Origin of the sequence: Methylobacterium tarhaniae (assembly GCF_001043955.1) — a bacterium.
GTDB lineage: Bacteria > Pseudomonadota > Alphaproteobacteria > Rhizobiales > Beijerinckiaceae > Methylobacterium > Methylobacterium tarhaniae.
Genome location: NZ_LABZ01000104.1, coordinates 1 through 54939 on the forward strand (window position 1 = coordinate 1; position 54939 = coordinate 54939).

General features: G+C 70.7%; 45 protein-coding genes. 35 read left to right on the top strand and 10 right to left on the bottom strand.

All coding sequences use genetic code 11. The features are described from left to right. The 4 genes from VQ03_RS15030 to VQ03_RS15045 form a co-directional block, all read left to right on the top strand. A partial coding sequence (locus tag VQ03_RS15030) for a DUF4082 domain-containing protein (protein ID WP_048451699.1) occupies positions 1–256 on the top strand: 256 nt, incomplete at its 5' end. A gap of 92 nt (positions 257–348) precedes the next feature. After that, positions 349–648, top strand: a complete 300-nt coding sequence (locus VQ03_RS15035) for a hypothetical protein (RefSeq protein WP_048451700.1) — start codon at positions 349–351, stop codon at positions 646–648. Positions 649–671: 23 nt separating this feature from the next. Further along, complete coding sequence (locus VQ03_RS15040) at positions 672–2822, top strand: peptidase domain-containing ABC transporter (protein ID WP_048451701.1); 2151 nt, start codon at positions 672–674, stop codon at positions 2820–2822. Beyond that, positions 2819–4348, top strand: coding sequence for an HlyD family type I secretion periplasmic adaptor subunit (locus VQ03_RS15045; RefSeq protein WP_245292092.1), 1530 nt, complete (start codon positions 2819–2821; stop codon positions 4346–4348). The genes VQ03_RS15040 and VQ03_RS15045 overlap by 4 nt, the downstream gene beginning before the upstream one ends. A gap of 162 nt (positions 4349–4510) precedes the next feature. On the opposite strand, the gene VQ03_RS33080 is transcribed toward VQ03_RS15045, so the two are convergent. From VQ03_RS33080 to VQ03_RS15060, 4 genes are all read right to left on the bottom strand, one after another. Then, positions 4511–4825, bottom strand: a complete 315-nt coding sequence (locus VQ03_RS33080) for a hypothetical protein (protein ID WP_157064118.1) — start codon at positions 4823–4825, stop codon at positions 4511–4513. 156 nt (positions 4826–4981) lie between these two features. Then, on the bottom strand, positions 4982–6451 hold the full coding sequence (locus tag VQ03_RS15050) for an oligosaccharide flippase family protein (protein WP_053078597.1): 1470 nt from the start codon (positions 6449–6451) through the stop codon (positions 4982–4984). A gap of 64 nt (positions 6452–6515) precedes the next feature. Continuing rightward, positions 6516–7415: a glycosyltransferase family 2 protein gene (locus VQ03_RS31040; RefSeq protein ID WP_053078598.1), complete on the bottom strand. Its 900-nt coding sequence runs from the start codon at positions 7413–7415 to the stop codon at positions 6516–6518. 5 nt (positions 7416–7420) lie between these two features. Next, positions 7421–8083 carry a NeuD/PglB/VioB family sugar acetyltransferase gene (locus VQ03_RS15060; protein ID WP_048451702.1) on the bottom strand — a complete coding sequence of 221 codons (663 nt, stop codon included), beginning with the start codon at positions 8081–8083 and terminating at the stop codon, positions 7421–7423. 284 nt (positions 8084–8367) lie between these two features. Here VQ03_RS15060 and VQ03_RS15065 point away from each other — a divergent pair, with 284 nt between their 5' ends. Then, positions 8368–9696, top strand: coding sequence for a glycosyltransferase family 4 protein (locus VQ03_RS15065; RefSeq protein WP_208605518.1), 1329 nt, complete (start codon positions 8368–8370; stop codon positions 9694–9696). 223 nt (positions 9697–9919) lie between these two features. Here VQ03_RS15065 and VQ03_RS15070 read toward each other — a convergent pair whose 3' ends face one another. Both VQ03_RS15070 and VQ03_RS15075 read right to left on the bottom strand, forming a co-directional pair. Then, complete coding sequence (locus tag VQ03_RS15070; RefSeq protein WP_048451703.1) at positions 9920–10342, bottom strand: GtrA family protein; 423 nt, start codon at positions 10340–10342, stop codon at positions 9920–9922. Positions 10343–10494: 152 nt separating this feature from the next. Next, on the bottom strand, positions 10495–11280 hold the full coding sequence (locus VQ03_RS15075) for an SDR family NAD(P)-dependent oxidoreductase (protein ID WP_245292093.1): 786 nt from the start codon (positions 11278–11280) through the stop codon (positions 10495–10497). 151 nt (positions 11281–11431) lie between these two features. Between VQ03_RS15075 and carB the strand changes: the two genes are divergently transcribed. The 7 genes from carB (at position 11432) to VQ03_RS15110 (ending at position 22642) form a co-directional block, all read left to right on the top strand. Then, positions 11432–14905 (top strand): carbamoyl-phosphate synthase large subunit, encoded by a 3474-nt coding sequence (gene carB / locus VQ03_RS15080; protein WP_048451704.1) that lies wholly within the window; start codon positions 11432–11434, stop codon positions 14903–14905. Between the two features lie 124 nt (positions 14906–15029). After that, positions 15030–15506: a transcription elongation factor GreA gene (greA, locus tag VQ03_RS15085; RefSeq protein ID WP_048451705.1), complete on the top strand. Its 477-nt coding sequence runs from the start codon at positions 15030–15032 to the stop codon at positions 15504–15506. 134 nt (positions 15507–15640) lie between these two features. Then, positions 15641–16165: a hypothetical protein gene (locus VQ03_RS15090; protein ID WP_048451740.1), complete on the top strand. Its 525-nt coding sequence runs from the start codon at positions 15641–15643 to the stop codon at positions 16163–16165. 530 nt (positions 16166–16695) lie between these two features. After that, complete coding sequence (locus VQ03_RS15095) at positions 16696–18507, top strand: methanol/ethanol family PQQ-dependent dehydrogenase (protein ID WP_048451706.1); 1812 nt, start codon at positions 16696–16698, stop codon at positions 18505–18507. Between the two features lie 198 nt (positions 18508–18705). Then, positions 18706–19605 (top strand): LysR family transcriptional regulator, encoded by a 900-nt coding sequence (locus VQ03_RS15100; RefSeq protein ID WP_048451707.1) that lies wholly within the window; start codon positions 18706–18708, stop codon positions 19603–19605. Between the two features lie 189 nt (positions 19606–19794). Next, on the top strand, positions 19795–21210 hold the full coding sequence (gene aspA / locus VQ03_RS15105) for an aspartate ammonia-lyase (protein ID WP_048451708.1): 1416 nt from the start codon (positions 19795–19797) through the stop codon (positions 21208–21210). Between the two features lie 118 nt (positions 21211–21328). Then, a complete protein-coding gene (locus tag VQ03_RS15110; protein ID WP_048451709.1) occupies positions 21329–22642 on the top strand; it encodes a dicarboxylate/amino acid:cation symporter in 1314 nt (437 codons plus the stop codon). A 23-nt stretch (positions 22643–22665) separates the two neighbouring features. Here VQ03_RS15110 and VQ03_RS15115 read toward each other — a convergent pair whose 3' ends face one another. Next, complete coding sequence (locus VQ03_RS15115) at positions 22666–23469, bottom strand: alpha/beta hydrolase (protein WP_245292094.1); 804 nt, start codon at positions 23467–23469, stop codon at positions 22666–22668. A 202-nt stretch (positions 23470–23671) separates the two neighbouring features. Here VQ03_RS15115 and VQ03_RS15120 point away from each other — a divergent pair, with 202 nt between their 5' ends. The 9 genes from VQ03_RS15120 (at position 23672) to VQ03_RS15160 (ending at position 34423) form a co-directional block, all read left to right on the top strand. Continuing rightward, entirely contained in the window at positions 23672–24880 is a 1209-nt protein-coding gene (locus VQ03_RS15120; protein WP_048451710.1) for a pyridoxal phosphate-dependent aminotransferase, read from the top strand. A 13-nt stretch (positions 24881–24893) separates the two neighbouring features. Next, entirely contained in the window at positions 24894–25841 is a 948-nt protein-coding gene (locus VQ03_RS15125; RefSeq protein WP_048451711.1) for a 2-hydroxyacid dehydrogenase, read from the top strand. A gap of 195 nt (positions 25842–26036) precedes the next feature. Further along, entirely contained in the window at positions 26037–26393 is a 357-nt protein-coding gene (locus VQ03_RS15130; protein ID WP_157064120.1) for a hypothetical protein, read from the top strand. 45 nt (positions 26394–26438) lie between these two features. Next, the gene (locus tag VQ03_RS15135) at positions 26439–27821 is read left to right on the top strand and encodes a PepSY-associated TM helix domain-containing protein (RefSeq protein WP_048451713.1); all 1383 of its coding nucleotides are present in this window, start codon (positions 26439–26441) and stop codon (positions 27819–27821) included. Between the two features lie 57 nt (positions 27822–27878). Continuing rightward, the gene (locus VQ03_RS15140) at positions 27879–30203 is read left to right on the top strand and encodes a TonB-dependent receptor family protein (protein WP_048451714.1); all 2325 of its coding nucleotides are present in this window, start codon (positions 27879–27881) and stop codon (positions 30201–30203) included. 166 nt (positions 30204–30369) lie between these two features. Then, positions 30370–31401 carry a 2-keto-3-deoxygluconate permease gene (locus VQ03_RS15145; protein ID WP_245292095.1) on the top strand — a complete coding sequence of 344 codons (1032 nt, stop codon included), beginning with the start codon at positions 30370–30372 and terminating at the stop codon, positions 31399–31401. Positions 31402–31404: 3 nt separating this feature from the next. Then, a complete protein-coding gene (locus VQ03_RS15150; protein ID WP_048451716.1) occupies positions 31405–32661 on the top strand; it encodes a four-carbon acid sugar kinase family protein in 1257 nt (418 codons plus the stop codon). Next, the gene (pdxA, locus tag VQ03_RS15155) at positions 32658–33656 is read left to right on the top strand and encodes a 4-hydroxythreonine-4-phosphate dehydrogenase PdxA (RefSeq protein WP_048451717.1); all 999 of its coding nucleotides are present in this window, start codon (positions 32658–32660) and stop codon (positions 33654–33656) included. Before VQ03_RS15150 ends, pdxA begins: the two co-directional genes overlap by 4 nt. A 5-nt stretch (positions 33657–33661) precedes the next feature. Beyond that, positions 33662–34423: a DeoR/GlpR family DNA-binding transcription regulator gene (locus VQ03_RS15160; protein ID WP_048451718.1), complete on the top strand. Its 762-nt coding sequence runs from the start codon at positions 33662–33664 to the stop codon at positions 34421–34423. Between the two features lie 83 nt (positions 34424–34506). On the opposite strand, the gene VQ03_RS15165 is transcribed toward VQ03_RS15160, so the two are convergent. Then, on the bottom strand, positions 34507–35751 hold the full coding sequence (locus VQ03_RS15165; protein WP_048451719.1) for a metal-dependent hydrolase family protein: 1245 nt from the start codon (positions 35749–35751) through the stop codon (positions 34507–34509). 128 nt (positions 35752–35879) lie between these two features. Here VQ03_RS15165 and VQ03_RS15170 point away from each other — a divergent pair, with 128 nt between their 5' ends. From VQ03_RS15170 to VQ03_RS15200, 7 genes are all read left to right on the top strand, one after another. Continuing rightward, positions 35880–36533, top strand: a complete 654-nt coding sequence (locus VQ03_RS15170; protein ID WP_048451720.1) for a TetR/AcrR family transcriptional regulator — start codon at positions 35880–35882, stop codon at positions 36531–36533. 166 nt (positions 36534–36699) lie between these two features. Beyond that, complete coding sequence (locus VQ03_RS15175) at positions 36700–37542, top strand: ABC transporter permease (RefSeq protein ID WP_048451721.1); 843 nt, start codon at positions 36700–36702, stop codon at positions 37540–37542. Next, positions 37542–38684 (top strand): ABC transporter ATP-binding protein, encoded by a 1143-nt coding sequence (locus VQ03_RS15180; RefSeq protein ID WP_083468022.1) that lies wholly within the window; start codon positions 37542–37544, stop codon positions 38682–38684. The genes VQ03_RS15175 and VQ03_RS15180 overlap by 1 nt, the downstream gene beginning before the upstream one ends. Continuing rightward, entirely contained in the window at positions 38681–39706 is a 1026-nt protein-coding gene (locus VQ03_RS15185) for an extracellular solute-binding protein (protein WP_048451722.1), read from the top strand. The genes VQ03_RS15180 and VQ03_RS15185 overlap by 4 nt, the downstream gene beginning before the upstream one ends. 269 nt (positions 39707–39975) lie before the next feature. Continuing rightward, complete coding sequence (locus tag VQ03_RS15190; protein WP_048451723.1) at positions 39976–40809, top strand: ABC transporter permease; 834 nt, start codon at positions 39976–39978, stop codon at positions 40807–40809. 20 nt (positions 40810–40829) lie between these two features. Beyond that, positions 40830–42440: an amidohydrolase family protein gene (locus VQ03_RS15195; protein WP_048451724.1), complete on the top strand. Its 1611-nt coding sequence runs from the start codon at positions 40830–40832 to the stop codon at positions 42438–42440. Then, complete coding sequence (locus VQ03_RS15200; protein WP_048451725.1) at positions 42437–43465, top strand: CobW family GTP-binding protein; 1029 nt, start codon at positions 42437–42439, stop codon at positions 43463–43465. Before VQ03_RS15195 ends, VQ03_RS15200 begins: the two co-directional genes overlap by 4 nt. A gap of 99 nt (positions 43466–43564) precedes the next feature. Here the strand turns inward: VQ03_RS15200 and VQ03_RS15205 are convergent, their stop codons facing one another. Together VQ03_RS15205 and VQ03_RS15210 are read right to left on the bottom strand one after the other, a co-directional pair. Continuing rightward, on the bottom strand, positions 43565–45250 hold the full coding sequence (locus VQ03_RS15205; RefSeq protein ID WP_048451726.1) for a methyl-accepting chemotaxis protein: 1686 nt from the start codon (positions 45248–45250) through the stop codon (positions 43565–43567). Between the two features lie 170 nt (positions 45251–45420). Further along, positions 45421–47790, bottom strand: coding sequence for an oxidoreductase (locus VQ03_RS15210; protein ID WP_048451727.1), 2370 nt, complete (start codon positions 47788–47790; stop codon positions 45421–45423). A 387-nt stretch (positions 47791–48177) separates the two neighbouring features. On the opposite strand from VQ03_RS15210, the gene VQ03_RS15215 reads away from it, so the two are divergent. From VQ03_RS15215 to VQ03_RS15245, 7 genes are all read left to right on the top strand, one after another. Continuing rightward, the gene (locus VQ03_RS15215; protein WP_048451728.1) at positions 48178–49374 is read left to right on the top strand and encodes an ABC transporter substrate-binding protein; all 1197 of its coding nucleotides are present in this window, start codon (positions 48178–48180) and stop codon (positions 49372–49374) included. Positions 49375–49594: 220 nt separating this feature from the next. Further along, on the top strand, positions 49595–50518 hold the full coding sequence (locus VQ03_RS15220; protein ID WP_048451729.1) for a branched-chain amino acid ABC transporter permease: 924 nt from the start codon (positions 49595–49597) through the stop codon (positions 50516–50518). Further along, entirely contained in the window at positions 50515–51504 is a 990-nt protein-coding gene (locus VQ03_RS15225; protein WP_048451730.1) for a branched-chain amino acid ABC transporter permease, read from the top strand. The genes VQ03_RS15220 and VQ03_RS15225 overlap by 4 nt, the downstream gene beginning before the upstream one ends. Then, positions 51501–52256, top strand: coding sequence for an ABC transporter ATP-binding protein (locus tag VQ03_RS15230; RefSeq protein WP_048451731.1), 756 nt, complete (start codon positions 51501–51503; stop codon positions 52254–52256). Before VQ03_RS15225 ends, VQ03_RS15230 begins: the two co-directional genes overlap by 4 nt. Beyond that, positions 52256–52951: an ABC transporter ATP-binding protein gene (locus tag VQ03_RS15235; RefSeq protein WP_048451732.1), complete on the top strand. Its 696-nt coding sequence runs from the start codon at positions 52256–52258 to the stop codon at positions 52949–52951. Before VQ03_RS15230 ends, VQ03_RS15235 begins: the two co-directional genes overlap by 1 nt. A 233-nt stretch (positions 52952–53184) precedes the next feature. Beyond that, positions 53185–53643 (top strand): cupin domain-containing protein, encoded by a 459-nt coding sequence (locus tag VQ03_RS15240; RefSeq protein ID WP_048451733.1) that lies wholly within the window; start codon positions 53185–53187, stop codon positions 53641–53643. Positions 53644–53647: 4 nt separating this feature from the next. After that, positions 53648–54904, top strand: coding sequence for a flavin-dependent oxidoreductase (locus tag VQ03_RS15245; RefSeq protein WP_048451734.1), 1257 nt, complete (start codon positions 53648–53650; stop codon positions 54902–54904). The last annotated feature ends 35 nt before the right edge of the window (positions 54905–54939 follow it).

The window sequence follows — 54939 nt, forward strand, 5'->3', positions numbered from 1 at the left end:
GCAGACCGCCACCTTCTCGAATCCGGTGACGCTCACGCCCGGCGCCACCTACACGGCGTCCTACCACACCAATACGGGGCGCTACTCGCAGAGCGCCAACGGCTTCGCCAACGCCGTGACCAGCGGCCCGCTCACCGCGCCGTCCTCCGGCAACGGCGTCTACGCCTATGGCAGCTCCAGCCTGTTCCCGACCAACACCTACAACCAGACCAATTACTGGGTCGACGTCGTCTTCAACCCGTCGGCGGCGGCGTGAGCATCCGATCCGCGGCCTCGTCCCGAGGCTGCGGATGGAACGAAGCAACGAAAACAGCAACGCGATCTGAACATCGCACGGGGAGAACCATCATGGTCACCGAAACCTACACGGACGGCATCAGCGAGATCACCGTGACCGGCTCGATCGTCCGGGTCGACCTGATGAGCCTGTCGCCCTCCGAGCGCGACGCACACGGCAACCCGGTGCCGGTCCTGCGCCAGCGCCTGATCCTGCCGGCCGACGCCTTCGCCAACGCCGCCGACCTGATGCAGCAGGTCAAGAACAGCCTGATCGAATCCGGCGTCATCAGCCCGGGCCAGCAGCCACGCGACGCGGCGCCCTTCGCCGGCGCCCGCCCGGGGCGAAACACCTCGCCGAACTTCTCCTGATCCCCTCGAACCCGGGCGCCGCCGTGGATACCGGACTGCATTGCCTCGTCGCCGTCGCGCGCCACCACGGCGTCGACCTCGATCCGGAGCGCCTCGCCCACGCCTATGCGGTGGGGGACGAGGCGGTCTCCCCGTCGCGCCTGACCCGCATGGCACGGGAGGTCGGCCTCAGGGCCGGCCGCACCCGCCTGTCCTTCTCCGCCCTCACCGATCTCGGCGGCGCCTTCCCGGCGCTCGCGCGCCTGCGAAACGGCAACTGGGTCGTCGTCACCGGCACCGACCGGCAGGCCGAGGCGCCGCGCCTCGTCGTGTTCGACCCCAAAGCCGCCAGGCACGAGCCGTTCATCCTCGACGAACCCGCCTTCTGCGCCGCCTGGGGCGGCGAGGTGCTGCTGATGCGCCCGAAGGCGCGACGGCGCACGGCGGATGGCCGCCGCCCGTTCGGCCTCCTGTGGTTCGTACCCGAGATCCTGCGCCAGCGCCGGCTGTTCTCCGACGTGATCGTGGCGGCGCTCGCGCTCTACGCCGTCGGCCTCGCGGTGCCGCTGTTCTCGCAGCTCGTCATCGACCGGGTGCTGACCCACGAATCCTACGCGACGCTCACGGTGCTCGCCGGCGGAGTGGTGCTGGCCCTGGTCTTCGAGGCCTGCTTCACCTTCCTCCGGCGCTACCTCCTGCTCTACGCCTCGAACCGGATCGACATCCGGGTCGCGGTGAAGACCTTCGCCCATCTCCTCGGATTGCCGCTCGCCCATTTCGAGCAGGTGCCGGCGGGCATCCTGGTCAAGCACATGCAGCAGGCCTCGCGGGTGCGCGAGTTCCTGACCGGGCGGCTCCTCACCACCGCGCTCGATGCCTGCTCGCTCCTCGTCTTCATCCCGGTGCTGCTGCTCTACAGCCCGAAGCTGACCCTGGTGGTGCTGGCCTTCACCGGCCTCGTCGCGCTCACCATCGCGGCCCTGATCGGGCCGTTCCGGCGCCGGCTCCAGGCGCTCTACGACGCGGAGGGCGAACGCCAGGCGCTGCTCGTCGAGTCGGTCCAGGGCATGCGCACCATCAAGTCCCTGGCGATGGAGCCGCTGCAGGGCCGCCAGTGGGAGGACGCCTCGGCCCAGGCCGTGCAGATGCGCTACGGCGTCGAGCGGATCTCGGCCATCGCGCAGGCCGCGACGGGCCTCCTGGAGAAGCTCACGAGCGTCGCGATCATCGGCCTCGGCGCGCTCGACGTGTTCGACCGCTCGATGACGGTCGGGGCGCTCGTCGCCTTCAACATGCTGGCCGGACGCGTCTCCGGGCCGCTGGTCCAGATGCTCACCATGGCGCACGAGTACCAGGAGGTCGCCCTCTCGGTACGGATGCTCGGCGAGGTGATGAACCGGGCGCCCGAGGCGGAGGGGCCGATGGGTGGAAAAACTCGGGGCCTGTGCCCGCCGGTGCGCGGCGAGATCACCTTCGAGGACGTGCGCTTCGCCTACGGACCCGACCGGCCGCCCGCCCTCGATTCGGTGTCGTTCACCCTGGAAGCCGGCAGCATCGTGGGCGTCGTCGGGCGCAGCGGCTCGGGCAAGACCACCATCACCCGGCTGATCCAGCGGCTCTATCCCGTCCAGCAGGGGCTGGTGCGCCTCGACGGGCACGACATCCGCGAGATCGACCTCGCCCATCTGCGCCGCCAGGTCGGCGTGGTGCTCCAGGACAGCTTCCTGTTCCGCGGCACGGTGCGGGAGAACATCGCGGCGGCCAAGCCCTCGGCGAGCTTCGAAGAGATCGCCGAGGCCGCCCGCGCCGCAGGGGCCGACGAGTTCATCGAGCGGCTGCCGCGCGGCTTCGAGACGATGCTGGAGGAGAACGCCTCGAACCTCTCGGGCGGGCAGCGCCAGCGCCTCGCCATCGCCCGGGCCCTCGTCACCGATCCGCGGCTCCTGATCCTCGACGAGGCGACCAGCGCCCTCGATCCCGACAGCGAGGCGATCATCCGCCGCAACCTGCGCCGGATCGCCCGGGGCCGCACGGTGCTGATCGTCTCGCACCGCCTCGCCACCCTGGTCGACGCCAACGCGATCCTGGTGATCGACGGCGGGCGCCTCGTCGCGACCGGGCGGCACGACCAGCTGCTGACCTCCTGCACGACCTACCGCCACCTGTGGAACCAGCAGACGAGGCAGGCCGCATGAGCGCCCCCAAGTCCCAGGGTAGTCCCAAGTCCCAGGATATTACCAAGTCCCGGGATGATCCCGGGCCGCAGGCCGATCCCGACGAGACCGCCCGGCCGCCCCTCGCCGCCGTGCCGGACCGGGACCCCGCCTCCGGTCCGGCCCCCGCCAAGGCGCCGCCCCGCGGCGAGGTGGTGATGCTGCCCTCCCGGCGCCGGCCGGCGGTCGTCTCGGATTTCCAGCCCGACGCCCTGGCGGTCGAGGAGCGGGCGCCGCCGCGGGTCGCCCGGGCGACGCTCTACGCCGTCGCCGCCCTGCTGGCGACCGGCGTCGCCTGGTCGTGCCTGTCGGAGATCGACGAGGTGGCGAGCGCGCGGGGCCGCCTCGTCACCACGGTGCCGAACATCGTCGTCCAGCCGCTGGAGACGGCGGCGATCCGCTCGATCGCCGTCGCGGTCGGCCAGTCGGTCAAGGCCGGCGAGACGCTGGCGGTGCTCGACCCGACCTTCAGCGAGGCCGACGTGCAGCAGCTCACCGCCCGGCTCGCCGCGGCGGAGGCCCTCGTGGCCCGGCTGGAGGCCGAGTTCGACGAGCGCGAGGTCGCCTTCGACATGGCCCGCCCCGAGCAGGCGCTCGAGGCCCGCCTCGCCCGCCAGCGAAAAGCGCTCCGCGAGAGCCGCCTGCGCGGCCTCGACGAGGAGCTGGCCCGGGCCGAATCGAGCCTCAACCGCAACCGACGCGAGGAGGCGGTGCTGCTCGCCCGCCTCGACGGATTGCGGGAGATCGAGGGGATGCGCACCACGCTCCTGGAGCAGCAGATCGGCTCGAAGCTCAACCTGCTCCAGACCCGCGACGCCCGCCTCGACGTCGAGGCCTCGCTGGTGCGCACCCGCGGCGCGCAAGTGGAGGCGCGCCACGACCTCGCCAAGGCGACGGCGCAGCGCCAGGCCTTCCTCGACGAGACCGGCCGCACCGTGCTCGAAGCCCTGGCGGAGGCGCGCGAGAAGCGCACCGTCGCGGCCGAGGAACTGCGCAAGGCGACCCTGCGCCGCCAGCTCGTGACGCTGACGGCCCCCGCCGACGGCATCGTGCTCGATGTCGCCCAGCGCGGCGCCGGCTCGGTGGCGAAGCAGGCCGAACCGCTCTTCACCCTGGTGCCGGCGGGCAGCCCGCTGGAGGCCGAGGTGATGATCCATCCCCGCGACATCGGCCACGTCGCCGCGGGCCAGACGGCCCGGGTGAAGCTCGACGCCTTCCCGTTCCAGAAGCACGGGACGGTCACGGGCCACGTCCGCACGGTGAGCCGCGACGCCTTCCCCTCCGACGCGGAGGGACGCGGCAATCCCGGGCCGGGCCAGCCCCCTGCCCTGTTCTACCGCGCCCGCATCAGCCTCGACGACACGGCTTTGCGCGCCCTGCCCTCGGGCGCCGGCCTGATCCCCGGCATGGCGGTGCAGGGCGAGGTCCAGGTCGGGCAGAAGCGGGTGATCGCGTACTTCCTGTATCCGCTGATGCAGGTGGCGGATGAGGGAATCCGGGAGCCCTGAGGGGGTGACCGTGCCGGGCGCGTCATTGCCGCCAAGCGGTGCGACCGTCGCCACGGCTCACGCCCCGCCTCCGGTCATGCGCCCTCCCCGCCCTGGACGCCTGAAGCGACGCGGAAGAGAGCCGGGGCAAAGCGGAGCTTACGGCAGGTTGACCGCGCGCGATCAGCCGTCCCCGGTCAACCCTCTCCCTGTGCGCAGGGCGAGACGCTGGCGGGCGAGATCGTCGTTGTCGACGATCGCGTCGCTGCACGCCTCGGGGTCGCACAGGCTTTCGGACAGGGCGCGATGCCGACGGTCGAAAGACAACGATCTTCGGTCCCGTTCTCGAATTCTCGCCACGCCCGAGATCCCGGACTTCGGGGCCTGGCGTCGAAAAATTCGAGGTGAATCAAGGGTCTGATGCGTCAGCAGCTTGGGCCATTGGTATTCGTTGCTCACCGGCTTCGCGGTCCCTTGCGGATGGAACGAGGCGGCCATCGCTGTGGCGCGGATCCCCCTCTCCGGGCGATCCCGCGCTTGAAGATCCGGCCGTAAGATCAGGTGTTTGGACGCAGCTTCGACTGGACCGGGCGATCGCGCCCGGCATAGAGGGTCCCTCGCCGCCCAAGGCGGTCCGCGTCGCGGGCGGCAAGCCTACCGCCCGACCCGCACCACCCGCGCCCGCAGCATCACCATCATCGGCCGGATCGTCTCGCGGACATGCCCGGCCACCGGATGGTCGAGGAGCAGCATGGCGACGAGCCAGGCGCCGGCGCCGCCGAACCCGGCGAGCACGCCCTGCGGGATGGTGAGGGCGAAGCCGCGGCCGGACAGGGCGATGACGGCGAGCGGCGGCAGGGCCGTCGCGACCGTGACGAGGGCGCTGATCCGGATCGCGCCGAGGAAGTCGCGGAGGCTGAACGGCACCCGGCGGCGGATGAAGTAGAGGGCGATCCCGACCTGGAGCGGCACGGTGATGAACTGGGTCGCCGCCACCGCGAGCGGCCCTCCGGAAGCCGCCGCGGCGATGATGGCGGCGCTCGGCGGCAGGCCGATCAGGCTCGCCGTCAGGGTGTCGCGCAGGCCGCCGCTCGCCAGGAGCACGGGATAGGTCAGCATCGCCGGGAAGGTCAGCATCGAGGCGAGCGACAGCACCTGGACGATCGGCACGCTGGCGAGCCACTGCGAGCCGAGCAGCACCAGCACCACCGGCTGGGCGATGAGCGCCAGGAGCAGGGCCACCGGCCAGAGCACCGCCGTGATGTTGCCGATCGAGGCGAGATAGGTCGGCGCCAGCGCCCGCCCGTCGCGCCGGTCGGCGGCGAACATCGGCAGGATCACCGAGCCGAGGCTGCCGAGGATCATCCTGTCGGGAAGCTGGCTCACCACCTGCGCCCGGCCGTAGAGGCCGACGAGGTCGGGCCCGCCGACGCGGCCGAGGAGGAAGATCGGCAGGAGGTCGTAGGCGCGGTTCAGGAGCGTCGTCACGCTGGAGAAGCCGCCGATCGCCAGGGCCGTGCGCCAGCCCTGCAGGCTGGGCCGGTAGACCCCCGGCTCCGGCCGGCAGGCGAGGCTCAGGGCCACCGTGGCGGCCGCGCTCGCGACCATGGCCCAGGCGAAGCTCATCGCCCCGAATCCGAGGAGCGCCAGCGCGACCAGCACCACCGCGTAGGTCAGGCAGGTGCCGACATTGACCCACATCAGGGAGGCGAACTGGAAGTCCCGGCGCATCAGGGCCGTCAGGGGTCCGGAGAACGGCACCAGCAGGAAGCTCAGGGCCAGCACCCGCAGGTAGGATTCGAGCAGGGGCTGGCCGTAGAGCCGGGCCCACAGCCCGGCCGAGCCGAACAGCACCACCGCGAAGAAGGCCGACAGGGCGAGGAGCACCGTGAAGGCGGTGCGGGCGCTCTGCTGCGAGGTCGTCGGTTCGTGGATGATGTAGTTGGTGGTGCCGAAATCGCGCATGCCGTCGATGACCTGCACCAGCGCGACCCCGAGCATCGACAGGCCGACCTCCTCCGGGGTGAGCAGGCGCGAGACCAGGGCGGTCTGGCACAGGGTAATCGTGAGGACGAGGTAGCGCTCGCCCGAGACCAGCAGGACAGCGCGCTTGACGAGGCTCATCAAGAATTCCTTGGGGGTTGGACATTCCCTGTGGTCGGAACCGTGTCGTGGAGGCGCGGGCGGATCAGGGCGAGCCGGCGAGCGCCCCCGGCGCCGGCCAGGCCCGGGCCGCCCGCCAGACGCGGACGAGGGCCGCGAGGTAGCGCGCCGGATCGAGGCCGGGGACGCAGTCCCGCGCCAGCACCAGCCGCGCCTCGGCCGGCCGGCCGAGATCGGCGAGCCGCCGGGCATGGTCGAGCAGCAGCCGGTTGCGGCAGCGGCGCGCGGAGGGCACGAGCTCGGCCGGCACCGCGCCCTCGCCGAGGAGCCTCGCCAGGGTGGCGGCCAGGAGCGGCGATGCCGGCACGCGCCGCGACGGCGCCGACGGCGCCAGCACCGCCGTCGGCCGGGCGACGTAGCGAAACAGCCCCTGCAGGGCGAGGCGGCCCCACAGGTCGAGCTCCGGCCCGCCGCCGCACCGGCACGGGAACAGCCCGGCATCGATCGCCGCCGCCCGCTCGATCAGCGCGGCGCTCGCCCGCAGCGGCGCGGCCCCGATCCGAAGCGCGAAGTCGAACGGGTCGGAGATGCGGCCCGACGGGACGCTCATCGGCAGGAGCGGCCGGCCGGCCTCCCCCAGGAGAGGATTGCCGAACACCGCGACGGCGTCGCCGAAGCGGGTCGCGGCGACGAGCTCGGCAAGGTGATCCTCCCGCCACGCATCGCCGGGATCGAGGAAGGCCACCCACTCGGCCCGGGCCGCCGTCACGCCGCGGTTGCGGGCGGCGCTGCGCCCGGCGCTCTCGCCGCGCAAGGCGCGCACCCGCGGGTCGGCGGCGAGGGACGCGGCCTCGGCCGCCCCGTCGCCGACCGCCAGCACCTCGTAATCGCCGAAGGTCTGGTCGCGCAGGGACGCCAAGGCCGGCCCGACGGGCAGGCCCACCCGGAGCGGCAGCACGACCGAGACGCGGGGGGAGCCGCGCATGGCGCTCAAGCCCCCATCCGCAGGAGGCGGGCGGGGTTGCCCACCACCGTCGCCCCCGCCGGCACGTCGCGCAGGACCACGGCCCCGAGGCCGACGAGCGCCCGCTCGCCGATCGCCACGCGCTGGCGCAGGGCGCTGCCCGCCCCGACGTAGCAGGACCGCCCGAGGCGCACGAAGCCGCTGACGACGCAGCCCGGCGCGAGCACCGCCCCGTCCTCGATCACCGTGTCGTGCCCGACGATTGCGCCGGGCCCGACGGCGACGTGCAGGCCCGCGACGACGTTGCCGGCGACGCTGGCGCCGGCGTGGATGCAGGTCCCGGGACCGAGCACCGCCCGCGACGAGACCGCGGCGCCGGCATGGATCAGGGTGGCGAAGCGCCGAGGGTCGAGCCCGGTCCCGGCGACGATCGCCAGCCGCTCGCGGTGGCTGGCCTCGCTGCCGATGGCGTTGACGAAGGCCGCCTCGGGATCCTCGGCGAGGCGCCGTGCCTCGGCGAGGCGCCCGAGCACAGGCAGCCCGGCGACGCGGTCGCCCTCGGGCCTCGCATCGTCGAGGAAGCCTGCCACCCGCCAGGGTGCCGGCCGGGGGCCGGACAGGCTCTCGACGAGGTCCAGGATGTCGAGGGCGTTGCCGCCGGTGCCGAGGATGATCAGGGGGCGTTGCATGGCTGTGCCGAAGCTGGGCCGGGTCGTGCCGCGGCTCCCATCAGGCTAGCCGGCCCTGTCCGCAGGGTAAGCGTCGCAATCGTCGGCGACGGGGCCTCCGAAAGGTGTAAACCCGCCCGCCCTTCTGGGCAGAAGCGCCGCCGAATTCCGCCGCTCCCGCGGGAGGATACAGCCCCTAGGCTGCTCGACGACCATCACGCGGCGCGGGAACGCCACTCGCGCGCGAAACGACATCTCGGGAGCATACCCGCCCAATGACGAGCGCCTCCAGGACGAACGCCTCCATGACGAGCGCCTCCGTGACGAGCGCCTCCAGGACGAACGGCCTCGGGACGACCGACCCGATGACGGTCGCCTATCTGGTCAACACCGCCCCGGTGACCAGCTCGACCTTCATCCGGCGCGAGATGGCGGCTTTGGAGGCGCAGGGCGTCACCGTTCGGCGCTTCGCGCTCCGGCGCTGGCACCAGCCCCTGGTCGATCCCGACGATGTCGCCGACCAGGCGCGCACCCACTACATCCTCAGCGGCAACCTGCGCGGGCTCCTGGTCGCGGCGCTGAGCCAGGCGGTCACCGGCCCGGCGGCGCTCCTGCGAGGGGCCTGGCTCGCCGCCCGGCTCGCCCGTTCCGGAGGCGGCGCGGTGCGGCACGCGGCCTACTTCCTCGAGGCGGTGTACTTCCTGCGCGCCCTGCGCCGGGAGGGCATCGCCCATACCCACGTGCATTTCTCGTCGAACGCCACCACGGTGGCGCTGATCGCCCGGACGATGGGCGGGCCGACCTACAGCTTCACGGCCCACGGCCCGGACGAGTTCCTCACCGCCACCGAGGACGGCCTCGCCCTCAAGCTGTCCGGCGCCGCCTTCGCGGTGGCGATCTCGAATTTCTGCCGCGGGCAGCTCCTGCGCTTCGGCGGAGCGCAGCACCGCGACCGGATCGCGGTGGCGCGCTGCGGCCTCGACCTCGAGGACTTCGTGCCCTCCGAGCGGCCGGCGGGAGCGAGCCGGACGCTGATCTGCGTCGGCCGGCTCTGCCCGCAGAAGGGGCAGGTCTACCTGCCGGGGGCGGTGGCGAGCCTGCGCCACACCGAGGCGCCGTTCCGGCTGGTGCTGATCGGCGACGGCGAGAGCCGCCCGGCGATCGAGGCCGAGATCGCCCGCCACGGCGTCGGCGACCTGATCGAGCTGCGCGGCTGGCGCAGCAGCGCCGAGGTGCGCGACGCCATCGCGGAATCCCGCGCCCTGGTCCTGCCGAGCTTCGCCGAGGGCCTGCCGATCGTGCTGCTCGAAGCCCTGGCGCTGGAGCGCCCGGTGGTGACCACCACGGTAGCGGGCATCCCGGAGCTGGTCGACGACGCCTGCGGCCGCATCGTGCCCCCCGGCGACGGCGCGGCGCTGACGGGCGCCTTGCGCGACATCCTGCGGGCCGACGACGCGACGCTCGCCGCGATGGGCCGGACGGGCCGCGCCCGCGTCGCCCGCCATCACGACCTGAGGACGCTGGCCACCACCCTGCGCGGCCTGTTCGCGGCGGCGATCGCCCGGGAGGGCAAGGCGACGGTGCGGGTGGCGCGGACCGCCCTGCGGCGGGAGGCGGCGGAGGCGGAATCGTGAGGCGCACAAGCCTCGACGATCGGTGGATTCTCTCGACAGGGCTGACACCGACCCCTGTCATTCCGGGGCCGCGATGGCGGAGCCCGGAATCCAGACACTCAGGTGGGAAAGAAAGGAGCGGGACGCCGCCCGCTGTTTTTCTGGAGAACCCCGCATTTCCGGGCTCTGCCTCGCGGCCCCGGAACGACCCGGAGGGTGGCAGGCATGTCGGGGACGAGCCCCCTCACCGCAGCCCCGACGCCTCCTCCGGCAGGGCCGGCACCGGCCGGGCCGCGAAGGTCCACATCCGGTGGCCGAGGAAGTTCCAGAACACCACCACGCCGGTCGCCATCACCTGGGCGGCGAGATAGGGCAGGCCGAGGCCGCGGGTGAGCCCCGCCATGATCAGCCAGGTCAGCCCGAAGCCGATCGCCGCCACGATGCCGAAGCGCCAGGTCGCCTCGGCATGGGGGCGCGCGCTGGCATAGGTCAGGCGGCGGTTGAGCCCGTAGGAGACCACCGCCCCGGCGAGGTAGCCGGCGAGCGCCGCCCGCACCGGGTCGGCGCGGCCGACCTCGACCAGGGTGGCGAGCAGGCCGTAATGGACCCCGAGCGCCGCGAGGCTGACCCCGATATAGGCCGCGAATTGCCGTGCGAGGGCCGCCATGGCGGCGGCGTTCCACGGGTTCGATCTCGGTTCGCTCGCCACGACGCAGCTCGACCACACGATCAGGTTCGACGAGGCGGCCGATGCCACCCCGCTGCCTGTCTAGCGCCCGGCACTGAACCGAAGATGACCCGAAAGCGGCGGAGCCGGGGTCATCCTTGCAGGCGGGCCGCCACCTTTCGGCTGAGCCAGCGCGGCATCAGGCGGGCGCCGAGCACCGCCGCCCGGTTGGCCGCGCCGGGGATCACCACCGCCCGCCCGGCGAGGTGGCCGGCGACCGCGGCGCGCGCCACCGCCTCGGGCTTCATCACGTTGCCGGTGAAGCGCTTGGTGCCGCCGACATCGGCCCGCTCCGTGAATTCCGTCGCGGTGGCGCCGGGACAGACGGCCGTGACGACGACCCCGTACGGCCGCGCCTCCTCGTAGAGGGCTTCCGAGAGCGACAGGAGATAGGCCTTGCTGGCGTAGTAGGCGGCCATGTTGGGGCCCGGCAGGTAGGCGACCGTCGAGGCGACGTTGAGGATGCCGCCGTCCCGCCGCGCGACCAGGCCGGGCAGCACCAGGCAGCTGAGGATCGTCGGGGCGGCGACGTTCACCGCCACCATCTCGGCTTGGTCGCGGGCCGGCAGGGCACCGAACCGGCCGCGCAGGCCGAAGCCGGCATTGTTGACGAGGGTGTGCAGGGTGATGCCCCGGGCCTCGATCGCCGCGACCAGCCCCTCGGCGGCACCCGGCACCGCGAGATCGGCCGGCACCACCGCGACCGGCACCGGCAGCTCCGCGGCCAGGGCCTCCAGGCGCTCGCCGCGCCGGGCGCTCAGCACCAGCGGCCGTCCCAGGCGGGCGAAGGCCTGGGCGATCTCCAGGCCGATCCCGCTCGACGCGCCGGTGACCAGCGTCCAGCGCGCATCTCCCCCAATGTCCACGTGGTCGGTCACGCCCTTCCCCTGATCTGTTCGCCTATGCTAAGGGCGCCCAACGCAATCCCCGCCGCTTCCGTACGTTCCGCTCCCGCCTCGAAGCCCTGCCGGGCCCTAGACGCCGGATCCGAGGAACGAGGCAGCGCGCCGCACGAGTCTGAAGCGTCCGATGCCCAAGCGCACCGATCTCTCCTCCATCCTCATCATCGGCGCGGGCCCGATCGTCATCGGCCAGGCATGCGAGTTCGACTATTCCGGCACGCAGGCCTGCAAGGCCCTGCGCGAGGAAGGCTACCGGATCATCCTGGTCAACTCGAATCCGGCGACGATCATGACCGATCCGGATCTCGCCGACGCCACCTATGTCGAGCCGATCACCCCGGAGATCGTCGCCCGCATCATCGAGAAGGAGCGGCCCGACGCCCTCCTGCCGACCATGGGCGGCCAGACCGCGCTGAACTGCGCCCTCTCGCTCAAGCGGATGGGCGTGCTGGAGAAGTTCGGCGTGCAGATGATCGGCGCCACCGCCGAGGCGATCGACAAGGCGGAGGATCGCAGCCTCTTCCGCGACGCGATGACCAAGATCGGGCTCGAGACCCCGAAATCGGCGCTCGCCAACGCCTCCGCCGCCAAGAAGGCCGACCGCGAGAAGTACCTCGCCGAGATCGCCCGCATCGAGGCCGCCGAGAGCGATCCGGATGCCCGTAAAGCCGCGCTCGCCGCCTTCGAGAAGAAGTGGGCGTCGGCCGAGAACGACCGGCGCAAGCGCTACGGCGAGCACGCGCTCGGCCAGGCGCTCGTCGCGCTCGCCGAGGTCGGCCTGCCGGCGATCATCCGCCCGTCCTTCACCATGGGCGGCACCGGCGGCGGCATCGCCTACAACCGGGAAGAGTTCCTCGACATCGTCGAGCGCGGCATCGACGCCTCGCCGACCAACGAGGTCCTGATCGAGGAATCGGTCCTCGGCTGGAAGGAGTACGAGATGGAGGTCGTCCGCGACAAGGCGGATAACTGCATCATCGTCTGCTCGATCGAGAACGTGGACCCGATGGGGGTGCATACCGGCGACTCGATCACCGTCGCCCCGGCGCTGACGCTGACCGACAAGGAATACCAGCGCATGCGCGACGCCTCGCTCGCGGTGCTCCGCGAGATCGGCGTCGAGACCGGCGGCTCGAACGTGCAGTTCGCCGTCGACCCGGCCACCGGCCGGATGATCGTCATCGAGATGAACCCGCGCGTCTCGCGCTCCTCGGCGCTCGCCTCGAAGGCGACCGGCTTCCCGATCGCCAAGGTCGCGGCGAAGCTCGCCGTCGGCTACACCCTCGACGAGATCGCCAACGACATCACCGGCGGCGCGACCCCGGCCTCGTTCGAGCCGACGATCGACTACGTCGTCACCAAGATCCCGCGCTTCGCCTTCGAGAAGTTCCCCGGCGCCGAGCCGACGCTGACCACCGCCATGAAGTCGGTCGGCGAGGCGATGGCGATCGGCCGCACCTTCGCCGAGTCGCTCCAGAAGGCCCTGCGCTCCCTGGAGACGGGGCTCACCGGCCTCGACGACATCGAGATCGAGGGCCTCGGCAAGGGCGACGACCGCAACGCCATCAAGGCGGCGATCGGCACCCCGACCCCGGACCGGCTGCTCAAGGTGGCGCAGGCCCTGCGCCTCGGCGTCAGCCACGAGGAGGTCCACGCCTCCTGCAAGATCGACCCGTGGTTCCTGGAACAGCTCCAGGGCATCATCGACCTCGAGACCAAGGTTAAGCGCTTCGGCCTGCCGAAGACCGAGGGTGCCTTCCGCCAACTCAAAGCCGCGGGCTTCTCCGACTCGCGCCTCGCCGTGCTCGCCGGCACGGATGAGGGGGCGGTGCGCGCCGCCCGCCGGGCGCTGTCGGTGCGGCCGGTCTTCAAGCGGATCGACACCTGCGCGGCCGAGTTCAAGTCGCCGACCGCCTACATGTACTCGACCTACGTCGCCCCGTTCGCGGGCGCGGTGGTTGACGAGGCCCAGCCCTCGGACAAGAAGAAGGTGATCATCCTCGGCGGCGGCCCGAACCGGATCGGCCAGGGCATCGAGTTCGACTATTGCTGCTGCCACGCCTGCTTCGCGCTGACCGACGCGGGCTACGAGACCATCATGGTCAACTGCAACCCGGAGACGGTCTCGACCGACTACGACACCTCGGACCGGCTCTATTTCGAGCCGCTGACCGCCGAGGACGTGCTGGAGATCATCGAGACCGAGCGGCAGGCCGGCACGCTGCACGGCGTGATCGTGCAGTTCGGCGGCCAGACCCCGCTGAAGCTGGCCCGCGCCCTCGAAGAGGCCGGCGTGCCGATCCTCGGCACCTCGCCGGACGCGATCGACCTCGCCGAGGACCGCGACCGCTTCAAGCGCCTGCTCGACAAGCTGCACCTCAAGCAGCCGAAGAACGGCATCGCCTATTCGGTGGAGCAGAGCCGGCTGATCGCCGCCGATCTCGGCCTGCCCTTCGTGGTGCGGCCGTCCTACGTGCTCGGCGGGCGCGCGATGGCGATCATCCGCGACGAGACCCAGTTCGCCGACTATCTCCTCGACACCCTGCCGAGCCTGATCCCGTCGGACGTCAAGGCGCGCTACCCCAACGACAAGACCGGCCAGATCAACACGGTGCTCGGCAAGAACCCGCTCCTGTTCGACCGCTACCTGTCGGACGCGATCGAGGTCGACGTCGATGCGGTCTCCGACGGCAAGGACGTGTTCATCGCCGGAATCATGGAGCACATCGAGGAAGCGGGCATCCACTCGGGCGATTCCGCCTGCTCGCTGCCGCCGCGCTCGCTCTCGGCCGAGACCATCGCCGAGCTGGAGCGCCAGACCCGCGGCCTCGCGCTGGCGCTGGAGGTCGGCGGCCTGATGAACGTCCAGTACGCGATCAAGGACGGGGTGATCTACGTCCTGGAGGTGAACCCGCGGGCCTCGCGCACCGTGCCGTTCGTCGCCAAGGTGATCGGCGAGCCGATCGCCAAGATCGCCGCCCGGGTGATGGCCGGCGAGCCCCTCGCCTCGTTCGGCCTCAAGCCCAAGACTCTGCCGCACATCGCCGTCAAGGAAGCGGTGTTTCCCTTCGCCCGCTTCCCCGGGGTCGACGTGCTGCTCGGGCCGGAGATGCGCTCGACCGGTGAGGTGATCGGCCTCGACCGCGGCTTCGGCGTCGCCTTCGCCAAGAGCCAGCTCGGCTCCGGCACCCTGGTGCCGAAGGCCGGCACGGTCTTCGTCTCGGTGCGCGACGACGACAAGGCGCGCATCCTGCCGTCGATCAAGCTCCTCGCCGAGCTCGGCTTCACGGTGCTCGCCACCGCCGGCACGCAGCGCTACCTCGTCGAGAACGGCGTGTCGGCCGCCCGCATCAACAAGGTGCTGGAGGGCCGTCCGCACGTGGTCGACGCGATCAAGAACGGCGAGATCCACCTGGTGTTCAACACCACGGAAGGCGCGGGCGCGCTGTCCGACTCGCGGTCGCTGCGCCGGGCCGCCCTCTTGCATAAAGTGCCGTACTACACCACTCTCGCGGGAGCGATGGCGGCCGCAGAGGGAATCAAGGCCTATCTCGGGGGTGATCTCGAGGTGCGGGCCCTGCAGGAATATTTCGCGGCTTAAAGTCGAAAGGCCGCGGACGAGACCTATCTCATCCCTCGCGCCCGCGCGAGACAATCGGAAACAGGCCCGGTCGGGAGGCTTACCCTCCCGCCGGGCCGATTATTTGTGACGCGAGACGACGACGATGGACAAGGTTCCGATCACGGTACGGGGATTCGCGGCTCTGGAGGCGGAGCTGAAGCGCCGCCAGCAGGAGGAGCGTCCCCGGATCATCCAGGCGATCGCGGAGGCCCGCGCGCTCGGCGACCTGTCGGAGAACGCCGAGTACCACGCCGCCAAGGAAGCGCAGTCCCACAACGAGGGCCGGGTGCTCGAACTGGAGAGCCTGATCTCCCGCGCCGAGGTCATCGACGTGTCGAAGCTCTCGGGGACCAAGGTCAAGTTCGGTGCCACCGTCAAGCTGATCGACGAGGATACCGAGGAGGAGAAGACCTACCAGATCGTCGGCGAGCCCGAGGCCGACGTGCATGCCGGCCGGGTCTCGATCACCTCGCCGATCGCCCGCGCGCTGATCGGCAAGGCCGTCGGCGACACCGTCGAGGTCGTCACCCCGGGCGGCGGCAAGTCCTACGAGATCACCGGCATCCAGTTCGGCGCCTGAGCAACCGAGATCCGTTCGGCGGCCGACACGCCGTAGGCCGTTCCTCGCCCGAGCGAAGCGTTGCCGGAACGGCGTCCTGGGTCTATCTCGGCCCTCACGAGGTGGCCCCGTCGGGCGCCGTGGAGACGATCCGGATGCTGCGCTGGTGCAAGTCCTTGATCAGCAAGACCCTGATCGCGGCCGCCCTTCTGGCGGCCGCCCTGCCTGCGAGCGCACAGGACGGGACGCTGCCACCGGGAACACGCTTCTCCGGCATCCAGGTCGATGTCCGACCCCTCCTCGCCACCGGCCTCAATGTCTATGCCGAGCGGGTGCGGGCCGAGTTGCAGGCGGCGCTGACCCGGACCTTCGCCGACCGCGTCGGCGGTCCCGGCCCGGTCCTGGTGGTGCGGGTGACCGGACTCTCGCTCAATCCCTATGCCGGCAGCGAGACCCGCGACGGCCGCGGCGGCGGCAACGCCACCAACACCGACTATCTCGAAGGCGAAGCCCTGGTGGTCGACCGCCGCGGCACCGTGCTGCTGCGCCACCCCCAGCTCTCGGCCACCAATGCCAGTTCGGGCGGGGCGTGGTACGACCCGGCCTCGGAGCGGCGGCGGGTGACGTATATCGCCGGGCACTATGCGCAGTGGCTGCGGCGGGGTCTGGGGCTCGATTGAGGCGGCGCCGGGGCTGCGCGAGCAAGGGCCGGCCCATGGTGAGGCGGGCCCCCGTGTCGAGCCTCCCGCTGAAACGGAACCAAAGGTCATTTTTGGCGACCTTTGGCGTCATACGAAAACCGATTCATTGCTTCGCAATGCGGATTTCGGCTTCGCTCAGGCGTGTGGAGCCATTAGCTCCACCGCGCGAGACCGAGAGAGAGACCAAGCCGTGAACAAGGCCAGCGTGTTGGCGCACGCCGCGCCGCCGGGCTTTCGCGCCCCGCATCCTGCACTGGCGAGCTTGTCCAACGCACTCTCACACTCCGGCACAGGGGGATGCCGGTCCGACGAGAGAGCATTTTGCCGTAGAGGAATTCAAGAATCATAATTCATGAACTTCAGGCGACTGAGCAATAAATCGCCGATTGCTCACTCTATTCTGAGTTGAATCACCATCATTCGAAATTTTTTTCACGAATAATTGGAACAAGAGGGTATCTTTGATCGGCCGATGCGGCGGGCACCTCCCGATTCGTGAGAATGCGCTAATGAAATCCGTTCCTTTCCTTGGTTCCGCCCTCGCGGCCATCAGCCTGTCCGGCCTCACGGCAGCCCAGGCCAACGATGATGTACTGCAACGCCAAGCCAATCCGGCCGAGCATGTGCTTCAGACCGTCGACTACAGCAACACCAGATATTCAAAGCTGGACCAGATCAACGCCGGCAACGTCAAGAAACTCCAAGTTGCCTGGACATTCTCGACCGGCGTCCTGCGCGGCCACGAGGGCGCGCCCCTCGTCGTCGGCAACATGATGTACGTCCACACCCCGTTTCCGAACATCGTCTATGCCCTCGACCTCGACAAAGAGGGTATGATCGTTTGGAAGTACGAGCCGAAGCAGGATTCGAACGTCATCCCGGTCATGTGCTGTGACACGGTCAACCGCGGTCTCGCCTATGCCGACGGCAACGTCATCCTTCATCAAGCCGACACCACCCTCGTTTCTCTCGACGCCAAGACCGGCAAGGTGAACTGGTCCGTCGTCAACGGCGATCCCAAGCGCGGCGAGACCAACACCGCCACCGTCATGCCCGTGAAGGACAAGGTCATCGTCGGCATCGGCGGCGGGGAATACGGCGTCCGCTGCCACCTGACCGCCTACGATGCGAAGACCGGCAAGATGGTCTGGCGGGGCTATTCCACCGGCCCCGACAGCGACCTGCTCGTCGATCCGGCGAAGACCACGGCGCTCGGCAAGCCGATCGGCAAGGATTCCTCGATCAACAGCTGGGAAGGCGACCAGTGGAAGACCGGCGGGGGCTGCACCTGGGGCTGGTACTCCTACGATCCCAAGCTCGACCTGATGTATTACGGCTCCGGCAATCCCTCGACCTGGAACCCGGTCCAGCGTCCGGGCGACAACAAGTGGTCGATGACCATCTGGGCGCGCAACCCCGATACCGGCATGGCCAAGTGGGTCTACCAGATGACCCCGCACGACGAATGGGACTATGACGGCGTCAACGAGATGATCCTGACGGATCAGACGTTCGGCGGCCGGGAACGGCCCCTCCTCACGCATTTCGATCGCAACGGCTTCGCCTACACCATGGATCGCGCCACCGGCGAGCTTCTGGTCGCCGAGAAGTACGATCCGGCCGTGAACTGGGCGTCCAAGGTCGACATGGATAAGACGTCCAAAACGTATGGCCGTCCGGTCGTCGTCGACCGCTACTCGCCGGAACAGAACGGCGAGGACACCAACACCAAGGCGATCTGCCCCGCCTCCCTCGGCAGCAAGGACCAGCAGCCGGCGGCCTTCTCGCCCAAGACCGGCCTGTTCTACGTGCCAGGCAACCACGTTTGCATGGATTTCGAACCGTTCCGGGTCAGCTACACGGCAGGCCAGCCCTTCGTGGGCGCGACCCTGGCCATGTATCCCGCCCCCGACAGCCATGGCGGCATGGGTCAGTTCACGGCCTGGGACAACATCGAGGGAAAGATCGTCTGGTCGAACCCGGAGCCGTTCTCGGTCTGGTCCGGAGCGCTCGCGACCGCCGGTGACGTCGTGTTCTACGGCACACTGGAAGGCTACCTGAAGGCCGTCGATGCCAAGACTGGCAAGGAACTCTACAAGTTCAAGACGCCGTCCGGTATCGTCGGCAACGTGATGACCTACCAGCACAAGGGAAAGCAGTATATCGGAGTCCTGTCGGGAGTCGGTGGCTGGGCCGGCATCGGCCTCGCGGCCGGACTGACCGACCCGAATGCCGGGCTCGGTGCGGTGGGCGGCTATACGGCCCTGTCCCAGTACACCAATCTCGGTGGTCAGCTCACGGTCTTCTCGCTGCCGCAATAACACCGTCGCGCAACGCCCGCCCGTGCCGGCGTACCGGGCGCGGGCCGGGCGTTCTCACGACATCCCTCGATCCGGCCCTGGCGCGACCAAGCGAGGCGCAACACTGGCTGATGGAGTGGCTTGTCCTGTCGCGGCTCGTCATGTGAGGAATCGGCATGCGGCGGGGATGACGCCAGCCCCGCCAGCCGGACGCGCGCGATGGAACTCAAGTGGATCGAGGACTTCCTGAGCCTCGCCGAGACCCGCAGCTTCTCGCGCTCGGCGGAAAGCCGCGCCGTCACCCAGTCGGCCTTCAGCCGGCGCATCCGCTCGCTCGAAGTCTGGCTCGGGACCGCGCTCCTCGACCGCAGCACCTACCCGATCACGCTCACCGCCGACGGGCGCCAGTTCCTCGAGACCGCCGAGGAGGTGGTGCGGCTCCTGACCTTGAGCCGGGCCGACTTCCGCGCCCGCAGCGACGGGGCCGGGCTTCCGGTGGTGACGATCACGGCGCTCCACTCGCTCTGCCTGTCGTTCCTGCCGCGCTGGCTCGGCCGCATCCGCGACGCCCTCGGTCCCGTGGCGAGCCGGGTGCTGCCGGACAACTTCAACATCTGCGTCCAGGCGCTGGTCGAGGGCGGCTACGACCTGCTCCTGACCTACCACCATCCGGGCATCCCGATCCCGCTCGATCCCGAGCGCTATCCCTGCCGGATCGTCGGCCGCGACAGCCTGGCGGCGGTGGCCTCCCCCCGCGGGCTGGTGCCGGACGCCAGGGGCCGCCTGCCGCTGCTGCAATATTCCCGCGGCTCGTTCCTCGGCCGCCTCGCCGGGATCGCGCAGGGCGGTGAGGACGCGCCCGCGACCTATCCGGTCCATACCAACGAGAACTCGATGGCCGAGGCCCTGCGCTCGATGGCGCTCGGCGGCCACGGCATCGCCTGGCTGCCGCGCAGCCTGGTCGAGGCCGAGATCCGCGCCGGGGCGCTGACGGTGCTCGGCCGCGAGATGCCGATGGACATCCGGCTCTACCGCAGCGCCGAGCGCCACCGGTCGTTTCTGGACGAGGTCTGGGCCGTCGCCGCGGAGGACCCGCCAAACTATTCGGATCCGGAATAGTTCTTGGCAAACATAGCATTGGCGCAGTGTCGCGGCCGGGATTATTCCGCCGCCATCCGGTGACGGCGCCGCGGGTTCTCGACGAACCGGCCGGCGCCAGTCCCGGCCCCTCGTCCCTTCGACGTGGCCTTGAAGCCCCTGCCCGCCCCCCGGCGGGCGGGATCGCGGCTGCATGTCAGGAGAGTTGTCATGTCCGACGTTTCGACCCGCATCGAGCACGATCTTCTCGGCGACCGCGAGGTTCCCGCGAGCGCCTATTACGGCATCCACACCCTGCGCGCCGTCGAGAACTTTGCCATCACCGGCACCACGCTCGCGACCTGCCCCGACCTGATCCGGGCCCTCGCGGCGATCAAGCAGGCGGCGGCCCTCGCCAACCGCGAACTCGGCCTGCTCGATGCGGAGCGTTGCGACGCCATCGTGGCGGCCTGCATCGAGATCCGCAACGGCGCCCTGCACGACCAGTTCGTCGTCGACCAGATCCAGGGCGGGGCCGGCACCTCGACCAACATGAACGCCAACGAGGTGATCGCCAACCGGGCGCTCGAAATGTTGGGGGCTACGCGGGGCGATTACGGCCGGCTTCACCCCAACGAGCACGTCAATATGGGTCAGAGCACCAACGACGTGTATCCGACGGCGCTCAAGATCGCCGGGATCGGGGCGATCCGCCGCCTCGTCGCTGCCATGGTGGATCTGCGCAAGAGCTTCGAGGCGAAATCGCAGGAATTCCGCGACGTCCTCAAGATGGGCCGCACCCAATTGCAGGATGCGGTGCCGATGACGCTCGGCCAGGAATTCGGCACCTACGCGCGGATGCTGGCCGAGGACGAGGCGCGCCTGGGCGAGGCCGAACTGCTGATCCGCGAGATCAATCTCGGCGCCACCGCGATCGGCACCGGCATCACCGCCCACCCGCTCTATGCCGGCCTCGTGCGCGAACGGCTCTCCACCATCACGGAGATCCCGCTGGTGACGGCGGAAGACCTGGTGGAAGCCACCCAGGATTGCGGCGCCTTCGTGCAGGTCTCGGGGGTCCTCAAGCGCGTCGCCGTCAAGCTGTCGAAGACCTGCAACGACCTGCGCCTGCTCTCCAGCGGCCCGCGGGCCGGCTTCAACGAGATCAACCTGCCGGCGCGCCAGGCCGGCTCCTCGATCATGCCCGGCAAGGTCAACCCGGTGATCCCGGAAGTCGTGAATCAGGTGGCGTTCGAGGTGATCGGCAACGACGTGACGATCTCCTTCGCGGCGGAGGCCGGACAGCTCCAGCTCAACGCCTTCGAGCCGGTGATCGCCTACAGCCTGTTTCGCAGCCTCGCCCATCTGGAGGCGGCCTGCCGCACCCTCGATGTCCATTGCGTGCGCGGCATCACGGCGAATCGCGAGCGGCTGCGCGCCAGCGTCGAGACCTCCATCGGGATCGTCACGGCGCTCAACCCTTACATAGGCTATCGCAACGCCACGGCGGTCGCTATGGAGGCGCACGCCACGGGCCGGGGCGTCTACGACCTCGTGCTCGAGAAGCAATTGATGGCCCGCGACCAGCTCGACAGGGTGCTGCAACCCGACCGGCTGACGCGCCCGCAGGCCCTCACGGCGATCTGACGCCTCGCCACACCATCACGGACGGAAACGCCAGACATCCGCGGGAAACCTCGGGCGCGCGAGATCGCGCCCGGGGACCTTGCCGCACATCCGTTCACCCTTGGGAGGAACACGAGAAATGGCACAGGTTGAATCGACCGGACGCTCGGGCCGGCTGACGCTCTACACTGGAATCGGCCTCGCCCTTGGCGTCGCGGTCGGCGCGGTGCTGCACGGCATGGCCGCGAGCCCCGCCGAGGCGAAGGAGATCGCCGGCTACTTCACCATCGGCACCGACATCTTCCTGCGGCTGATCAAGATGATCATCGCGCCGCTCGTCTTCGCCACCATCGTGTCGGGCATCGCGAGCTTCGGCGACACCAAGGCGGTCGGCCGCGTCGCGGGTTTCGCCATGGGGTGGTTCCTGACCGCCTCGATCGTCTCGCTGTCGCTCGGCTTCCTCGTCGCCAACCTCTTCCAGCCCGGCGCCAGCCTCGGCCTGCCGCTGCCGGACGCCGCGGCGCAGACGGGGCTCAAGGCGGCCTCGATCAACCTGCGCGAGTTCATCACCCACGTCTTCCCGACCAGCATCGTGTCGGCGATGGCGACCAACGAGGTGCTGCAGATCCTGGTCTTCTCGGTGTTCTTCGGCTTCGGCCTCAGCGCGATCGACCGCCGTTACGCCGACCCGATGGTGCACATGCTGAACGGACTGGCCGCGGTGATGTTCAAGGTCACCGACGCGGTGATGAAGGTGGCCCCACTGGCGGTCTTCGCCGCCATGGCCTCCGTCGTCACCATCCAGGGCCTCGGCGTGCTGGTCGATTACGGCAAGTTCATCGCCGTGTTCTATCTCGGCCTCGCCGTCCTGTGGGCGCTCCTGATCGGCGCCGGCTGGCTGGTGCTCGGCAACAGCGTCGTGCGGCTCCTGCGCCTCCTGCGCACCCCGATGATCGTCGCCTTCTCGACCGCCAGCAGCGAGGCCGCCTTCCCGCGCACCGTCGAGGTGCTGGAGCGGTTCGGCGTGCGCCCCCGGGTCACCGGCTTCGTGCTGCCGCTCGGCTACTCGTTCAACCTCGACGGCTCGATGATGTACCAGGCGCTCGCCTCGCTGTTCATCGCCCAGGCCTTCGGCATCCATCTCGGCATCACCGAGCAGCTGACCATGCTGCTGGTCATGATGGTGACCAGCAAGGGCATCGCCGGCGTGCCCCGCGCCTCCCTGGTCGTGGTGGCCGCGACCGTACCGATGTTCGGCCTGCCCGCCGCCGGCATCCTGCTGATCATGGGCGTCGACCAGATCCTCGACATGGGCCGCACCGTCACCAACGTGCTCGGCAACGGGCTTGCCACCGCCGCGGTCGCCCGCTGGCAGGGCGAGATGCAGGAGGGTGAGGACGAGACCGTCGCGGCGCCCGCCGCGGTGAGCCTGCCGACCGGCAAGGCGGCGTAACGGCAGGGGGGCGGGCGCGGGATCTAACCGATGCCCGCCAGCACCTCGACCACCTTCTCGGGATTCGGCACCTCGACGTCGTGCGGCACCGCCAGTTCCCGGTACTGCCAGCCGGTCTTCGCCTTCGCGCGCCGCCGGCTCGGCTCGATCGAGGCCAGAGCCGGATTGGTGTAGGCGACATAGGTCACCGGCAGGCCGGCGCCGGCAGGTTTGGAGAGCCGCACCGGGCTCTCGTAGGTGCCGACCGGGTGCGGCCGCAGGCGCTGCATGAACCAGTCCTTGGCCGGTCCCGCCGGGATCGGGAAGGCCTCCGGGCCGGGCACCGGCAGGGCCACGCCCGCGCCCTGCTCCAGGGCCGTCTTGCGCCGGGCCTCCGCCATGCCGGCGGGCAGGATCGTGAAGGCGGTGTCGCCGTCCTCGGGGATCAGCGCGTCGAGATAGACGATGTGGCGGATGCGGTCGGTCAGGCGGTCGGCGACCCCGGTCACCGCCATGCCGCCATAGGAATGCCCGACCAGGATCACGTCGCGCAGATCCTCGAATGCGATCAGGTTCGCCACGTCATCGATATGGGTGTCGACGGTGATCTGGCGCGACAGCAGGTTGCTGCGCTCGCCGAGCCCGGTCTGGGTCGGCGTGAAGACCCGGTGCCCCTGCCCGCGCAAGGACGTGGCGACGTCGCGCCAGATCCAGCCGCCGCCATAGGCGCCGTGGACCAGCACGTAGGTCTTCGGAGCCGCGCCTTGCGCCTGCGCGGCCCCCCCTGGCGCGAGGGTCGCGGCGAGGGCGGAGACGCCCGCCAGGGCTGTTCTGCGGTTGACCGTCACGCTCTGCTTCCTCCGGTTGTTCGTTCTTGAAACCGTTGTAGCGGCGAGCCGGCCAAGGTCCACCGCCACGCAGGGTCCACCGCCACGCAGAGTCCACCGCCACGTATGCGCGGGATGCGGCTCGCGCCCCGCGCCGCTGATGCTATGAGGGTCGCCGACACGCTTGCCCCTGCCGGGCACCACACGAGGGCACGAGCCACCGATGACCCACGCGGAGACCACCCATCCGGACCTCGCCGCCGGACTCTCGCCGCGGATGCAGGGCATCGGCACGAGCCAGATCGGCCTCGTCGCCGATCGCGGCCGGGACGACCCGCAAGTGGTCAAGCTGTGGATCGGCGAGGGCGACCTGCCGACGCCGCCCTTCATCGTCGAGGCGGCGCACCGGGCGATGCTGGCGGGCCATACCCGCTACGCCACCTCTCTCGGCATCCCGCGCCTGCGCGAGGCCTTGAGCGCCTACCACGCCCGGCACTGGGGCGTGACGATCCCGCCGGAGCGCTTCGCCGTCACCGCGGGCGGCATGAACGCCATCATGCAGGCGGCCCAGGCGCTGCTGGAACCCGGCGACGAGATCGTCATCCCCTCCCCGGCCTGGCCGAACCTGGCGGAGGCGGTGCGCATCACCGGCGGGGTGCCGGTGACGGTGCCCTACCGGGTGCAAGGAGACGGGCGCTTCGCCCTGCCGCTCTCCGACATCGCGGCGGCGATCACCCCGCGCACCCGCGTGATCGTGGTGAACTCGCCCTCGAACCCGACCGGCTGGACCATGCCGCTCGACGAGATGACGGCCCTTCGCGATCTCGCCCGGGCGCGGGGCCTGTGGATCCTCTCCGACGAGGTCTACGCCCACTTCACCTACGGCAACGCCATCGCGCCGTCCTTCCTGCAGATCTGCACCGAGGACGACCGGCTGATCGTCACCAACACCTTCTCGAAGAACTGGGCGATGACCGGCTGGCGCGCCGGCTGGCTGATCGCCCCAAGAGGGCTGGCGCCGACTTTCGCCAAGCTCGGCCAGTACAACACCACCTCGATCCCGACCTTCATCCAGCACGCCGCCGTGACGGCTTTGGAGGAGGGCGACGGCTTCATCCGCCAGATGGTCGCCCGCTGCGCCGAGAGCCGGGAGATCCTGGTCGCGGGACTGTCCCGCCTGCCCGGCGTCACGGTGTCGGTGCCGGAGGGCGCCTTCTACCTCATGGCCCGGGTCGCCGGCCCCGGCACCCCGCGCCCCGACGAGACCAGCCTCGCGATCGCCTTCCGGCTCCTCGAGGAGGCGAAGGTCGGCGTCGCGCCCGGCACCGCCTTCGGGCCGGAGGGCGAGGGCTTCATCCGCCTGTGCTTCGCCATCAGCCCGGGCCTCGCCCGGGAGGCGGTGGCGCGCCTCACCCCCGTCCTCGGCCGCTGAAGGAACGAGCCCGATGTCGGAGACGATCGCGTTCGTCGGCAACCTCGACGCCGAGGAGGAGGCCGACTTCCTGGCCGCGCTCGCCGCGGCGCTGCCCGAGGAGACCATCCGGCCGTTTCGACATTTAAGCGCGGCGGAGCGCGCCGCCATCCGGATCGCCATCGTGGCCAATCCCGATCCCGCCGAGGTGGCGCAGCTGCCGAACCTCGCCTGGATCCAGAGCCTCTGGGCCGGGGTCGAGCGGCTGGTGCGCGACCTCGGGCAAAGCGGCGTGCCGATCGTCCGCCTGATCGATCCCGAACTCGCCCGCACCATGGCCGAGGCGGTGCTGGCCTGGACCTACTATCTCCAGCGCGACATGCCGGCCTATCGGCGCCAGCAGGAGGCCGGGACCTGGGGCCAGCTGGCCTATCGCCCGCCGAACGAGACGACGGTCGGGCTCCTCGGCCTCGGCGCGCTGGGGAGCGCGGCGGCGGAGCGCCTGGTGGGGGCGGGCTTCCGGGTCTCGGCCTGGAGCCGCTCGCCCAAGGACGTGCCGCCGGGGGTGACGGGCTTCTCCGGGGCCGAGGGCCTGGGAGACCTGCTCGCGACGAGCGACATCGCCGTCTGCCTTCTGCCCCTGACCGGGGAAACGCGGGGCCTCCTCGAGGCCGGGCGGTTCGCCGCGATGAAGCCGGGGGCGGCGCTGATCAATTTCGGCCGCGGGCCGATCGTCGCCACCGACGCGCTCCTCGCCGCCCTCGATGCGGGCCAGCTCTCGCACGCGGTGCTGGACGTGTTCGAGGTCGAGCCGCTGCCGCCGGACTCCCCCCTCTGGCGCCATCCCGGCGTGACCGTGCTGCCGCACATCTCCGGGCCGACCACACCGAGGAGCAGCGCCGCCATCGTCGCCGGCAACGTACGGGCCTATCGCGCCTCGGGGCGGATCCCGCAGGCCGTGGACATGACGCGCGGGTACTGACGACGACGCCTCCCCGCTCAGGCGACGCGCCGGAGGACCGGGGCACGTCCGGCCCCCGTCACGCTCCGTTCGCCCGGCCTGACGAGGCGCCGCAGCCCTCGCGGCGAAGCCGGCATCACCCGCCGGAAATCCGCTCGCGGACCAACCTTCGTCATTGACGCCTCCGGGCCGACCTGCCTACCCAGGCTCATGCGCGTGAGCCTGCCGACACGGTCGATCGGTCGCGCGACCATCGCGGTGGTCGCACTCTACGCGCTGTGCCTGCAAATGCTGCTCGGTGCCCTCGCGCCCGTTCCGGCGCAGGCGGCCGCGGGCCCGGTGATCTGCCATGTCGACGGGGCGGACGGCTCTCCGCAGGGCGTCCCCCATTGCGCCCTGGCCTGCTGCATCGCGGCCCATCCCATCGCCCTCGCCGCACCGGCTTTGCTCGCCTTCCACCTGGCCTGGGACGGCCCGGCTCCGGCCGACCGCGTCCCGCCTTCCGCCGACGAGAGCCCGGCCCGGGACCCGCCCGGCACGAGTGCCAGCCCACGAGGACCGCCGCAGGCCTGATCGAGCCTCACCGCCTTCGATCAACCGCCTCCGGACCCTCGACCCATGCTCAGCCCCTCCTCCGCCCCCGTCCCGGGGCGTGCGCGCTTGCGCGATGCCCTCCATCGCGCGGTGTGGCGCTGGCACTTCTATGCCGGCCTGCTCTGCCTGCCGTTCCTGATCCTGCTGTCGGCCACCGGCTCGGTCTACCTGTTCAAGGACGAGATCAACCGCACGCTGTTTTCCCACCGCACGATCGTGCCGGTGCGCGCGAGCCCGCCGCTCTCGCCGGAGCGCCTGATCTTCATCGCCGCCGACGCGGTGCCGGACGCCCAGCCGACGACCTATGCGAGCCCGGAGGCTCCCGACCGCGCGGCGATCGTCACCATGACGGGCCCGACGGGCAAGACCCTCGTCTATCTCGACCCCTATGACGGCGCCGTCCTCGACCGGGTCGGGCGCAACGACGAGGCGATGATGGTGGTGCGCCGGCTGCACAGCCTGGCGTATTTCGGGCCGGTGGCGAACGGCCTGATCGAAATCGTGGCCGGCTTCACGCTGATCCTGGTCCTGAGCGGGATCTACCTGTGGTGGCCGCGACGCCAAGGCGGCGGCCAAGGCGGCGGAGTCGTCACGGTGCGCGGCACCCCGGCGCGGCGGGTCTGGTGGCGCGACCTGCACGCGGTCACCGGCTTCCTCGCCGGGGCCGGCCTGTTCTTCCTCGCCGCCACCGGCCTGCCCTGGTCGATCCTGTGGGGCGACCAGTTCCGGGCGGTGTCGAACCGGGCCGGGCTCGGCCAGCCGAACGCCCTCTGGGCCGGGGTGCCGGTCTCGACGGTGCCGATGGGCGCGGTGCTCGACACGGCCGGCTGGGCGTTGGAGGCCGCGCCGCTGCCGCGCTCGAACGGCCAGGACGGCGTGCCGATCGGCATCGACCGCGCGACCGAGATCCTGACCGGTCTCGGCATGCCGGCGGGCTACGAGCTGGCGCTGCCGGAGGGGCCGACGGGCGTCTACGCGGCGGCCGCCTATCCGCGCGACGTCACCCGCCAGCGGATGATCTCCCTCGACCAGTATACCGGCCGGCCGCTGGTCAACGTGACGTTCGGCGAGATCGGCCTCGTCGGGCGCGGGATCCAGTACGGGATCGGGCTGCACAAGGGCGAGTTCGCCGGGCGGCTCAACCAGCTCCTGATGCTCGCCTTCTGCCTCGCCACGATCCTGCTCGCGGTGACTGCGGCGGTGATGTGGTGGAAGCGCCGCCCCAAGGGCCGCCTCGGCGTGCCGGCCTGGCCCGACGACCGCCGGGCGGTCGGGGCCGTCACCGGCCTCGTCGCCGCGTTCGGGATCGCCTTCCCCCTCACCGGGCTGGCGATCCTGGCGATGATCGCCCTCGACGCCGCGCTCATCGGCCTGCGGCGCGGCCTCCGGCGGCCGGCGACGGCCTGACGCGCAGTCTTCGTCGGCGCTTTCGCGCCGCCTCAACCGCTTTCGACGAGACGTCCGATGCCGCCCTTCCCCGGTTCCGGCCTGCGCCCGCGCGCGCTCGCCCTCCTCCTCGCCCTCGCCCCCGGCGCCGCCCTGGCGCAGGGCGCGCCCGACACCATCGCCCTCGACGAGATCACCGTGGCGGGATCCGGCGCGCCGGCAAGCCCCGCTTCCGGACCAAGCCCCGCCTTCGGCGTCGCCGCCCCGCCGGGTTCGGCACCGAGCGTGATCGAGCACCCGGTCGGCGAGATCGTCACCGGGATCGGCCGGCGGGACGTGATCGCCAACCGGCCGGCGACCGGCATCGGGCAGGTGCTCGTCAACAGTCCCGGCGTCACCGTGCGGCAGGGCAACGGACCCCGCGACGTGGTGGTGTCGATCCGCGGCAACAACGCCCGCTCGACCGGCGTCATCAGGAACATGGTGGTGCTGGAGGACGGCTTCGCCATGACCCAGCCCGACGGCGCCTCGCGCTTCGACCTCACCGATCCGCGGGCCTATTCCCGCATCGACGTCTTCCGCGGGCCGCAATCGCCGCTCTTCGGCAACTACGCCACCGGCGGCGCGATCGCCTTCCGCACCCGCACCGGCCGGGAGATCGACGGCTACGAGGTCGGCGTCGATGCCGGCAGCTTCGGCAGCCTGAACCACTTCTTCACGGTGGGAGGGGCGAGCGGTCCCTACGAGGTCAGCCTGTTCGCCAGCGATTACCGCCTCAACGGCTACCAGGACCACGGCAGCGCCAACACCCAGACCGTCAACCTGCTGGCGAGCTACACTCCCAGTCCGGACAACCGCTTCACCCTGAAGGTCGTCAACAACACCCTCGACGCCGACCTTCCGGCCCGCTCGTCGCTGGCGCAGTACCGGATCAACCCCTATCAGCGCGGCTGCGCGGCGGCCGCCACCGCGGCACCGGGCTGCACCACCATCAATCTCTTCCGCAACGGCGCCTTCGGCGCCACCGTGCCGGTGACGGCCGATGAGGGCGCCTTCGGCCGCACCGACCGGCGCACGATCATCGCCGGCCGCTGGGAGCACGACATCGACGCCGACACGACCTGGCGCATGCAGGTCGGCTTCGACGAGCGCAACTTCAACCAGCCCTTCTACACGACCTCCTCGCGCGGCAGCTATCCGTCCTACACCGTGCTGACCGACATCACCCATCGCGGCGAGGTGTTCGGCCTGCCGGCGGTCGGCTACGCGGCGCTCTCCTACAGCGCCATCGACAACCGCATCGCCCTCTACAACCGGGCGCCCTATGGCGGCCCGCGCCTCGGCGCGCTGGTGAGCAACCAGGAGGCGGTGCAGTCGAATCTCGGCGGCCGGGCCCGGACGGAGGTCGCGCTCTCCGAGCAATGGACCGGAATCCTCGGCGTCTCGGCGGAGAATACCTGGCTGAAGGGGCGCACCTTCACCTATGCCTATTCGGCCGCCGGCGTGTCCCCGGCCCTGGCGAACGTCGATCGCAGCTTCCTGAACGTGGCGCCGGAACTGGCGCTGGTCTACCGGCCCGACACGACCTGGGCCTTCCGCGGCCGCGTCGCCACCGGCTACGCCACCCCGGCGGCGAGCGCGCTGTTCGTCACGCCGGGCGGCGTGCCGGGCAACAACACCGACCTGCGCACCCAGACCAATCTCGGCTTCGATCTGGGGGCCGACTGGTCGCCCCTGCCGGATCTGCGCCTGAGCCTCACCGGCTTCTACGAGTTCTTCCGCAACGAGTTCGTCACCCAGTCGCCGGGGGCGGGCCTGCTCGGCTACACCTTCAACGCCCCGGCCTCGGAGCATCGCGGCATCGAGGCGGGCGCCGAATGGGCCTTTTCCCCGGGCTGGCGCGCTTACGCGGCCTACGGCCTCAACGACCAGTTCTACACCCGCTACGTCGAGCAGCTGAGCGCCGGCAGCCTGACCGCGCGGTTCGACCGGGCGGGCCGCCTGATCCCGGGCGTGCCGGCCCACCAGCTCCTCGCCCGCATCGGCTACGACCAGCCGTCGGGACCGCTGAAAGGCCTCGGCGCCTTCGTCGAGGCGGTCTACCAGGACGGCTTCTTCCTCGACAACGCCAACCTGCTCAAGGTGCCGGGCTACACGCTCCTCAACGCCAACATCCACTACGACACCGACCTGGTCGGTGCCTATGCCAAGCGCCTCAGCCTCTATCTCGAGGTGCGCAACATCCTCGATACGACCACCATCGCCTCGGCCCAGCCCCTGGCGAACTCGATCAGTGCCGTGACCGGCTTGCAGAACGGCGCGAGCGTGCTGGCGACCACCACCGGCTCGATCTTCGCCGGCGCGCCGCGGAGCCTCGTCGGCGGGATGAAGCTGGCTTTCTGACCACCCTCCGGACTTGGAGGAGAAGCGGCCCACCTGCGCCCCATCCCCGAAAACCGCTCATATCGCGCAATTCGCCGATTGACCCCTGCCCATTTTTGCGCTCTTCAAGCGCTAACACTCGAATATTCGCGCAATCATTTGCGCGAACCGCGCAGCGGAGGAACGCATGAGCAGGGTCGGTATGGGCGAGGTCCGAATCAAGCGCGCGATCGAGCGCGTGCCGGGCGGGATGATGGTGGTGCCGCTGCTCGTCGGCGCGGTGATCGCCACCCTGTTCCCGGCGACCCCGAAGGTGTTCGGCTCGTTCACCGGGGCGCTGTTCACCGGGGCGCTGCCAATCCTGGCGGTGTTCTACGTCTGCATGGGCGCGAGCATCGATTTTCGCGCGACGCCCTACATCGTCAAGAAGGGCGGCACGCTGCTCGTCGTGAAGGTCGGCATCGCGATGATCCTCGGCGTGGTGTTCGGCCGCCTGATCGGCGAGGCGCCGATCACCGGCGGGCTGTTCGCCGGCCTCTCGACGCTGGCGATCGTGGCGGCCATGAACGACACCAATGGCGGCCTCTACATGGCGCTGATGGGCCAGTACGGTCGGCCGCGGGATGTCGGTGCCTACACGATCATGTGCCTCGAATCCGGGCCCTTCCTCACCATGGTGACGCTCGGCGTCGCCGGCCTGTCGGCCTTCCCGTGGCAGACCATGGTCGGCAGCATCCTGCCGCTCCTCGTCGGCATGATCCTCGGCAACCTCGACCGGGAGATGCGCGAGTTCCTCGGCCGCGCCGTGCCGGTGATGATCCCGTTCTTCGCCTTCGCCCTCGGCACCGGGCTCGACCTGACCAAGATCTGGCAGGCGGGGCTGCTCGGCCTGGGGCTCGGCGTCGCGGTGGTCGTCGTGACGGGCATCCCGCTCTTCCTCGCCGACCGGCTCACCGGCGGCACGGGTGTGGCCGGCGTCGCGGCCTCCTCGACCGCCGGCAACGCCGCCGCGGTCCCGGCGATCATCGCCGCCGCCAACCCGGCCTATGCCGACGCCGCCGCCCCCGCGACGGTGCTGGTCGCCGCGACCGTGGTGGTGACCGCGATCCTCACCCCGCTCGCCACCGCCTGGACCGCCCGGCATTTCGGCGAGCGCCTGGAGGCAGACACCCCGCCGGCGACCGTCCCGGCGGCCGCGCCTCTCGCGAAGCGGGCCTGACCCGTGGCGCGCCGCTGGCTCATCCTCGCCGACGACCTCACCGGTGCGGCCGATTGCGCCATCGCCTTCGCCCGCCGCGGCCGCTCGGCCTGCGTGCAATGGGGCGGGGCCGGCTCCGGGGCGCGAGAGGACGTCGTGTCCCACGACGCCGACAGCCGCCAGCTCGGCGCGGACGCGGCGGCGGCGCGGCACGCCGCCCTGCTCGACCGGCTGCACCACCCGCACCGTTGGGTGTTCAAGAAGATCGACTCGACCCTGCGCGGGCAGCCGGCGGCGGAACTCGCCGCCACCCTCGACGGCCTGCGCCGCCGCACGGGCGCGGCGTTCGGGATCCTGGCGCCGGCCTTCCCCGCCACCGGCCGCACCACGCGGGACGGGCGGATCATGGTCGAGGGCCGGCCGCTGGAGGAGACCGAGCTCTGGCGCCGGGACCACACCTACGCGACCGGCTCGCTGCCCGCGATGCTGGAGGAGGCCGGGCTGCGCAGCGCGCCGGTCGCGCTCTCGACCGTGCGGGCCGGCGGCGACGCCCTGCGCGCGGCCTTGGCCGACGCGGCGCGGGCGGGATCGGTGGCCTTGCCCGACGCGGAGGCGGACGACGACCTCGCTCGGATCGCCGCGGCCGGCCTCGCGCTCGGGATGCCCGAGAGCCTGGTCTGGGTCGGCAGCGCCGGCCTCGCCCATGCGCTAGCGGCGCAGGAGACGGCGCCGGCCGCCCCGGCGCACAGGGTCTCGTCCGGCCCCGGCGGCACCCTCGTGGTGGTCGGAAGCCTCGCCGCGACCTCGCGTGCCGCCGCGCGCCGGCTCGCGGCGGAGAGGGGGCTGCGCCACGTCCCGGTCGCACCGGATCTGCTGCTCGCCGCCGACGAGGCCGCCTGGACGCGCTGCCGTGACGCCGTGGCGGCGGGCCTGACGGCCGGGGACGACGTCTTGGTCGAGGTCGCGATGGGCGAGGCGCCGGACCTCGCCCAGGGCTCCCGCCTCGCGGATGCCCTCGGTGCGCTGCTGGCTCCGGTCGCGCCCCGCCTCGGCGGGCTGGTGGCGACGGGCGGCGAGACCGCGGCGGCGCTCCTCGCCCATCTCGGGGTGGACGGCTTGCGGCTGGTCGACGAGATCGAGCCCGGCGTCTCCCTCGGCCTGACGCGCGGCGCGCTCCAGGTTCCGATCGTTACCAAGGCCGGCGCCTTCGGCAATGCGGACACGCTGTGGCGCGCCGTCCATCACCTCCGGGCCATCCGAAACCAGGGTTCTCCGACATGAGCCGACCGACCGTCGCGATCACCATGGGCGATGCCTCAGGCATCGGGCCCGAGATCATCATGAAGGCGCTGGCGCTCCCCGAGGTCACGGCTCTCTGCCGGCCCCTGGTCGTCGGCGATGCCGAGCGCCTGCGCGAGGCCGGACGGATCGTCGGCTCGGACCTGACCGTCCAGGCGATCGCCTCCCCCGGGGAGGCGACCGACGCCCCCGGCACCGTCGCGTGCATCGACCTGGCGCTGATCCCGCCGGGCCACCCGTTCGGCCAGGTCTCGCCGGTCTCCGGCGAGGCCGCGTTCCGCTACATCGAGCGGGCGGTCCAGGTCGTCCAGGCGGGTGAGGCCGCCGCGATCTGCACGGCGCCCCTGAGCAAGGAGGCGCTGCACGCCGCCGGCCACAAATATCCGGGCCATACGGAGCTCCTCGCCGAACTCACCGGCACGCCGGAAGTCTCGATGATGCTGGTCTCGCCCAAGCTCCGGGTGATCCACGTCACGACCCATGTCGGGCTGATCGACGCCATCGCGCGGATCGAGCCGGGCCTGGTCGAACGGGTGATCGGGCGGGCCCACGACACCCTGGTCAAGGCCGGCATCGCGGATCCGCGGATCGGCGTCTGCGCCATCAACCCCCATGCCGGCGAGAACGGGTTGTTCGGCCGCGGCGAGGAGGCCGAGAAGATCACGCCCGCGGTTCAAGCCTGCCGCGCCAGGGGCTGGCGGGTCGAGGGGCCGCTGCCTGCCGATACGCTGTTCTTCCTGGCGGGCCGGGGCGATTACGACATCGTGGTGGCGATGTACCACGACCAGGGCCACGGCCCGATCAAGGTGCTGGGGCTGGAGGCGGGCGTGAACATCACCGTCGGCCTGCCGGTGATCCGCACGTCCGTCGATCACGGCACCGCCTTCGACATCGCCGGCAAGGGCATCGCCGATGCCGGCTCGCTCGTCGAGGCCCTGCGCCAGGCGGTGGACCTCGCCCCGCGCCGGGCGGTCTGACGGCCGTGACGAGGGGTCGGCACCGGCACCCGCTGCTCCTGGAGGCGCTGCAGGCGGGCGAGGTCGTGGTCGAGGAACTGGCGGAGCGCTTCGGCGTCTCCGCCTCGACGATCCGGCGCGACCTGCAGCAGCTGGCGAGCGAGAAGACGATCCGGCGCACCTATGGCGGCGCCGTGATCGCCCATCCCCTGCCCGAGACGAGCCTGCCGGAGCGCGAGGCGCAGGCCCGGCCCGAGAAGGCGGCCATCGCCCGGGCGGCCTTGAGCCTGCTGGCCGAGGACGACATCCTGATCCTCGACGGCGGCTCGACCGTGGCGGCCTTCGGGGCGGGGCTCGCCCGGCGGCGCCACGCGATCATCACCAACAACCTGCCGCTGGCGACTGTCCTGGCCGGGGCGCCCGGCCTCGCCCTGACGGTGCTCGGCGGCGCCGTGCGGCCCGGCAGCATGAGCACGATGGGGCCCCTGGCCGAGGCCGCCTTGCGCCGGCTCACCGCCGACAAGGCGGTGGTGAGCGGCGACGGCTTCGTGGCCGGCCGCGGCCTGTGCGAGGCGGCCCTCGAGCAGGTCGCCCTCAAGTCGCTGATGATGGAGCAGGCGGCCGAGGTCGTGGTGCTGATGGATTCGTCCAAGCTCGGCCGCGCCACGCAAGGCGCCTGGGCGCCCCTGCCGCGTCGCTGGACCCTGGTGACCGATGCCGGGGCGACGGAGGTGCAATGCGCGGAGGCCGAGGCGGCGGGAGCGCGGGTGGTGCGGGCGGGGCAGTGAACCGCAAGGAAGCCCGCGCCGGATTCGTCCCCGGACAGCCCTGCGGGAAGGAACCTGCCCCGCCGACCCGCGGTCGCGCGCCGTCAGGCCGCCAGCTCGTCCTTCACGAAGCGCCCGCCGATCATGATCGCCCGCATGTGCCGGCCCTGGCCGGTCAGCAGCGAGAGGTCGGCGAGGGGGTCGCCGTCGACCACGATCAGGTCGGCGAAGGCGCCCGGGGCCACCAATCCGGCCTTGCCCTCCAGGCGCACGACCTTGGCGGCGTTGATCGTGGCCGAGCGGATCACCTCGATCGCCGGCAGGCAGCGGCCGCGGATCACGAATTCCTCCGACTGGTGGCGGTGCATCTCGCCCAGGAGATCGGTGCCGTAGGCCATCATCACGCCCGCGTCGCGCAGGGTCTCGAGGGCGGCGAGCCCCGCCTCGCGCACGTCCTCGATCTTGGCCACCGAGGCCGGCGGCAGACCCAACGAGGCGCCCTCCTTGGCGAGCGCGTCGAAGGTGACGTTGGTCGGCACCACGTAGGCGCCCTTCTCGCGGATCAGCCGCGCGGTCTCCGGGGTCACGAGGTTGCCGTGCTCGACCGAGATCACCCCGTTCTCCACCGCCCGGCGGATCGCCGCGTCGGTGTAGAGGTGGGCGGCGACGTAAGTCTGGGCGTTGGTCGCCTCCTCGACGATCGCCCGGATCTCCTCGACCGAGTAGCCCAGGAAGGCGATCGGGTCGGTCGGCGAGGAGACGCCGCCATTGGCCATGATCTTGATGAAGTCGGCCCCGGCCTTGATCTCCTCGCGCGCCACGCGGCGCACGGCGTCGACCCCGTCGCAGACCCGGCCCATCGCGCCGAGCTTGGTGGCGTAGTGGCTCACGTCCCGGGAATGGTAACGGCCGCGATAGTCGGTGTGGCCCCCGGTCTGCGACAGGGCCTTGCCGCAGATCACGAGGCGCGGGCCGTCGATCAGGCCCTCGCGCACCGCCATCACCAGCCCGTGATCGGCACCGCCGAGGTCGCGCACGGTGGTGAAGCCGCGCATCAGCATGCCGCGCATGATCTTCGCGGTGCGCAACGCCACCAGGGAATCCGGCAGGTCGGCATTGGCGCCGAGGTCGGGGATCGTCGCGATGACGTGGACGTGGCAGTCGATCAGGCCCGGCATCAGCGTGCGCCCGGCGAGGTCGATCACCCGCGCCGAGGACGCGGTCAGCGGCCGGTCCGAGACCTCCCGGATGGTGCCGCCCTCGACCAGCACGTCGTGGCCCTCCAGCGCGGTGTCGCGGGTGCCGTCGAGGATGCGGGCGTTGCGGAACAGGACGAGGTCGGCGCTCATGCGGGCGGTCCCTTCAGGTGCGGCGCGGTCCGGGAAGAAGGCCGTGCGGTCTCACGCGGCACACTGGACAGCGTGAAAAAAACAGGCAAGCTTGTTTTTTTATCGGGCACTCGCGCCCAGGAGGATCGGTGACGCAGACCGGACGGCAGCCTCAGGCGCGCAGCCTCGCGACCCGGGAGCGGGTGGTGCGCGCCACGATCGACGAGATCTACGCCGTCGGCTACCACGCCGCCACGACGCAGGCGATCGCCGAGCGGGCGCAGGTCTCGCGCGGGGCGCTGCTGCACCATTTCCCGACCCGGGCCGACCTCGTGCGCGCGGCCCTGGAGACCCTGCTCGACGACGGCACCGCCGAGATCCGGTCGGTGTCGCAGGACGTGCGCTCAGGGACGCTGCCGCTGGCCGATTTCGTCGAGTTCCTGTGGCCGCTCTTCTCCGGCCGGTTCTTCCATCTCTCGATGGAGCTGATCAACGAGGCCCGCACCGATGCCGAGCTGCGGGCGTGCCTGATCCCGGTGGTGCAGCGCTTCCACGCCGCCCTCGACGCGATCTGGGCCGAGTTCTGCGATGCCGATTCCCGGCCGCCGCGGGAGGCCCGGATCATCCTGAACCTCACGGTGAACCTGATGCGCGGCATGGGGGTGCAGACGGTGCTGCGGCCCGACCCCGACTATTTTCGCGATCTGATCGAGGCCTGGAAGGCGGTGCTGCCGCAACTGATCGCCGGCCCGACGGGCGACGCCGCCTTCGCGGGGCCCCGCTTCCGCAAAGCTTCGGCGTGACGGAGCGCCGAGCTCGGCCAAGAGCTCGGCCAAGAGCTCGGCCAAGAGCTTGGCACCCCGCTTGCCAGCACGTACCGCGCCGGCGGGACCGGCGCCCGTCTTGCCAAAAGGGCGGACACCTGTCCTACAGATAGATCAGCCGTCATCACCTCGAACCCGTGAACGCATGAGCGCCGCCACCCTCTCTCCCGCCGGGCCCGGCCTCTCCGCCCGGCTCGGCCGCCTCGCCGTCCTGGCGGCGGTCATCCTCGCCTACGCGATCGTGTTCGCGCCGATCGTGATGGTGATCGTCACCTCGTTCTTCGACCAGGAGATCGTCACCTTCCCGCCGGAGGGGCTGACCTGGCGCTGGTACCTCAACGCCTGGGCGCAGCGCGACTTCGCCCGCGGCTTCCTGACCTCGCTCCAGATCGCGCTCGCCGCCACGGCGATCGGCGTGCCGCTCGGCACCGCCGCGGCGCTCGCTTTGGTGCGGGCGAACATCCCGGGGCGCGGGGCGATCAACACGTTCCTGCTGGCCCCTCTCGCGGTGCCGGCGATCGTCGCGGGCTCGGCCCTCTACATGTTCTATCTCAGGGCCGAGGACTGGCTCGACATGGACATCAAGGCGACGCTGGGCGGCCTCGTCGCCGCCAACGTGCTGATCACGATTCCCTGGACGGTGCGCCTCGTCACCGCGAGCCTCGCCGGGCTCGACCGCTCGGCGGAGGAGGCGGCGGCCAATCTCGGCGCGAGGCCGTTCACGGTGTTTCGCCGCATCACCCTGCCGATGCTGCGGCCCGGCATCGTGGCGGCTTCCCTGTTCTCCTTCGTGGCGAGCTTCGAGAACCTCGAACTGAACCTCCTCCTCGTCGGCCCGGGGCGCACCACCCTGCCCGTCGCCATGCTGAGCTACCTGGAATTCCGAATGGACCCGACCCTGGCCGCCGTCGCGACCGCGCAGATCCTGATGGTGACGATCCTGATGCTGGTCACCGACCGGTTCGTGAAGCTGTCGCGGATCGTCTGATGGGCACGCTCCTCCTCGACGGCATCACCAAGCGCTACGGCGAGGCGACGGCCGTCGCCGGCGTCGATCTCGACATCCGCCAGGGCGAGCTGGTGGCGCTGCTCGGCCCGTCGGGCTGCGGCAAGACCACGACGCTCCGGATGGTCGCGGGCTTCATCGAGCCCACCGCGGGCCGCGTCGTGATCGGCGGGCGGGACGTGACGCGGCTGCCCCCGCATGCCCGCGACACCGGCATGGTGTTCCAGTCCTACGCGCTGTTCCCGCATATGAGCGTCGCCGACAATGTCGGCTTCGGGCTGGAGATGCGGAAGGTGGGGCGTGCGGAGCGCGACCGGCGCATCGCCGAGGCCCTGCGGCTGGTGCGCCTCGACGCGCTGGCCGACCGGCTGCCGCGCCAGCTCTCGGGCGGGCAGCAGCAGCGCGTGGCCCTCGCCCGGGCGCTGGTGGTGAGCCCGGCGGTGTTCCTCCTCGACGAGCCCCTGTCGAACCTCGACGCGAAGCTGCGCTCGGAGGTCGGCCTGGAGATCCGCGAATTGCAGAAGCGGCTCGGCCTCACCACCCTGATGGTCACCCACGACCAGGACGAGGCGCTCGCCATGGCCGACCGGCTGGTGGTGATGGAGCACGGGCGCGTGCTCCAGGTCGGCAGCGCCGAGGACCTGTACGAGCGCCCGGCCAACGCCTTCGTCGCCGGCTTCGTCGGACGCTGCAACCTGCTCGACGGCGCGCGCGAGGGCGCCGGCATGTTCCGCCTGACGAGCGGCGCCACCGTCCCTTGCGCGCCCGACGCGGCCGCCAGGAACGGTCTGCTGGCGATCCGGCCCGAGCGGATCGAGGTCGCCCCCGACGCGGGCGGCACCGGGCGGCTCAGGGCCGTGACCTATCTCGGCGCCCGCACCGAATATCACCTGGATCTCGCCGGCGAGGCGATCGTCGCGGTGAGCCCGACGCCGCTCCCCGACGATCCCCGCCGCCGCCTCGCCGCCGGCGATCCCGTCCGCATCTCGTGGGCCGCCGATGCGGCCCGCGTCATCCCCCGTGCCGACGCGTCCCGCGTCATGACCCACACCGACGCGTCCCGCGTCATGCCCCACACCGACGCGTCCCGCGTCAAGCCCGCAGCAGAGAGCCCCGCCCGATGATCACCCGTCGCACCCTGATGGCCGGCAGCGCCGCCCTCGGCCTCGCCGGCACGGTCCCCGCCCGCGCCCAATCCGCCTCGATCGTCGTCGGCACCTGGGGCGGCGATTACGGCGCGCTGCTCCAGCAGAACATCGACGTCCCGCTGATGAAGCCGCAGGGCATCGAGGTGTCGCAGGACATCGCCAACCAGGACCCGCGCCGCACCAAGCTGATCGCCGAGCGCACCAGCCGCCGCGCCAGCATGGACGTCGCCTGCATCAACGACATCGACAGCTACATGCTGAGCCAGCTCGGCGTGCTGGAGACCGTGCCGGCCGCCGAGGTGCCGCGGCTGTCGCAGGTAATCGACGTCTTCAAGAAGCCCCACTCGATCCCGCACATCTACTCGGCGCTGGTCGTGCTCTACAACCCGAGCAAGGTCACGACCCCGCCGACCCGTTATGCCGACATCTTCGACCCGAAATACAAGGGCCGGGTCGGCTTCTCGGACATCCTGGCGCCGTTCAACATGGCCGGTGCCAATATCGGGGCCGGCGGTACGCCGACCGACTTCACCAAGGGCAAGGCGGCGCTGATGGACCTGAAGGCGCTCTCGCCGAAGGTCTACCCCTCGAACGAGACGCTGGCCGCCGCGCTGAAATCCGAGGAGGTGTGGATCTCGCTGATGTGGCTCGCCCGCGGCTTCATGTGGAAGCAATCCGGCATCCCGGTCGCGATGGCGGTGCCGGAGGAGGGCGCCCTGCCGATCCTGTTCGAGGCCGGCGTGCCGAAGAACTCGCGGGCCAAGGACAGCGCCTTCAAGTACCTGAACGCCATGCTCGATCCTCAGGCCCAGGTCGCCTTCGCGCAGAAGATGGGCTACGTGCCGACGGTCAAGGACGCCAAGCTGCCGGAAGACCTGGCCAAGCAGATCAGCCTGACCGAAGCCCAGCAGGCCAAGCTCCGGCCGCTCGACTACGCCACGATGCAAGCGCAGCAGGCGGCGTTCACGGATTTCTGGAACAAGGAGTTCAAGGGGTAGGGCGTCGGATCGGTTCGTTTCCCGCGACGATCCTTTCACTCTCGGCATCATTCCGGGGCCGCGAAAGCGGAGCCCGGAATCCAGAACCGCGGGTGCTGACGGACAAGGCCGGACGCTGTTCGCCTCTTCCTGAACCAGCGGAGCGTCCGGATCCCGGGCTCCGCTTTCGCGGCCCCGGAATGACCCTGAGCGGTGGGGAGGTGGGGCCGAACCTCACTTCGCCAGCAATCTTCGCCAGCAATCAAAGAATCCAAGGCTAAAGGTCCGCCGTGTTCGCCCTCATCCTGCCGGCCGTTCTCGTCGTCACCGCGCTCCTGGTCGGCCCGATGGTGCTGCTCGCGCGCATCTCGCTCAACCAGTACAGCGCGACGCAGCTGATGATCGAGGCGACGACGGCGCAGAACTACCTCAACGCCGTGGCCGATCCGTATTACCGCGGCGTGATGGGCACGACGCTCCTCATGGCCTTCACCTGCACGGCCCTGACGCTCGCGCTCGGCTTCCCGGCGGCCTACCGGCTCGCCCGGATGGAGAGCCGCTGGAAGAGCCTCGTCACCGTCCTGACCCTGATCCCGCTCCTCGTCGGCAACGTCGTGCGGGCGGCGGGCTGGCTCGGGCTCCTGGGCAATGACGGGCTCATCAACGCGACGTTGCGGGGCCTGCACGTCACCTCGGCGCCGCTGCAGCTGATCTACACGCCCGGCGCCGTCGCGATCGGGACGATCGCGGTGGTGCTGCCCTACATGATCCTGACCCTGTCCTCGGTGATCGAGAGCATCCCGCGGGCCGTCGAGGAGGCGGCGGCGAATCTGGGGGCCGGCGCCTTCACGGTGTTTCGCCGGGTGGTGTGGCCGCTCGCCTTGCCCGGGACGGTGGCGGGCTGCGTCCTCGTCTTCATCCTGTGCATGAACACCTACGCGACCGCGGTGCTCCTCGGCGGCTCGCAGTTCAAGATGATGGCGCCCGCCGTCTACGATCAGTTCTCGAAGGGCATGAACTGGCCGTTCGGCGCCGCCCTGGCCTTCATCCTGCTCGCCGCGACCCTGGTGCTGACGGCTTTCGGCACCGCGCTGCTCGGCCGCCGCTACGCCCGCCCACGCTGACAAGAACACGGGAGGACACCATGAGCGACGCCCCCATCCTCGCTGGCAACGAGCTCGCCGCCGAGCGGGCCAAGGCCGGCCAGCCGCCTCTCGTGCCCTCGACCTCCCGCGACCGCGGGATCGGGCCGCACAAGCGCCTGGTGCTACGCGCCGCCACGGTCATCGACGGCACCGGCGCGCCGCCGATCGGCCCGACCGACATCGTGGTCGAGAACGGCCGCATCGTGCAGCTGAAGAAGGTCACGGGCAACCTGGCGAACAGCGCCAACCGGCCCGCGCCCGGCGACCACGAGATCGATTGCCGGGGTAAGTGGGTGACGCCCGGCTTCGTCGATTGCCATGCCCATGCCGGCGTCGCGTATCACGCCGCCAACGGCTGGGTGCCGCCGGTCGAGTACGTCTACAAGCTCTGGCTCGCCCACGGCGTGACGACGGTGCGCGAGATGGGGTCGTTCAACGGCCTCGACTGGATGCTCGACCAGAAGAAGCGCTCCGAGGCCAACGAGATCGCGGCGCCGCGGCTCCTCGCCTACAGCTACTTCCCGGCCGTCAACGACATGCTGAAGCTGATCCACACCCCCGAGGAAGGGCGGGTGTGGCTGCGAAAGCTGAAAGAGCGCGGCGCCGACGGGGTGAAGTTCTTCGGGGCGCCGCCCGCCATCATGGAGGCGGCCCTCGACGAGTGCGCGAAGCTCGGGCTCAAATCCGGATGCCACCACGCCCAGATGGCGGTGACGCGGATGAACGCGCTCACCACCGCCGGCTGGGGCCTCACCAGCGCCGAGCATTATTACGGCCTGCCCGAGGCCCTGTTCGAAGACCGGGTGGTGCAGAACTTCCCGCTCGATTACGATTACAACGACGAGTATTTCCGGTTCTCGGTCTCCGGTCAGATGTTCCGGCAAGGCGCCGAGCCCGGCTCGAAGAAGTGGAACGAGACGCTGGAGCGGTTCCTGGAACTCGGCTTCACCTTCGTGCCGACCTTCACGATCTACGACGCCAACCGCGACCTGATGCGGGCGCGCCAGGCCGACTGGCACAAGGAGTATACCTGGAAGTCGATGTGGGACTACTTCACGCCGCAGCGCGGCGGCCACGGCTCGTACTGGTATCGCTGGTCGACCCAGAACGAGATCGAGTGGAAGGAGAACTACCGGCTCTGGATGGCGTTCATCAACGAGTACAAGAACCGCGGCGGCCGGGTCTGCGCCGGATCGGATTCAGGCTTCATCTACCAGATCTTCGGCTTCGGCTATATCCGCGAGCTGGAACTGCTGCAGGAGGCCGGCTTCCACCCGCTCGAAGTGGTGCGCGCCGCGACCTCGCAAGGCGCGGCCCTGTGCGGGCTCGAGGACGAGATCGGCACCGTCGAGGTCGGCAAGCGCGCCGACCTTCTGGTCCACGACCACAACCCACTCACCGACTTCAAGCTGCTCTACGGCACCGGGGCGCTGCGCCTCGACGAGGCGACGAACGGCGCCACCTGGCACCGTGGGCTCAAATACACGATCAAGGACGGGGTGATCTACGACACCGCCGAGCTGCTCGCCGACGTGCGCGCGCTGGTCAAGGCGACCTGGGACGAGGCCGTGCCAGCCAAGTACGCCACAAACGGTCAGGCGGCCCCGTGACCGGCATCCTCGACGTCGTCGTCCTCACCGGCTTCCTCGGCTCCGGCAAGACCACGCTGCTGCGGGACTCCCTGACTCTCCCGGAGGCGGCCGACACCGCGATCATCGTCAACGAGGCCGGCGAGATCGGCCTCGACGGGCTGATTCTCCGCGAGACCGGGGGAGACGTCCCCATGACGATGCTGGCGAATGGCTGCGTCTGCTGCCAGATGACGAGCGACCTCGCCCGTACCGTCGAGGCGCTGCTGGCCGCCGAGCGGCCGGAAGCCTCGGGCCCGCTCCGACGAATCGTGCTGGAGACGAGCGGCCTGTCGAGGCCCGGACCGGTCCTGCGCCAGTTCGCGAGCCTCGCGGGGTTCCCGATGCGGGTCTCGGTCGTCGCCACCTACGACGCCCTGCGCGGGCCCGACACCGCGGCCTTCGAGGAGGCCGCGGCGCAATGGGCCGCCGCCCACCGCATCGTCGTGACCAAGCTCGACGCCGCGCCGGCCGAACGCCCCGGAGAGGCCCGGGCCGAGATCGCGGCCCTCAACCCGCTCGCCGAGATCGTGGCCGATCCCGACCGCGCGGCCGCGGTGGCGGCAGCCTTCGCGCCGCTTTCCGGTGCAGGCCTCGATCCGGCGCTGCTGGCGCAGGGGCGCGACGGCGCGCATCCCCGCGTCGCAGTCTGGCTCGCCCGCCCCCTCGCCCCCCTGCCCTACGACGACCTCGCCGCCTGGCTCGACAACCTCGCCGGCCGCCTCGGCGAGCGCCTGCTGCGCCTCAAGGGGCTGGTGCGGGTCGTCGAGTCGGACCGCCCGGTGCTGGTCGAGAGCGTCGGCACGCTGTTCTCGCGCCCCCGGCCCTTCGGCCGGCCCGGCGACGACACGGCGCCCTTCGTGGTGGTGATCGCCCGCGACCTGGCGGCGGGGGAGCTGGAGGGGATCGCGCCGGCCGGCCTGTTCCGGTTCGCGCCCCGGGTCCCGGGTACCCCGTTCGCCCGGGCCGGCGCCGGCCTGCCGCGGGCGGAGGCGGTCCGGGCCTGAGCGGCCGGCCGATCGGGACCCTCGCCAGCGGCGACGGGTCCGGGTTCTTCGTCGCGGCCCCGGGCGACCGCAACCGTGCCGCCCGGGAGCCGTGAACGGTCAGGCCGCCCGCACCGTATCGAGGAAGCGCGCCACCTCCGCCGAGAGATGCTCGGACTGGCGCGACAGCTCGCTCGCGGCGCCCAGCACCTGGCTCGCCGCCGCGCCGGTCTCCTCCGCCGCGCCCGCCACCCCGGCGATGTTGCCCGTCACCTCGCCGGTGCCCTGGGCCGCCTGGGAGACGTTGCGGACGATCTCCTGGGTCGCCGCGCCCTGCTCCTCCACCGCCGCCGCGATCGAGGTCGCGACCCCTGAGATCTCCTCGATCCGTGCGGTGATCTGGCCGATCGCGCCGGCCGCCTGGCCGGTGGTGGCCTGGATCGCCGCGATCTGGCTGGTGATCTCCTCGGTGGCCCGGGCCGTCTGGCCGGCCAGCTCCTTGACCTCGGCGGCGACGACCGCGAAGCCGCGGCCGGCGACACCGGCGCGGGCCGCCTCGATCGTGGCGTTGAGCGCCAGCAGGTTGGTCTGGGCGGCGATCGAGGAGATCAGCCCGACCACGTCGCCGATGCGCGCCGTCGCCTCGGTCAACGCCCGGACCTGCCGCGCGGTCTGCCCGGCCTCGGCCACGGCGGATCGGGCGAGCCGGGCCGAGCCGTCGACCTGGCGGCCGATCTCCTGGACCGAGGCGCCGAGTTCCTCCGCCGCCGCCGCCACCGTGCCGACATTCGAGGACGCCTCCTCGGCAGCCGCCGCCACGGCGGTCGATTGCGCCGCGGTCTGGGTCGCGGTGGCGGTCATGGTCTGGGCGGTGGCCTGGAGTTCGGTCGCGGAGGCCGAGACCTGGCCGACGATGCCGCCGACCGCCCGCTCGAAGGCGTCCGCCATCTGGCGCATGCCGGCGCGGCGCTGCTCCTCGGCCGAGGCGCGGGCGAGCACCGTCTCCTCCTCCAGGGCGCGGGCGCGGATCAGCCCGTCCTTGAATACCTGCACGGCGGCGGCCATGGCGCCGATCTCGTCGCGACGGCCGGCCCCCGGAATCGCCACCGCGAGGTCGTGGCCGGCGAGCCGGCCCATCGCGGAGGTCATGCGGGCGATCGGGCGGGCGATGCCGAGCAGGCTGAAGATCACCGCGCCGAACGCCGCCGCGAGCGCGAGGGCCGTCATGATTCCCGCCGCCAGGATGCCGCTGTCGGCGCTGGCGCTGCTGCGCTCGGCGCTCGCCAGGGCGGCGCCGGCATTCGTCGCGACGATCGCCTTCAGGGCGCCGGTCGCCTCGGCGTTGGTGCCGGTCATCTCCGGGCTGGTCAGCGTCGCCAGCGCCGAGGCCTGGTCACCTGCCGCCATCGCGCCCGTCACCCTCTTCTGGCCCTCGAGATAATCGCTCCACCGGGCGAGGAAGCGCCCGAACGTGGTTCGCTCCTCCGGCCCGGAGATCAGCGGCTCGTACTGGGCCTGGAGGTCGATGAGGGCCTTGCGGCTCGCGGTCAGGGCCTGCTCGTTGCGGTCGTAGGCGGCATCGTCGGTCGAGGTCACGACGAAGCGGTAGAGGTTGATCCGGTAGGTCTGGGTCTCGGCATAGATCTGGTTGATCAGATTCGAGGCCGGGATCCGGGTCCGGGCGATATCGACGATATCGTCCCGCAACGTCAGCAGCCGCATGATTCCGTTGCCGCCCTGCGCCACGCTGAACAGCATCAACGTCATGATCGTCCCGACCAGGACATGTTTGATCGACAACTTCATCCTGCGACTGCCTGGCATCAATGGTCCTGCCTCGGGATTCGAGGCGTCCCTATGCATAGAAGTCGCTTCGTTAGTCCTTGATGAAGAAAAAATTCTTCGGCGCGCGAAACGTCAGATCACCGTAAAATTGAGCAGCGAAGCCGACCGCCCCGGCGCAAGGTTGCCCGTCATCAGGACGGTCCTCCTTGCGCCTCCGCCTGATGCGGCCGCGGCCGGGCCTTGCGGCGCAGGGCGATCTCCTGCTCGCGCAGCTTCGGCAATTCGCGGTGGGCCTGATCGCGGCCAGGCAGGTAGGGCTTCGGCCAGGATTGCGTGCGGGCGTCGTACCACGCCGAGGCCTGGCGGCAGAAATTCGGGTTCCACAGGTGCGGCCGGCCGAGCGCCACGATGTCGGCCCGGCGGGTATGCAGGATGGTGTTGACCTGCCCCGCCTCGGTGATGGCCCCCACCGCCATCACCGCCATCGGCGCGCGATTGCGGGCGCGGTTGCGAATCGCGTCGGCGAACTGGACCTGGAACATCCGGCCGTAGACCGGCTGCTGGTCGGCGACGGTCTGGCCGGCGGACACGTCGACGAGGTCGCAGCCCGCCTCCTGCAGGGCCTCGGCCACCGCCACCGTATCCGCTTCGGTCATGCCGCCCTCGGCCCAGTCGGTGGCGGAGATGCGCACCGACATCGGCCGCTCCGCCGGCCACACCGCCCGCATGGCGGTGAAGACCTCGAGGGGGAAGCGCAGGCGATTTTCGATCGAGCCGCCGTATTCGTCCGTGCGGGTATTGGTCAGCGGCGAGAGGAACGAGGCCATCAGGTAGCCGTGGGCGCAGTGCAGCTCCAGCATGTCGAAGCCCGCCCGCGCCGCCCGCGCGGCGGCCTGGACGAAGTCGTCGCGCACCCGGTCCATCCCGGCCCGGTCGAGGGCGTGGGGCACCTGGCTCACCCCATCGAGATAGGGGATGGGCGACGCCGAGACGATCGGCCAGTTTCCATGAGGCAGCGGCCGGTCCATCCGCTCCCAGCCGACCTGCGTCGAGCCCTTTCGGCCGGCATGGCCGAGCTGCATCACGACCTTCGTGTCGGTATGGGCGTGGACGAAATCGACGATGCGGGCCCATTGCGCCTCGTGCGCGTCGGTCCACAGGCCCGGGCAGCCGGGAGTGATGCGGGCGTCGGCCGAGGGGCAGGTCATCTCGGTGAAGAGCAGGCCGGGGCCGCCCAGCGCGTGCGAGGTGTAGTGCACGAAGTGCCAGTCGGTGAGGTTGCCGCCCTCGTCGGCCGAGTATTGCGCCATCGGCGCCATCGCGACCCGGTTCGGGATCCGCATCTCGCGTAGATGCAGGCCGGTGAACATCGGCGTCGGCCGGCTCGTCCGGTAATCCTCGCCGGTCTCGGCGTGGAGGCGGGCATAGAACGCGTCGTCCACCGCGGCGACGTAGGCCGGATCGCGCACCACCAGGTTGTCGTAGGTGACGGACTTCGCCCGGCACATCACCACCATCGAGAACTGCTCCGCATCCATGTCCCAGGAGCGGTTCATGTGCTCGAACCAGGCGAGCGACACGTCGGCATTGTGCTGGATCACTTGGCAGGGGGTGCGCCGCGCCCGGTCATAGGCGGCGAAGGCCGCCTGCACGTCCGCCTCGCCCGTCTCGACGAGGGCGTCCGAGAGCGCGATGGCGCATTCCATCGCGAGCTTGGTGCCCGAGCCGATGGAGAAATGCGCCGAGGCCTTGGCGTCGCCCAGCAGCACGATGTTTTGGTGCGACCAGCGATGGCAGAAGATCCGCGGGAAGCGGCGCCAGGTCGAACGGTTGAGGAGCAGGCCGTGGCCCTGCAATTCCTCTTCATACATCCGTTCGAGGATCCGGCGCGAGCCCTCCTCGTCGGTCTCGGTGAAGCCGTGGCCCTCCCAGCAGGCCTCGTCCATCTCGAACACCCAGGTCGAGCGGCCGGGCTCGTACTGGTAGGTATGGGCGCAGACGATGCCGTGCGGCGTCTCGCGAAAGAAGTAGTTGAACTCGTCCATCGGCCGGGTCGAGCCCATCCAGCAGAAGCGGTTGGACTTGATCTCGACCTCGGGCTTGAACTCGTCCCGGAAATGCTCGCGGATGCGCGAGTTGATGCCATCGCAGGCGACGATGACGTCGGAATCGGGGAAGCGGTCGGAGAGCCGGTCCGGCGGGATGCTCTCGCCGAAATGGAGCTCCACACCCTCCTCGCGGCAGCGTTCCTGCAGGATCTGGAGCAGGCGCATCCGGCTGACCCCGGCAAAGCCGTTGCCGCCGCAGCGCATCACCCGGCCCTCCTTATGGATCGCGACGTCGTCCCAGTACGAGAAGGCGTCGCGGATACGGGAAAACGAGCGGGGATCGCGCGACAGGAACTCGTGCAGGGTCTCGTCGGAGAAGACCACGCCGAAGCCGAACGTGTCGTCGGCCCGGTTCTGTTCGTGGACTTCGACCTGCCAGCCGGGGCGGCGCTTCTTGGTCAGGAGCGCGCAGTAGAGCCCGCCGGGTCCGCCGCCGATCACCGTGACGCGCATGGAGGGCTCCTTCCGTGGCGGCGAACTCGCCGACGGAGAAAGTTTATACTTCAAATATCGCGGCGCAAGGGGGCAGGCGGCGGAGCATCGGACGATCCGGCGACGCCCCCGGCCCCGATCGTGAGCGCCCGCCCCGATGCTGCGGTGCAGCGATCAAAAAGGCTTGTTTTTCAGCATTATGCTCGCTGCACTGCACATCAATGCGGCACGGCGGAAAAATCATCAGAGGCGGTTGCCAGACGATATTTCATGCGTAAAGTATTCGGGACGAGGTGGGGCCGGATCCGACCAAAGAGCGCCGCCTTCGCGCCTCGCGCCGACTCGACTTCGGCCGCTTCGCACCGGACAAGTGCCGACGATGCTCTCGACACGAAGGGGACACACGGGATGAATCCGATCCGGAACGCCAGCCGCCTCGCGACCGCGCTTTTGGGCGCCACGCTGCTGGCCGGCCCCGCCGCCGCGCAAGGCCAAGGGGACGGATCTGGGAAGGTCCGGGTCGGGCTGATGTTCACCCTCTCGGGCCCCTCCGCCGTGCTCGGCGAGCAGGGCCGCGACGGGTTCCTTCTCGCCCTCGACACCCTGGGCAAGAAGCTCGGCGGCCTCGATGCCGACATCGTCACGGTTGACGACGAGCTGAAGCCCGACGTCGCCACCAACAAGGCGCGGGAACTGGTCAAGCGCGACCGGGTCGATTTCGTGGTCGGGCCGACCTTCTCCAACGTGCTGCGCGCGGTGGTGCGCCCGGTGACCGATAGCGGCGCCTTCCTGATCTCGCCCAATGCCGGCACGTCGAACTATGCCGGCGCGGAGTGCAACCCGAACCTGTTCGTCTCCTCCTACCAGAACGACCAGGTCCACGAGGTGCTGGGCAAGTACGCCCAGAACAAGGGCTACAAGCGCCTCGTCCTGCTGGCCCCGAACTACCAGGCCGGCAAGGATTCGCTCGCCGGCTTCAAGCGTTCTTACAAGGGCGAGGTGGTGAACGAGATGTTCACGCCGCTCGGCCAGCTCGACTTCTCGGCCGAACTCGCCCAGATCTCGGCGGCCCAGCCCGACGCGGTCTTCGCCTTCATGCCCGGCGGCATGGGCGTGAACCTGGTGCGCCAGTACCGTCAGGCCGGCCTCAGCACGGTCCCGTTCCTCTCCGCCTTCACGGTCGACGAGAGCACCCTGCCGGCGCAGAAGGATGCGGCGGTCGGGTATTTCGGCGGCGCCAACTGGGCGCCGGACCTCGACAACCCGCAATCCAAGGCCTTCGTGGCGGCCTACGAGAAGAAGTACGGCAGCGTGCCGGGCACCTACGCCATGCAGGCCTACGACGCCGCGCTGATGATCGACGCCGCGGTCAAGCGCGCCAAGGGCGACCTGAAGGACAAGGACGCCCTCCGGGCCGGCCTCAAGGCCGCCGAGTTCCAGTCCCTGCGCGGCAACTTCAAGATCGGCAACAACCACTATCCGATCCAGGACTTCTACCTCGTCAAGGCGGCCAAGCGCCCGGACGGCAAGTACGAGACCCAGATCGCCGAGAAAATCTTTTCGAACTATCAAGATAACTACGCTGCCGAGTGCAAGATGAAGTAGTCTGCTGCAGGGCGGAAGCCTGTTGGAACTCCTCGTCATTCCGGGGCCGCGCAGCGGAGCCCGGAATCCAGAGCCGCCGAGGGTGTCGGATGAAGCGGAACCGTTCCATCGTTGCCTGCACCCCCTGCGGTTCTGGATCCCGGGCTGCGCTGCGCGGCCCCGGGATGACGCGGAGGGTGTGGACTGCCCTGAGCCAGACTTCGCACGAGCCGATCGCGCCATGCTCAACCTGTTCCTGATCCAGGCGCTCAACGGCGTCCAGCTCGGCATCCTTCTGTTCCTGGTGGCGGCGGGGCTGACGCTGATCTTCGGGGTGATGGACCTCATCAACCTCGCCCACGGCGCGCTCTACATGATCGGCGCCTATCTCGCGGCGACGCTCACCGCCGCCACCGGCAGCTTCGGCCTCGGGCTCCTGCTGGCGCTTCCGGCGACGCTCGCCTTCGGCCTCGCCCTGGAAGTCCTGGTGGTGCGCCATCTCTATGGGCGCGACCATCTCGACCAGGTGCTCGCCACCTTCGGGCTGATCCTGATCCTCAACGAGGGCGTGCGGATCGTCTGGGGCGCCGCCCCGATGAGCGTGCCGGTGCCCGACGCCCTGTCGGGCTCGGTCCACCTCGCCGGCACCCTGCATTACCCGCTCTACCGGGTCGCGATCATCGCCGCCGGCCTCGCCACGGCTCTGGGCCTCCACCTCCTCGTCAACCACACCCGGCTCGGCATGCGGCTGCGGGCCGGGGCCAGCAACGGCCCGATGGTGGCGGCGCTCGGCGTCGACATCCGCCGGCTGTTCCTGGTGGTGTTCGGCCTCGGCGCGATGCTGGCGGGCTTTGCCGGCGCGATGGTGGCGCCGATCCTCTCGGTCGATCCCGGCATGGGCGATTCGGTGCTGATCCTGACCTTCGTGGTCATCGTCATCGGCGGCGTCGGCTCGGTGCGGGGCGCTTTCGTGGCGGGTCTCCTCGTCGGCCTCGCCGACCAGCTCGGCCGCACCTTCGGTCCGATCCTGCTGCGCAGCGTGATGGATGCCTCCGCCGCCTCCCAGACCGGACGGACGCTCGCCCCGATGCTGATCTACATCCTGATGGCCGCCGTGCTGTTCTTCCGGCCCTCCGGCCTGTTCCCGGCGCGGGGCTCCCGATGAATACCCTCGTCGCCCGCATCGCGGCCGAGCCGCCCCGCCGCCGGGCCGCGCTCTCCGGCACCGCCCTCGCCGGGCTGGTCCTGGCGGCGCTCGCCGCCCTGCCGGTCGCCGCGGAGGCCGCCGGCTTGCCCTTCCTGGTCGTCACCGCGACCCGGATGATGATCTTCGGGCTCGCCGCCCTCTCCCTCGACCTCGTCCTCGGCTACGGCGCGATGGTGTCGTTCGGCCACGCCGCCTTCATCGGCCTCGGGGCCTACGCGGTCGGCATCCTCGATGCCCACGGCGTCCGCGACCTCGCGGTGCAGGCGCCGGTGGCGGCCGGAGCTTGCGCGCTCTTCGCCCTCGTCACCGGGGCGATCAGCCTCCGCACCCGCGGCGTCTACTTCATCATGATTACGCTGGCCTTCGGGCAGATGGCGTATTTCTTCATGGTCTCGCTCGCGGCTTACGGCGGCGACGACGGATTGCCGCTGTCCGGCCGTTCGACCCTGTTCGGGATGCGGCTGATCGAGGGCGACCCGGCGCTGTTCTACCTGGTGCTGGCCGTGCTGGCGGTCGCGCTCGTGGCGCTTCGCGGTGTCGTCGCCTCGCGCTTCGGCCGGGTTTTGCGGGGCAGCCGCGACAACGCGGTGCGGATGCAGGCGATCGGCTTCTCTCCCCTGCCCTACCGGCTCACCGCCTACGTGATCGCCGGGGCCATCGCGGGCCTCGCCGGGGTTCTGCTAGCGAATCAGGCCGAGTTCGTCTCGCCCGCCTATATGAGCTGGCAGCGCTCGGGCGAGCTGATCGTCATGGTGGTGCTCGGCGGCATGGGCACGCTGGTCGGGCCGGTGATCGGGGCCGCGGCCCTCATCGCCCTCGAGGAGGTGCTGGCGCATTACTCCGACCATTGGCGCCTCGGCCTCGGGCTGATGCTGGTCGCGGTGGTGCTCCTCTCCCGCGGCGGCCTCGCCGGGCTGGCGGCGAAGATCGGGAGGCGCGCGTGACGACCCCGCTTCTGTCCGTTCGAAACCTTCGCAAGGCCTATGGCGCCCTGAAGGTGACCGACGATGTCAGCCTCGACGTGGCGTCGGGCGAGTTGCACGCCATCATCGGCCCGAACGGCGCCGGCAAGACCACGCTGATCCACCAGCTCTCGGGCAACCTGCCCAGCGATTCCGGCAGCGTGCATCTCGCGGGCGAGGACGTGACGGCGCTCCCGATGGTGGCGCGGGTGCGCCGAGGCCTCGCCCGCTCGTTCCAGATCACCTCGATCCTCGACGGGTTCTCGGTGCTGGAGAACGTAGCGCTCGCGGTCCAGGCCCGCTCCGGCTCGAGCTTCCGGTTCTTCCTCCCCGCCGCGAACGAGACCACGCTCAACGACGAGGCGCTTGCCGCGCTCGGCCGCGTCGGCCTCGCCGACCGCGCCTCGCGCCGGGCCGGCAGCCTGTCGCATGGCGAGAAGCGCCAGCTCGAACTGGCGGTGGCACTCGCCACCGGCGCCCGCCTGCTCCTCCTCGACGAGCCGCTCGCCGGCACCGGCCCGGAGGAATCGGCGATCCTGGTCGGGCTGATGCGCGAGTTGAAATCCACCCACACCATCGTGCTGATCGAGCACGACATGGAGGCGGTGTTCGCGCTCGCCGACCGGATGAGCGTGCTGGTCTACGGCCGCGTCATCGCCAGCGGGGCGCCCGACGCGGTCCGCACCGATCCTGCCGTGCGGGCGGCCTATCTCGGCGAGGAGGAGGCGGCCTGATGCTCACCGTCGAAGGCCTGGAGAGCGCCTACGGCGATTCCCGCATCCTGTTCGGGATCGATCTCTCCGTCGCCAGGGGCGAAGTGGTGACGCTGCTCGGCCGCAACGGCATGGGCAAGACCACCACCGTGAAGTCGATCTTCGGTCTGCTGAAGCCCCGGGCCGGCCGGATCCTGATCGACGGCGAGGACATGGCCGGGCGCCCGTCCCATCTCGTCGCCCGCCGCGGCCTCGGGCTGGTGCCGGAGGGGCGCCAGGTCTTCCCGACCCTCTCGGTCGAGGAGAACCTGGTCGCCACCCATCGCGGCGGGCGGGCCGCCAAGTGGAACCTGGATGCGGTCTACCGCCTGTTCCCGCGCCTGAAGGAGCGGCGGCGCAACGGCGGGGACCAGCTCTCCGGCGGCGAGCAGCAGATGCTGGCGATCGGCCGGGCGCTGATGACCAACCCGCGCCTCGTCGTCCTCGACGAGGCGACCGAGGGGCTGGCGCCGCTGATCCGCGAGGAGATCTGGGCCTGCCTGCGGGCCATCAAGGACGAGGGCGAGGCGATCCTGGTGATCGACAAGAACGTCGATGCCCTGGCCCGCTTCGCCGACCGCCACGTGGTGATCGAGAAGGGCCGCGTGGTCTGGACCGGCACCAGTGCGGCGCTCCGCGAGACGCCGGAGGTGAAGGACCGGTTCCTTCATGTGTGAACTATTCGCACCGCCCCCAACCCTCCCCCCTCTGCGGGGGAGGGTGGCCTGCGGAGCGGGCCGGGAGAGGGGCAGCGCGACGGCGCCAAGTATGGCGCCTGTCAGCATGGTTCCGCCTCATCCGGCAACCTGGCTCCCCTCTCCCGCCCGGCTCCGCCGGGCACCCTCCCCCGCAGAGGGGGGAGGGAAATGAACGGCCATCGTCAGATCAAGTCTCGTAAAGGAGTTCTCCTATGACCCCCATGACCGCAGGCATCACCCGCGCCGGTGAGGGCATCGAGGGCGTCCGCTGGAACATCCTCGGGCAGATCTACATCCCCAAGCAGCTCTCCGAGAGCTCGCTGTCCTGGCACGCCACCTTCCCGCCGGGTACGTTCGTGCCGCCGCACATCCACCCGACGCAGGACGAGTTCCTGTACATCCTGCAAGGAAAATTGACCGCCGTGCTCGACGGGCAGGAGAGCGTGGCCGAGCCCGGCGACACGATCCGGCTGCCGCGCGGCCAGGCGCACGGGCTGTTCAACCGCTCGGATGCGGAGGTGAAGTGCTTCTTCTGGGTCTCGCCGGCCCGTCGCCTCTACGACCTGTTCTGGGCCCTGCACAATCTCGGGCCACAGGCGAACCCGGCCGACGTGGTGGCGATCTCGGCCAAGCACGAGGTCGATTTCCTGCCGCCCCCGGACGCGGAGTGAGGCCATGCGCGTCATCATCGTCGGCGCCGGGATCGGCGGGCTCGCCACCGCCCTGATGCTCCACCGGCGCGGCATCCGCGCCACGATCTACGAGCAGGCCGCGGAGGTGCGCGAGGTCGGGGTCGGCATCAACACCCTGCCGCACGCCATCCGGGAACTGGCCGAACTGGACCTGCTGCCGGCCCTCGACCGGGTGGCGATCCGCACGAAGGAACTCGCCTACTACAACCGCCAGGGCCAGGAGGTCTGGCGCGAGCCGCGCGGGATCGATGCCGGCCATCCGGTGCCGCAATTCTCGATCCATCGCGGGCGGTTGCAGGCCGTCCTCTACGATGCGGTGCGCGAACGGCTGGGGCCGGATGCGGTCCGGACCGGCCTGGCGCTGTCCGGCTTCCTTCAGGACGAGGGCGGGGTCACCGCCCACTTCACCGACTCGCTCAAGGGCGATGCCGGCCGCACGGTGCGGGGCGACGTGCTCGTCGCCTGCGACGGCATCCATTCGGTGGTGCGCAGGCGCTTCTTCCCCGACGAGGGCCCGCCGCGCTGGGACGGGGTGCTGATGTGGCGCGGCGCCACCGAATGGGCGCCCTGGGGCGACGGCCGCACCATGGCGATCGGCGGCGGCATGGGGGCGAAATGCGTGCTCTATCCGATCGCCGAGGCCGAGGGTGGGCGCCAGCTCATGAACTGGGTGGTGTTCGTGAAGATGGCGGACGGGACACTCTCGCCGCCCCCGAAGGAGAGCTGGTCGCGCCCCGCCCACCGCTCGCAGGTGCTGCCTTACGCGAAGCGCTTCGCCCTGCCGGATTTCGACCTCGCCGCGCTCGTCGAGGCGACGCCGCAGATCTTCGAATATCCGATGTGCGACCGCGATCCGCTGCCGCGCTGGACCCACGGCCGGGTGACGCTGCTGGGAGATGCCGCCCATCCGATGTACCCGGTCGGCTCCAACGGCGCCTCGCAGGCGATCCTCGACGCCCGGGCGCTCGGCGACGCTCTCGCTCGGTCCGAGCACCCGATGCAGGCGCTCCACGCCTACGAGGCCGAGCGCCGGCCGAAGACCGCCGAGATCGTGATGCTCAACCGCAAGGGCGGGCCGGAGCGGGTGATCGACGAGGTCGAGAAGCGGGCCCCGGCGGGATTTGCCCAGATCGAGGACGTGCTCAGCCACGCCGAGCGCCAGGCGATCGTCGGGGGTTATGCGGGCAAGGCCGGGTTCGCGGTGGCGGGCAAGGTGAGCCCGCTCAGGGTGGCGGTGTAGCTCCTTCCCCTCCCCCTACGGGGAGGGGTCAGGGG

Bases quoted from the DNA above. Each gene is read 5' to 3' on its own strand.
- VQ03_RS15035 (WP_048451700.1), top strand. From the start codon at position 349: ATGGTCACCGAAACCTACACGGACGGCATCAGCGAGATCACCGTGACC.
- VQ03_RS15045 (WP_245292092.1), top strand. From the start codon at position 2,819: ATGAGCGCCCCCAAGTCCCAGGGTAGTCCCAAGTCCCAGGATATTACC.
- VQ03_RS33080 (WP_157064118.1), bottom strand. From the start codon at position 4,825: ATGGCCGCCTCGTTCCATCCGCAAGGGACCGCGAAGCCGGTGAGCAAC.
- VQ03_RS15050 (WP_053078597.1), bottom strand. From the start codon at position 6,451: ATGAGCCTCGTCAAGCGCGCTGTCCTGCTGGTCTCGGGCGAGCGCTAC.
- VQ03_RS31040 (WP_053078598.1), bottom strand. From the start codon at position 7,415: ATGCGCGGCTCCCCCCGCGTCTCGGTCGTGCTGCCGCTCCGGGTGGGC.
- VQ03_RS15060 (WP_048451702.1), bottom strand. From the start codon at position 8,083: ATGCAACGCCCCCTGATCATCCTCGGCACCGGCGGCAACGCCCTCGAC.
- VQ03_RS15065 (WP_208605518.1), top strand. From the start codon at position 8,368: ATGACGAGCGCCTCCGTGACGAGCGCCTCCAGGACGAACGGCCTCGGG.
- VQ03_RS15070 (WP_048451703.1), bottom strand. From the start codon at position 10,342: ATGGCGGCCCTCGCACGGCAATTCGCGGCCTATATCGGGGTCAGCCTC.
- carB (WP_048451704.1), top strand. From the start codon at position 11,432: ATGCCCAAGCGCACCGATCTCTCCTCCATCCTCATCATCGGCGCGGGC.
- greA (WP_048451705.1), top strand. From the start codon at position 15,030: ATGGACAAGGTTCCGATCACGGTACGGGGATTCGCGGCTCTGGAGGCG.
- VQ03_RS15090 (WP_048451740.1), top strand. From the start codon at position 15,641: ATGCTGCGCTGGTGCAAGTCCTTGATCAGCAAGACCCTGATCGCGGCC.
- VQ03_RS15095 (WP_048451706.1), top strand. From the start codon at position 16,696: ATGAAATCCGTTCCTTTCCTTGGTTCCGCCCTCGCGGCCATCAGCCTG.
- VQ03_RS15100 (WP_048451707.1), top strand. From the start codon at position 18,706: ATGGAACTCAAGTGGATCGAGGACTTCCTGAGCCTCGCCGAGACCCGC.
- aspA (WP_048451708.1), top strand. From the start codon at position 19,795: ATGTCCGACGTTTCGACCCGCATCGAGCACGATCTTCTCGGCGACCGC.
- VQ03_RS15110 (WP_048451709.1), top strand. From the start codon at position 21,329: ATGGCACAGGTTGAATCGACCGGACGCTCGGGCCGGCTGACGCTCTAC.
- VQ03_RS15120 (WP_048451710.1), top strand. From the start codon at position 23,672: ATGACCCACGCGGAGACCACCCATCCGGACCTCGCCGCCGGACTCTCG.
- VQ03_RS15125 (WP_048451711.1), top strand. From the start codon at position 24,894: ATGTCGGAGACGATCGCGTTCGTCGGCAACCTCGACGCCGAGGAGGAG.
- VQ03_RS15135 (WP_048451713.1), top strand. From the start codon at position 26,439: ATGCTCAGCCCCTCCTCCGCCCCCGTCCCGGGGCGTGCGCGCTTGCGC.
- VQ03_RS15140 (WP_048451714.1), top strand. From the start codon at position 27,879: ATGCCGCCCTTCCCCGGTTCCGGCCTGCGCCCGCGCGCGCTCGCCCTC.
- VQ03_RS15145 (WP_245292095.1), top strand. From the start codon at position 30,370: ATGAGCAGGGTCGGTATGGGCGAGGTCCGAATCAAGCGCGCGATCGAG.
- pdxA (WP_048451717.1), top strand. From the start codon at position 32,658: ATGAGCCGACCGACCGTCGCGATCACCATGGGCGATGCCTCAGGCATC.
- VQ03_RS15165 (WP_048451719.1), bottom strand. From the start codon at position 35,751: ATGAGCGCCGACCTCGTCCTGTTCCGCAACGCCCGCATCCTCGACGGC.
- VQ03_RS15175 (WP_048451721.1), top strand. From the start codon at position 36,700: ATGAGCGCCGCCACCCTCTCTCCCGCCGGGCCCGGCCTCTCCGCCCGG.
- VQ03_RS15180 (WP_083468022.1), top strand. From the start codon at position 37,542: ATGGGCACGCTCCTCCTCGACGGCATCACCAAGCGCTACGGCGAGGCG.
- VQ03_RS15185 (WP_048451722.1), top strand. From the start codon at position 38,681: ATGATCACCCGTCGCACCCTGATGGCCGGCAGCGCCGCCCTCGGCCTC.
- VQ03_RS15195 (WP_048451724.1), top strand. From the start codon at position 40,830: ATGAGCGACGCCCCCATCCTCGCTGGCAACGAGCTCGCCGCCGAGCGG.
- VQ03_RS15205 (WP_048451726.1), bottom strand. From the start codon at position 45,250: ATGAAGTTGTCGATCAAACATGTCCTGGTCGGGACGATCATGACGTTG.
- VQ03_RS15210 (WP_048451727.1), bottom strand. From the start codon at position 47,790: ATGCGCGTCACGGTGATCGGCGGCGGACCCGGCGGGCTCTACTGCGCG.
- VQ03_RS15215 (WP_048451728.1), top strand. From the start codon at position 48,178: ATGAATCCGATCCGGAACGCCAGCCGCCTCGCGACCGCGCTTTTGGGC.
- VQ03_RS15220 (WP_048451729.1), top strand. From the start codon at position 49,595: ATGCTCAACCTGTTCCTGATCCAGGCGCTCAACGGCGTCCAGCTCGGC.
- VQ03_RS15225 (WP_048451730.1), top strand. From the start codon at position 50,515: ATGAATACCCTCGTCGCCCGCATCGCGGCCGAGCCGCCCCGCCGCCGG.
- VQ03_RS15235 (WP_048451732.1), top strand. From the start codon at position 52,256: ATGCTCACCGTCGAAGGCCTGGAGAGCGCCTACGGCGATTCCCGCATC.
- VQ03_RS15240 (WP_048451733.1), top strand. From the start codon at position 53,185: ATGACCCCCATGACCGCAGGCATCACCCGCGCCGGTGAGGGCATCGAG.
- VQ03_RS15245 (WP_048451734.1), top strand. From the start codon at position 53,648: ATGCGCGTCATCATCGTCGGCGCCGGGATCGGCGGGCTCGCCACCGCC.